Annotated in this window: 47 protein-coding genes, 3 tRNA genes and 1 pseudogene (2 of these 51 only partly in view); 44 read left to right on the top strand and 7 right to left on the bottom strand. The window is 61.3% G+C overall.

The window, feature by feature from the left end; translation table 11 throughout:
• Positions 1–2,019, top strand: the 3' portion of a protein-coding gene (locus NYQ83_RS02170) for a putative bifunctional diguanylate cyclase/phosphodiesterase (RefSeq protein WP_261211975.1). It extends 153 nt beyond the left edge of the window; only the last 2,019 of its 2,172 coding nucleotides appear in the window; the start codon falls outside the window, past its left edge; the stop codon is at positions 2,017–2,019.
• Positions 2,020–2,451: 432 nt separating this feature from the next.
• Here NYQ83_RS02170 and NYQ83_RS02165 read toward each other — a convergent pair whose 3' ends face one another.
• Positions 2,452–3,057: a response regulator transcription factor gene (locus tag NYQ83_RS02165; RefSeq protein ID WP_261211973.1), complete on the bottom strand. Its 606-nt coding sequence runs from the start codon at positions 3,055–3,057 to the stop codon at positions 2,452–2,454.
• Entirely contained in the window at positions 3,050–5,335 is a 2,286-nt protein-coding gene (locus tag NYQ83_RS02160; RefSeq protein ID WP_261211972.1) for an ATP-binding protein, read from the bottom strand. The genes NYQ83_RS02165 and NYQ83_RS02160 overlap by 8 nt, the downstream gene beginning before the upstream one ends.
• A gap of 445 nt (positions 5,336–5,780) precedes the next feature.
• Between NYQ83_RS02160 and ppsR the strand changes: the two genes are divergently transcribed.
• Positions 5,781–7,175: a transcriptional regulator PpsR gene (gene ppsR, locus NYQ83_RS02155; protein ID WP_314733274.1), complete on the top strand. Its 1,395-nt coding sequence runs from the start codon at positions 5,781–5,783 to the stop codon at positions 7,173–7,175.
• Between the two features lie 28 nt (positions 7,176–7,203).
• Here ppsR and NYQ83_RS02150 read toward each other — a convergent pair whose 3' ends face one another.
• Positions 7,204–7,854 (bottom strand): alpha/beta hydrolase, encoded by a 651-nt coding sequence (locus NYQ83_RS02150; protein ID WP_128293916.1) that lies wholly within the window; start codon positions 7,852–7,854, stop codon positions 7,204–7,206.
• Between the two features lie 205 nt (positions 7,855–8,059).
• On the opposite strand from NYQ83_RS02150, the gene NYQ83_RS02145 reads away from it, so the two are divergent.
• The 7 genes from NYQ83_RS02145 to sufA all read left to right on the top strand — a co-directional run bounded on the left by NYQ83_RS02145 (position 8,060) and on the right by sufA (position 15,127).
• Positions 8,060–9,193, top strand: coding sequence for a cysteine desulfurase family protein (locus tag NYQ83_RS02145; protein ID WP_261211969.1), 1,134 nt, complete (start codon positions 8,060–8,062; stop codon positions 9,191–9,193).
• Between the two features lie 19 nt (positions 9,194–9,212).
• Positions 9,213–10,742 carry a Fe-S cluster assembly protein SufB gene (gene sufB, locus NYQ83_RS02140; RefSeq protein WP_128293918.1) on the top strand — a complete coding sequence of 510 codons (1,530 nt, stop codon included), beginning with the start codon at positions 9,213–9,215 and terminating at the stop codon, positions 10,740–10,742.
• Between the two features lie 83 nt (positions 10,743–10,825).
• A complete protein-coding gene (gene sufC / locus NYQ83_RS02135) occupies positions 10,826–11,578 on the top strand; it encodes a Fe-S cluster assembly ATPase SufC (RefSeq protein WP_128293919.1) in 753 nt (250 codons plus the stop codon).
• The gene (gene sufD, locus NYQ83_RS02130; RefSeq protein ID WP_261211965.1) at positions 11,578–12,900 is read left to right on the top strand and encodes a Fe-S cluster assembly protein SufD; all 1,323 of its coding nucleotides are present in this window, start codon (positions 11,578–11,580) and stop codon (positions 12,898–12,900) included. The genes sufC and sufD overlap by 1 nt, the downstream gene beginning before the upstream one ends.
• A gap of 67 nt (positions 12,901–12,967) precedes the next feature.
• Positions 12,968–14,203: an aminotransferase class V-fold PLP-dependent enzyme gene (locus tag NYQ83_RS02125; RefSeq protein ID WP_261211963.1), complete on the top strand. Its 1,236-nt coding sequence runs from the start codon at positions 12,968–12,970 to the stop codon at positions 14,201–14,203.
• Positions 14,204–14,313: 110 nt separating this feature from the next.
• Positions 14,314–14,634 (top strand): SUF system Fe-S cluster assembly protein, encoded by a 321-nt coding sequence (locus NYQ83_RS02120; protein ID WP_244514555.1) that lies wholly within the window; start codon positions 14,314–14,316, stop codon positions 14,632–14,634.
• A 106-nt stretch (positions 14,635–14,740) separates the two neighbouring features.
• Positions 14,741–15,127: a Fe-S cluster assembly scaffold SufA gene (gene sufA, locus NYQ83_RS02115; protein WP_261211962.1), complete on the top strand. Its 387-nt coding sequence runs from the start codon at positions 14,741–14,743 to the stop codon at positions 15,125–15,127.
• A gap of 121 nt (positions 15,128–15,248) precedes the next feature.
• Here the strand turns inward: sufA and NYQ83_RS02110 are convergent, their stop codons facing one another.
• A complete protein-coding gene (locus tag NYQ83_RS02110) occupies positions 15,249–16,766 on the bottom strand; it encodes a DEAD/DEAH box helicase (RefSeq protein WP_261211960.1) in 1,518 nt (505 codons plus the stop codon).
• A gap of 552 nt (positions 16,767–17,318) precedes the next feature.
• Here NYQ83_RS02110 and NYQ83_RS02105 point away from each other — a divergent pair.
• The gene (locus NYQ83_RS02105; protein WP_164879697.1) at positions 17,319–18,047 is read left to right on the top strand and encodes an outer membrane protein; all 729 of its coding nucleotides are present in this window, start codon (positions 17,319–17,321) and stop codon (positions 18,045–18,047) included.
• Between the two features lie 237 nt (positions 18,048–18,284).
• Here the strand turns inward: NYQ83_RS02105 and parE are convergent.
• From parE to NYQ83_RS02090, 3 genes and pseudogenes are all read right to left on the bottom strand, one after another.
• Positions 18,285–20,257: pseudogene (parE, locus tag NYQ83_RS02100) on the bottom strand (DNA topoisomerase IV subunit B); the annotation flags it as partial.
• Positions 20,258–20,842: 585 nt separating this feature from the next.
• On the bottom strand, positions 20,843–22,252 hold the full coding sequence (gene glnA, locus NYQ83_RS02095; protein WP_128293927.1) for a type I glutamate--ammonia ligase: 1,410 nt from the start codon (positions 22,250–22,252) through the stop codon (positions 20,843–20,845).
• Between the two features lie 69 nt (positions 22,253–22,321).
• Complete coding sequence (locus NYQ83_RS02090; RefSeq protein WP_092812670.1) at positions 22,322–22,660, bottom strand: P-II family nitrogen regulator; 339 nt, start codon at positions 22,658–22,660, stop codon at positions 22,322–22,324.
• Positions 22,661–22,850: 190 nt separating this feature from the next.
• Between NYQ83_RS02090 and NYQ83_RS02085 the strand changes: the two genes are divergently transcribed.
• From NYQ83_RS02085 to NYQ83_RS01920, 34 genes are all read left to right on the top strand, one after another.
• On the top strand, positions 22,851–24,368 hold the full coding sequence (locus tag NYQ83_RS02085) for an NAD(P)H-hydrate dehydratase (RefSeq protein WP_261211956.1): 1,518 nt from the start codon (positions 22,851–22,853) through the stop codon (positions 24,366–24,368).
• Positions 24,369–24,605: 237 nt separating this feature from the next.
• Positions 24,606–24,690, top strand: a tRNA-Leu gene (locus NYQ83_RS02080).
• An 89-nt stretch (positions 24,691–24,779) separates the two neighbouring features.
• Positions 24,780–26,159 carry a trigger factor gene (gene tig, locus NYQ83_RS02075; RefSeq protein ID WP_128293929.1) on the top strand — a complete coding sequence of 460 codons (1,380 nt, stop codon included), beginning with the start codon at positions 24,780–24,782 and terminating at the stop codon, positions 26,157–26,159.
• Positions 26,160–26,353: 194 nt separating this feature from the next.
• Complete coding sequence (locus NYQ83_RS02070; RefSeq protein WP_092812661.1) at positions 26,354–26,986, top strand: ATP-dependent Clp protease proteolytic subunit; 633 nt, start codon at positions 26,354–26,356, stop codon at positions 26,984–26,986.
• 148 nt (positions 26,987–27,134) lie between these two features.
• Positions 27,135–28,415 carry an ATP-dependent Clp protease ATP-binding subunit ClpX gene (gene clpX, locus NYQ83_RS02065; RefSeq protein WP_092812658.1) on the top strand — a complete coding sequence of 427 codons (1,281 nt, stop codon included), beginning with the start codon at positions 27,135–27,137 and terminating at the stop codon, positions 28,413–28,415.
• Positions 28,416–28,611: 196 nt separating this feature from the next.
• A complete protein-coding gene (gene lon, locus NYQ83_RS02060) occupies positions 28,612–31,041 on the top strand; it encodes an endopeptidase La (protein ID WP_261211950.1) in 2,430 nt (809 codons plus the stop codon).
• 168 nt (positions 31,042–31,209) lie between these two features.
• Positions 31,210–31,485, top strand: a complete 276-nt coding sequence (locus NYQ83_RS02055) for an HU family DNA-binding protein (RefSeq protein WP_128293931.1) — start codon at positions 31,210–31,212, stop codon at positions 31,483–31,485.
• A 119-nt stretch (positions 31,486–31,604) separates the two neighbouring features.
• Positions 31,605–31,680, top strand: a tRNA-Val gene (locus NYQ83_RS02050).
• 150 nt (positions 31,681–31,830) lie between these two features.
• Positions 31,831–31,907: transfer RNA gene (locus NYQ83_RS02045), tRNA-Asp, on the top strand.
• Between the two features lie 725 nt (positions 31,908–32,632).
• Entirely contained in the window at positions 32,633–34,069 is a 1,437-nt protein-coding gene (locus tag NYQ83_RS02040; protein WP_261211943.1) for a VWA domain-containing protein, read from the top strand.
• 288 nt (positions 34,070–34,357) lie between these two features.
• Positions 34,358–34,996 (top strand): type II CAAX prenyl endopeptidase Rce1 family protein, encoded by a 639-nt coding sequence (locus tag NYQ83_RS02035; protein WP_261211942.1) that lies wholly within the window; start codon positions 34,358–34,360, stop codon positions 34,994–34,996.
• Between the two features lie 143 nt (positions 34,997–35,139).
• On the top strand, positions 35,140–35,505 hold the full coding sequence (locus tag NYQ83_RS02030; protein WP_092812819.1) for an NADH-quinone oxidoreductase subunit A: 366 nt from the start codon (positions 35,140–35,142) through the stop codon (positions 35,503–35,505).
• Positions 35,496–36,071: a NuoB/complex I 20 kDa subunit family protein gene (locus tag NYQ83_RS02025; RefSeq protein WP_370642296.1), complete on the top strand. Its 576-nt coding sequence runs from the start codon at positions 35,496–35,498 to the stop codon at positions 36,069–36,071. Before NYQ83_RS02030 ends, NYQ83_RS02025 begins: the two co-directional genes overlap by 10 nt.
• Positions 36,072–36,079: 8 nt before the next feature.
• Complete coding sequence (locus tag NYQ83_RS02020) at positions 36,080–36,685, top strand: NADH-quinone oxidoreductase subunit C (RefSeq protein WP_261211937.1); 606 nt, start codon at positions 36,080–36,082, stop codon at positions 36,683–36,685.
• A gap of 261 nt (positions 36,686–36,946) precedes the next feature.
• Complete coding sequence (locus tag NYQ83_RS02015) at positions 36,947–38,140, top strand: NADH-quinone oxidoreductase subunit D (RefSeq protein WP_128293934.1); 1,194 nt, start codon at positions 36,947–36,949, stop codon at positions 38,138–38,140.
• The gene (gene nuoE, locus NYQ83_RS02010) at positions 38,140–39,480 is read left to right on the top strand and encodes an NADH-quinone oxidoreductase subunit NuoE (protein ID WP_261211935.1); all 1,341 of its coding nucleotides are present in this window, start codon (positions 38,140–38,142) and stop codon (positions 39,478–39,480) included. Before NYQ83_RS02015 ends, nuoE begins: the two co-directional genes overlap by 1 nt.
• A complete protein-coding gene (nuoF, locus tag NYQ83_RS02005; RefSeq protein ID WP_261211933.1) occupies positions 39,480–40,787 on the top strand; it encodes an NADH-quinone oxidoreductase subunit NuoF in 1,308 nt (435 codons plus the stop codon). The genes nuoE and nuoF overlap by 1 nt, the downstream gene beginning before the upstream one ends.
• Before the next feature lie 38 nt (positions 40,788–40,825).
• A complete protein-coding gene (locus tag NYQ83_RS02000) occupies positions 40,826–41,119 on the top strand; it encodes a hypothetical protein (protein ID WP_128293937.1) in 294 nt (97 codons plus the stop codon).
• 25 nt (positions 41,120–41,144) lie between these two features.
• Positions 41,145–43,250 (top strand): NADH-quinone oxidoreductase subunit NuoG, encoded by a 2,106-nt coding sequence (gene nuoG, locus NYQ83_RS01995; RefSeq protein WP_261211922.1) that lies wholly within the window; start codon positions 41,145–41,147, stop codon positions 43,248–43,250.
• A 5-nt stretch (positions 43,251–43,255) separates the two neighbouring features.
• Positions 43,256–44,317, top strand: coding sequence for an NADH-quinone oxidoreductase subunit NuoH (gene nuoH, locus NYQ83_RS01990; protein ID WP_128293939.1), 1,062 nt, complete (start codon positions 43,256–43,258; stop codon positions 44,315–44,317).
• 6 nt (positions 44,318–44,323) lie between these two features.
• A complete protein-coding gene (locus tag NYQ83_RS01985; RefSeq protein ID WP_128293940.1) occupies positions 44,324–44,539 on the top strand; it encodes a hypothetical protein in 216 nt (71 codons plus the stop codon).
• Positions 44,539–45,030: an NADH-quinone oxidoreductase subunit NuoI gene (gene nuoI, locus NYQ83_RS01980; RefSeq protein ID WP_092812619.1), complete on the top strand. Its 492-nt coding sequence runs from the start codon at positions 44,539–44,541 to the stop codon at positions 45,028–45,030. Before NYQ83_RS01985 ends, nuoI begins: the two co-directional genes overlap by 1 nt.
• Positions 45,031–45,101: 71 nt before the next feature.
• Complete coding sequence (locus NYQ83_RS01975; RefSeq protein WP_261211921.1) at positions 45,102–45,716, top strand: NADH-quinone oxidoreductase subunit J; 615 nt, start codon at positions 45,102–45,104, stop codon at positions 45,714–45,716.
• Positions 45,713–46,021, top strand: coding sequence for an NADH-quinone oxidoreductase subunit NuoK (gene nuoK, locus NYQ83_RS01970; RefSeq protein WP_092812613.1), 309 nt, complete (start codon positions 45,713–45,715; stop codon positions 46,019–46,021). The genes NYQ83_RS01975 and nuoK overlap by 4 nt, the downstream gene beginning before the upstream one ends.
• Before the next feature lie 3 nt (positions 46,022–46,024).
• On the top strand, positions 46,025–48,073 hold the full coding sequence (nuoL, locus tag NYQ83_RS01965) for an NADH-quinone oxidoreductase subunit L (RefSeq protein WP_261211918.1): 2,049 nt from the start codon (positions 46,025–46,027) through the stop codon (positions 48,071–48,073).
• 10 nt (positions 48,074–48,083) lie between these two features.
• Complete coding sequence (locus NYQ83_RS01960) at positions 48,084–49,598, top strand: NADH-quinone oxidoreductase subunit M (protein WP_261211916.1); 1,515 nt, start codon at positions 48,084–48,086, stop codon at positions 49,596–49,598.
• A 24-nt stretch (positions 49,599–49,622) separates the two neighbouring features.
• Positions 49,623–51,044, top strand: a complete 1,422-nt coding sequence (gene nuoN / locus NYQ83_RS01955) for an NADH-quinone oxidoreductase subunit NuoN (RefSeq protein ID WP_128294313.1) — start codon at positions 49,623–49,625, stop codon at positions 51,042–51,044.
• 2 nt (positions 51,045–51,046) lie between these two features.
• Positions 51,047–51,871, top strand: coding sequence for a biotin--[acetyl-CoA-carboxylase] ligase (locus NYQ83_RS01950; RefSeq protein WP_128293944.1), 825 nt, complete (start codon positions 51,047–51,049; stop codon positions 51,869–51,871).
• A gap of 2 nt (positions 51,872–51,873) precedes the next feature.
• Complete coding sequence (locus NYQ83_RS01945; protein WP_261211912.1) at positions 51,874–53,556, top strand: ribonuclease J; 1,683 nt, start codon at positions 51,874–51,876, stop codon at positions 53,554–53,556.
• Positions 53,557–53,564: 8 nt separating this feature from the next.
• Entirely contained in the window at positions 53,565–53,969 is a 405-nt protein-coding gene (mce, locus tag NYQ83_RS01940) for a methylmalonyl-CoA epimerase (RefSeq protein ID WP_092812602.1), read from the top strand.
• A 3-nt stretch (positions 53,970–53,972) separates the two neighbouring features.
• The gene (locus NYQ83_RS01935; protein ID WP_128293946.1) at positions 53,973–54,224 is read left to right on the top strand and encodes a DUF1467 family protein; all 252 of its coding nucleotides are present in this window, start codon (positions 53,973–53,975) and stop codon (positions 54,222–54,224) included.
• 367 nt (positions 54,225–54,591) lie between these two features.
• A complete protein-coding gene (gene proS, locus NYQ83_RS01930; protein WP_261211900.1) occupies positions 54,592–55,917 on the top strand; it encodes a proline--tRNA ligase in 1,326 nt (441 codons plus the stop codon).
• 110 nt (positions 55,918–56,027) lie between these two features.
• Positions 56,028–57,257 (top strand): lipoprotein-releasing ABC transporter permease subunit, encoded by a 1,230-nt coding sequence (locus tag NYQ83_RS01925; protein WP_234629317.1) that lies wholly within the window; start codon positions 56,028–56,030, stop codon positions 57,255–57,257.
• A protein-coding gene (locus NYQ83_RS01920; protein WP_234627852.1) for an ABC transporter ATP-binding protein crosses the window boundary here: on the top strand, positions 57,254–57,671 show its 5' portion. 284 nt of this gene lie beyond the right edge of the window; 418 of the gene's 702 nt are visible here — the first part of the coding sequence; the start codon lies at positions 57,254–57,256; the stop codon falls past the right edge of the window. The genes NYQ83_RS01925 and NYQ83_RS01920 overlap by 4 nt, the downstream gene beginning before the upstream one ends.

The raw sequence follows: 57,671 nt of genomic DNA, 5'->3' as shown, positions 1-57,671 counted from the left end.
TTTGTCGGGCTGATCACGGCGGCACTGACCGCTGGCGTTGTGTATTTTTCTGCCGACGAGCTCTATTCGAAATATGTGCGATCGGAGGCGCTCGAGCGCGCGACCTTTGCGGCAGGCCGACTTCAGGAGACAGGTCTGCAGGACAGAGATGGCAGCATCTCTGCCGAAGAGAATGTCGCCCTTAAGACAATCCTGGCGATGCCGGATGTCTTCCGCATCGAGGTGTTCAACCGGGCGGGTGAACGCATCCGCGAATTGAGTGATGCGACGGGCGGCACAGATATTGCTCCCATTGGTCGCGATGAAGCACGTTCACTCATCGAGGCAGGGGAGGGCGCTCTAAGCTGGCAGGACCGCCATGCCGAGGAAGGCGCGGGGCCCTCCTATTACAGCCGTACCCTGGTGCCGATCGAGGATGCAGACGGAAACGCCGACGGCGCGATCGCGGTCTATCTCGACCACAGCGCCGATGAGGCGGGTTTCTGGCAGTGGCTGACAGGAATTCTCGGGACCATCCTGGTGCTGGCGCTAGTCGCCTTCACGATCCCGGCGGTCAGTCTGCTCCTTCGCACGCGTCAGAAGCGCGAGGTCTATGAGGAACTCACCTATGTGAGCGGTCACGATACGCTGACGGGCCTCAGCAATCGCGACGAATTCCTAAGGACGCTGGAGGTCGAAATCCGGCGTCAAAGCGAAGAAGGACATCATCTCGCCCTTCACTACATCGACATCGACCGCTTCAAGGAAATCAACGACACGCATGGCCATGCTGCAGGCGATGAATTCCTGAAGCAGGTGGCCGAGCGGTTACGTGATGTCGTGGAGAAGCCCCAGTACCTTGCGCGGCTCGGTGGCGACGAATTCGCCATCATTCAGCTCGAGGCCGGCGGCACCAAATACGCGGAAATCCACGCGCGACGTATCGGGTCCGCTCTCAACGGCGTCTACAAGGTCGGTGACGGTGAGAACAACGAAGTCGTCGCGAGCGCCTCGATCGGGATCGCGGTGTCCCCGGAGCACGGCGAAAATGCCAACGAGCTCCTGAAGAATGCCGACCTCGCCTTGAACAAGGTGAAGGCGGGCGGACGCAACGATATTTCTGTGTTCACCACGGAGCTGACCACCTCGATGCAGGGTCGTCTGGAAATGCAGGCGATCCTCCGCAAGGCCTTCCGAGAGAAGTGGTTCGTCCTCTATTTCCAGCCGCAGTACGATCTCGTGACGCGGCGCCTCACAGGCTTCGAGGCGCTCCTTCGGCTGAAACATCCCGAGCGCGGCGTCGTCTCACCCACGGAGTTCATTCCGGTTGCGGAAGAGACCGGCCTCATCGAGCCGATCGGCGAGTGGATTTTGAAGGAATCATGCCGTGCGGCAAGCCTTTGGCCGGAGCATTTGACTCTGGCTGTGAACCTGTCGCCCGCGCAGTTCAAGAAGGGCAACTTGCCCCGTTTGATCGCCAAGACATTGAAGCAGACTGGGCTCAAAGCGGACCGGCTCGAGGTGGAGATCACCGAAGGTCTGCTTTTGGAGACGTCCAATCGCGTGCTGTCGCAGCTTCGCGAGATCAAGAAGATGGGGGCCGCCCTCATCATGGACGATTTCGGTACCGGCTATTCAAGCTTGAGCTATCTCTGGCGGTTCTCCTTCGACGGCATCAAGATAGATCGCTCCTTCGTGCACGGCGTGGGCGTCGGCGGGCAGGTGGAGAAGCTTTTGCGTTCCATCATCAGGCTCGGCATTTCGCTCGACCTCAAGGTGATCGCCGAGGGCGTGGAGAGCGCTCAGCAGGCACATTTCCTCGTCGCCAACGACTGCCGCAACGTCCAGGGCTTCCTGTTCGGCTGGCCGGTTCCGAAGGACGAAGTGGCAACCGTGATTGCCAAGGACATTCGCGTAGGAACGCGTGCCGCCCAAAAGCGGCATGACGCGAAGATGATCGAGGCGCAAGAGGCAGGCAATGAGTCAGCGAACGCGCAAGCGCCCGACGAGGGTGTGCGCAAGAGCCGGAACGCCGCCTAAAATTTGGGGAAATATGGTCGTCCGGTCAGCCGGTGTGTCCGGCTGACGGCAAACATCACGCCAGACGATAGACCCGGCTTATCTCGCTCAAAAGCCCGAGGCGTATGAGCTCACCCAGAGCCTCCGAACGTTCTGGGATTCCCCGTGCGGAGCGCCAACCTTCGGCCGCCGCAAGCTGCTCATCCGTTAACGTCACAACGACCTTGTGAACGGTCCCAGATGTCTGCGACTCCAGTTCCTCGCCCACAGCCCAGCAGGATTTTTTTGGTGGCATGACACATGCCCCTTATTTGGGGCGCCGTTGGTGGCAGGCCCGTAACGCCGCCCATTGCTTTACGGGCGCAAAGTAGGCGCAACCGCAAGGCGGCGGTATCTCGGATATTCCGCTACGTAGAAACTGCGTATATCCAAAACGCTGATCGCAAAGAGGCGTCAGCGCATCATCCGGATGAGATCTGCAAGCCCGCGGGCCTCGAGTTTCTCTCGAATGCGGGCGCGGTGTATCTCGACCGTGCGTTGGCTGATGCCGAGCTCGACCGCAATATGCTTGTTGGTCATGCCGAGGACGAGGTGATCGAGAACCTCACGTTCTCGTCCGGTCAATCGGCCCAGCCGCTCCGAGACGATGTGCGGTGGCAGCTTCGAAGATGGGCGGTTTGCCAGCTGGTCGGATGCGGCGCGGATCGCGCCGAGCAGTTGCTCTTCCGAGCCGGGTTTTTCGATGAAGTCGACCGCACCGTTCTTCATGGCTTCGACCGCGAGCGGGACATCACCGTGGCCGGTCAGGATCACAACAGGGATCCCGATGCCATGTTCGGCCATCGTCTTCTGCAAATCCATGCCGCTCAGACCGGGCATTCGCAAATCGATGAACGCGCACAGCCCCTTATCGGCGTCGGCAGCCTCGAGAAAACTCTCGGCGGAGGGAAATGCCTCGGTTTCAAATCCGTGCGCGGAGAGAAGGGCGCCGAGCGAATGACGGACGGACATCTCGTCATCGACGATATAAACCACTCTGCCGCGGGCGGCGTCACGCATCGTCTGGATCCGTAATTCTCAGGGTGAAGACGAAAGTTGCGCCTTCGCCGTTTTCCTGCATCCAGATCCGCCCGCCGTGGGCTTCGACGATGGAGCGGCAGAGCGACAGGCCGAGTCCCATTCCGCTCGTGGTCGAGTTGTGAAACGGCTCGAAGAGCGTGTCTTCCATTTCTTGCGGGACGCCTGTTCCAGTGTCGCAGATGCTGATCTCCGCCATCGGCGAGGCATTGCGGATCGATAACGTCAAGCGCCTTATCTTTCTACCGGCCATCGCCGTGATGCTGTTGCGTGCGAGGTTCAGGATGACCTGAACGATCTGCACGGGGTCGGCGGATAGAGGGGGGATATCGTCGGCGAAATCAAAGACGATCTCGGGGCGAGGTTCGTTGCTCGCGGCGAGGGCGAGCTCGACCCCTTGCCGGACCACCGCTTTGAGATCCACCCGCTCCACGGTGATCTCTCGTTGACCGATGAAATTGCGCAGACGGCGGACGAGGTCTGCAGCGCGCGCCGATTCGCTGACGGCGCTCTCCATAAGGCCACCGATATGGTCAGGCACGGCAATCCCGTGATTGCGCAGCTCTTGCCGGGATGCGTTCACGTAATTGCTGACGGCTGAAAGGGGCTGGTTGAGTTCATGCGCAAGTGCTGAGGCGAGTTCGCCCATCGAACGATCTTGCGCCGCATCCATCAGCATCAGCCGCAGCCGCGCCTCTTCGGCCTCCGCCCTGCGCATCGCCGCCGTTGCGGCGCGCTCGCGATCGAGACTGTTGATGGCAAAGAGCGCGCGCCGCGTGATGCGGAGGATCTCGCCATCGGTTTCCGTAAACGGCTGGCTGTGTCCGCGCCGCTCTTCAAGCCACAGCGCGAAGGAACCCCGGGGAGACAGGCGCGTCGAGCCGTCTTCCTTGCGGATCTCGATCTTCTCGGGCTTGCCAGCCCATCGGATCGTCTCGCTGAAGGCTTCCCGGAAAAGAATGAGCCAGTCGGACCGATCTTCGGAGAGCTCCATCATCGCGGCGCCGGCGATATCGTTTCCGAGATTGTCGACGCCAAGGAGTTCATGCAACTGATCGCAGGTCGCGATCCCACTCGACATTCTTGCAGCCAGCGGGGCGTAGTTGAAATTGCCGACAGGGACCTTTCCGATAGCCAAGACCTCGTCAGCGAGCTTCAAAAGCATGCCCTGCGCGCCCAGCTGGTTGAGCAGGTCGTCTGCATGCGCCTCGATAGTTTCGCGCAACGGCTGGCCGCTTCGAGCCTCGCTCTCAATCGCAAAAGCGGTTTTCTCCGCACAAATACTGGCGCGCAGCTGGCTGGTGTTTTCCAGGCTATGCAGCAGGGCGGAGATGGTCCCGCCGATCAGCTCACAGGCTCTCAATCTGCTCCAGGACAATTCGAGCGGGCTATAATTGTGGCAGGCGACAAGGCCCCACAGCTTGTTTTCGGAAATAAGGGAGATCGAGACGCTGCCCGCCACTCCCATATTGTTGAGGTATTCGACATGCACCGGCGCGACCGCGCGGAGCTTCGAATAGGTGAGGTCGAGAGGAGCCTGAGACCCGGCATCCGCGACAGTGCCGCCGCGCGTCATGATGGGAACGGGCTCGGCGTTGATGTCCGCGATCACGCGGATCACGTTGCGCACGAAATGGCGCCGAGCCGGATCGGGAATGTCGGATGCAGGATAGTGGAGGCCGAGAAAGCTGTCCGGACGCACGGTGCTTTCGGCAATCACCTCGCCGTGCTGGTCCGCCGCAAAGCGGTAGATCATCACGCGGTCGAAGCCCGTCGCCTCGCGCAAGATCTGTGCGCCGACTTGTGCGAGATCTTCGAGGGTATCAGGGATGATCAGTTCGGAAATGACCCGCTGCCGCAGGACTTCGTCGTCCCAGACGCTGCCTGAGCGGCTTTCGGGGTGGACGAACTCCAAAACGAGCCAGTCACCGCAGCGGTGCGGAAAGCATTCGAGTTCGACGGGCTCACCGTCGACAGAGGGAATCTGGAGCAGGGCGGGTCGGAGAAGATCGGGCGCTGTTGGAGCGAGGCGTCGCGCCAAAAGTGCTTCGCAGCCGTCCGCGCCAAGCAGCTCTGCCAGAGGCAGTCCCAACAGGGAGGGATAGTCTCTTCCGAAATAGGCGCGTGTGTTGGTGCTGGCATATTCGATCGTCAACGAGCCGGCGTCGACTGCGATGAGACAGCCGATCGGCTGGATCGCACCGATCATGTGAATAGGCTCTGTGTCGCAGGCGCTGAGATCAACCGGACTGTTCAGCAAACGGCCGTACCCCTTCGAAACGGTGTGACGTCAGCTCTTCCACGCAGGGCGGCCAAGCGACGCATCAAGACGGCGAAATTGCGCGGACGGAGGCTCAACAGCAACCCCGCGAGGGACAAAAGTGCGACACCGGGACACATGGTACAAACGAGTGGCCAAAGTTCGATTCTCTCGAATCTGCCGGTCTATTGGGATCTGGAGCCTTTGAAGCCAGGCGTTGCATCTGAAAAGCACTGTCCGTTGCGAAGCCCGGGATCCCGGGCACGGATATCTGCCCTGCAATAGGCCCCCGGAAATGTTGCACGTCGGCACTGGACAAACCCTTCATAAAGGGAAACGCTCCCAAGAACATGCGTCTTGTCAACGTGCACTGGACGGTTTTTTCCAGATCGCCGCGAACCACGGCGCTTTCGCTCGACATCCGGCTTTCGATCGTTGAACTCAGATGGCCCTGTATTCTCACAGCCTGTCGCCACTCCTGCAGATGGATTCCGTTGCCGTCACATCCCTGATTTCGGCGATTTCGGATCTCGCTTTAGTCGTGGGCAAAGATGGTACGATTAGCGACGTTTCGTACAATCTTGAATCTGCCTCGGGCGACGAGATCATGCAGTGGCGCGGCCAGCCCGTCGAGAATCTTGTTACGGTCGGTAACCGTACCCGGCTGCGCAGGCTGATCGATTCGGCTCGGCGCGGTCGTTTCCTCGAACGTGCGGACGTCAGCCACCCACTCAAAGCTGGCGGTGAGCTCCCTGTGCGGTATTCCGCTCTTCAGGTCGATGGTGGCGACCAAGTGGTTCTTATTGGCCGCGACCTGCGTCTCGTCGTCGAGCTGCAGTCGCGTCTTCTGGCTCATGCGCGATCGGTCGAGCAGCATGCCCGCAGCCTGCGGCAGGCCGAAGCGCATTACCGGCTTCTGTTCGAGACGGTCTCTGAGGCCATCATCGTGGTCGATGCGGACAGCAGAAAGGTGCGCGAGGCCAACGCTCACGCTGCGCTGCTCCTGGGCGTTCCAGGCAAGGCTCTGAGTGGGCGGAAATTCACGGCTCTCTTCCGCAGCAAGCAAAGGCCGGACGTCCAAGCCTTGCTGCAGGCCGTCGGCGAGACAGGGGCGCCGCTCACGATCGAGGTCGAGGCAGAGGGACGCGTTTCGCTCTCCGCCGAGGCGTTTCGGGCAGGTGACCTCCATTTGCTGATGGTCCGGATATCACCGGTGGAGGAGGAGACAGCGCCGGAATCCGATCTTGTCGCCCTTGTCCGTAACGCCCCCGAAGCGGTCATTCTCGCCGATGAGGATGGCAAGATCGTCTGGGTGAACGAGACGTTCCTTAGGCTTGCAGACGTGCCGTTTGCGGCCAACGCGGCCGGGCGTCATCTCGACGATTTTCTGTCGTGGAGCGGACTGACCCAGGATGTGCTTTTGCAGAACGTGCGCCGCCACGGACGATTGCAGAATGTCTCCGGCATCATTGGTAGCCGAAGCGGTGAGAAAGTCGCTGTGCGCTTTTCCGCGCTCACTCTGCCGGAAGGCACGACGCCAGGTTATGGTTTTGTGTTGCGGCCCCTCGGCCCGGATGAGACGCAGGTGGGGGGCGAATCGAGCGATCTGGTCCGGGCGGTTGAGAATCTCGTCGAGATGATCGGCTACACGCCGATGAAGGATCTCGTCCGCGACACGACCGATGTGATCGAAAAAATGTGCATCGAGGCGGCTCTAAACCTCACAGGGAATAACCGCACGGTCGCCGCGCGCGTCTTGGGACTGAGCCGCCAGACCCTTTATCTTAAGATGAACCGCTTTGGCCTCGTCGGCCCCGATGATGAGGCCGGCGAGGACTGATAGCTCGGCGGGACTCGTTGCGGTCAGCTCAAGCCTCGACCTGGGCCAGCCGCTTTTCCAGATAGTCGCTGCAATTGCCGATGAGCTCGTCGACCTGGCCCTCGAAGAAGTGGTTCGCGCCTTTGACGGTCTGCTGATCGATGACGATGCCCTTTTGCGATTTCAGCTTGTCGACCAGAGTCTGGACGGCCTCCGGCGGCGCCACGCGATCGTTCTCGCCGTGGATGATCAGCCCCGAAGACGGGCAGGGGGCGAGAAACGAGAAGTCGTAGATGTTCGGCTGCGGGGCGATGGACATGAAGCCTTCCGCTTCTGGTCGCCGCATCAAGAGCTGCATGCCGATCCATGCGCCGAAGGAGAATCCGGCGATCCATACGCCGCGCGCATCGGGGTGTAGCGTTTGCACCCAATCGAGGGCGGCCGCTGCATCCGACAGTTCACCGACGCCGTGATCAAAGAAGCCTTGACTGCGCCCCACCCCGCGGAAATTGAAGCGCAGAGCGGTGAAGCCGCGCTCCTGGAACATATAGAACAGGCGATAGACGATTTGATTGTTCATCGTCCCGCCGAATCGCGGATGCGGGTGCAGCACGATGCCGATCGGGGCAGTCTTCGTCTTTCCTGGCTGATAACGGCCTTCGAGACGACCGTCGGGGCCGGGGAAAATCACTTCAGGCATGGTTCACAGGACTCTCAACTCGCTGGGTCAGGAAACTTGCATCTTAGACGGAGGTTTTGTTGACTCCGCCCGAACCCCTCCCTAAAACTTAGTTTGGAATGGTTCAAAAGAAATGCATTCGTCCCCGCTCGTGGCAGGGGCGCATCTAAACACTATGTGTTCGTTCGGTTGCAAGAATAAAGCAGCCGTCCGGCCAGGAGCCATGATGAGTCGGGCTAGAACCTATCTGGACGCAAATGCCACCGAGCCGCTTCGCCCGCAGGCGCGCGAGGCAATGCTTGCGGCTCTTGAACATCCCGGCAACGCGTCCTCGGTGCATGGTGAAGGGCGATGGGCGCGCGATCTGATCGAAGGCGCGCGCGAAGCCGTCGCCGCACTTTTGGGAGCGAAAGCCGCAAACGTCGTCTTCACCAGCGGCGCGACCGAAGCCGCCAATTGGGCACTGACCCCGATGGCGCCGGACGAGCGGCTTTATGTCAGTGCGGTCGAGCATCCCTGCGTTCTTGCTGGCGGCAAGTTCGATCCGGACAGGACGGCTTCCGTGCCGGTGCGCGGTGACGGCGTTCTCGATATCGAGGCATTGCGTGCACGGCTCGCAGCAGATGCCGGCGAAGCCCATCCGGTGCTTGCCTTGATGGCCGTCAACAACGAGACGGGGGTGGTACAGCCCGTCGCCGAAGCGGCGGCCGTCGTACATGAGTTCGGCGGGCGGGTGGTCTGCGATGCCGTTCAGGCGGCCGGCCGCATGCCTCTTTCTCTCGAGGGCCTTGGCGCCGACATTTTGTTTCTCTCCTCGCATAAGCTTGGAGGCCCGCAGGGTGCCGGAGCGCTCGTGGTGCAGAGCGACGAGGCCTTCCCGAAGAATCTGCTGAAGGGCGGAGGCCAAGAAAAGCGTCGCCGCGCAGGCACCGAAAACCTCGCCGCGATCGCTGGTTTCGGCGTTGCGGTGCAAGAGGTGCGCCACCATGTGTCGCACATGGAAAGGCTGCAGGAGCTGCGCCAACGGCTTGAGCAGGGTCTGCGCAAAATTGAGGCGCGCACTTTGATTGCCGGCGAAGCGGCTGAGCGGGTCGCCAACACGGTCTTGTTTGCAACGCCGGGCATGGCCGCGGAAACGCTGGTGATCGCATTCGATTTGGAGGGCGTGAGCGTCTCCTCCGGGTCTGCCTGTTCATCGGGCAAAGTCGGCGACAGTCATGTGCTGCGCGCCATGAATTTTGCCGCTCCGAGCGCTGTCAGGGTCAGTCTTCCTTGGAACGCGGACGAGCGGGATATCGATCGTTTTCTTGACGTGTGGCAGACCATCCATCATCGGATGAACCTCGGCCGGGCGGCTTGAACCAATAAAGGAGAACTGAATGCCAGCCGTTCAGGAGACCATTGAGCAAGTTAAGCAGATCGACGTCGATAAGTATAAGTACGGCTTCGAAACGCTGATTGAGTCTGACCGGGCGCCGAAGGGGCTCGATGAGAGCACCGTGCGTTTCATTTCTGCCAAGAAGGGCGAGCCGGAATGGATGACCGAATGGCGTCTTGAGGCTTACCGGCGCTGGCTGACGATGAAGGAGCCTTCCTGGGCGCGGGTGAAATATCCCAAGATCGATTACCAGGAGCTCTATTACTACGCCGCTCCGAAATCGATGAGCGGACCGAACTCGCTCGATGAGGTCGATCCGGAGATCCTGGCGACCTACGAGAAGCTCGGCATTCCTCTGAAAGAGCAGGAGATTTTGGCGGGCGTCCGCAAGGCGGATGAGCCCTCCTCACTCGACGAAGATTCCGGCACTCCGCCCAGTGGCAGCGGCGGCCGGCAGGTTGCGGTTGATGCGGTTTTCGATTCCGTCTCTGTCGCCACGACATTCAAGAAAGAGCTCGCCAAAGCCGGCGTCATCTTCATGCCGATTTCAGAAGCGGTCCGTGAATATCCGGATCTCGTCAGGAAGTATCTCGGCTCGGTCGTGCCGATCACCGACAATTTCTTTGCGACCCTGAACTCGGCAGTCTTTTCCGACGGATCCTTCGTCTACGTGCCGAAGGGCGTGCGCTGCCCGATGGAACTGTCGACCTATTTCCGCATCAACGAGCGCAATACGGGTCAGTTCGAACGCACGCTGATCATCGCCGACGAGGGAGCCTACGTCTCGTATCTCGAAGGCTGCACGGCGCCGATGCGGGACGAAAACCAGCTCCACGCGGCTGTCGTCGAGCTCGTTGCCCTCGACGATGCCGAGATCAAATATTCCACGGTCCAGAACTGGTATCCGGGCGACAAGGACGGCAAGGGCGGCGTCTACAACTTCGTGACGAAGCGCGGCGATTGCCGGGGCAAGAACTCCAAGATTTCCTGGACCCAGGTCGAGACCGGTTCGGCGATCACCTGGAAATACCCGTCCTGCATTTTGCGCGGCGACAATTCGGAAGGCGAATTCTACTCGATCGCCATTTCCAATGGTCACCAGCAGATCGATTCCGGCACGAAGATGATCCATCTCGGCAAGAACACAAAGAGCCGGATCATCTCCAAGGGCATCTCGGCGGGCAACTCCAACAACACCTATCGTGGCCTGGTGTCGGCGCACCGCAAGGCCTCGGGAGCCCGGAACTTCACGCAGTGCGATTCGCTCCTGATCGGCGAAAACTGCGGCGCTCACACAGTGCCCTATATCGAATCCAAGAACGCCGGGGCGATCTTCGAGCACGAAGCGACGACGTCGAAAATCTCCGACGACCAGATGTTCTACTGCCAGCAGCGCGGCATGAGCGAGGAAGAAGCGGTGGCCCTGATCGTCAACGGCTTCGCCCGTGAGGTCATCCAGAAGCTGCCGATGGAGTTCATGGCCGAGACGCAGCGCCTGATCGGCATCTCGCTGGAAGGCAGCGTCGGCTGATTGCGGGCGGCTCTTCGGAAGCCGAATTTTGAGACATATCAGGGGGCTGACCCTGAAAGCTGAATCAATTCAGGAACAAACGCATGCTTGAGATCAACGACCTGCACGCCAAGGTGGCGGAAGACGACAAGGAAATCCTGCGCGGCCTCTCTTTGAAAGTCGGAGCGGGAGAGGTGCATGCCATTATGGGCCCGAACGGGTCCGGCAAGTCGACCCTGTCCTATATCCTGGCGGGCAAGGAGGATTACGAGGTCACGGGCGGATCCGTCACCTTCAAGGGCGAGGACCTCTTGGAGATGGAGCCCGACGAGCGGGCCGCCGCCGGCGTCTTTCTGGCCTTCCAGTATCCGATCGAAATTCCGGGCGTCGGCACGATGACTTTCTTGAAGACGGCGATGAACGCCCAGCGCAAGGCGCGCGGCGAGCCGGAGTTGACGACGCCGGAATTCATGCGCCGCGTGAAGGAAGTGGCGGGCGAGCTCAACGTCACGCCGGAGATGCTGAAGCGCCCGCTCAATGTCGGGTTTTCGGGCGGTGAAAAGAAGCGCAACGAAATCCTGCAGATGGCGCTTCTCGAGCCGTCGCTCTGCTTGATGGACGAGACGGATTCCGGCCTCGATATCGATGCGCTCCGTGTCGTGGCCGATGGCGTCAACAAGCTGCGTTCGCCTGATCGCGCGATCGTCGTCATCACCCACTATCAGCGCCTGCTTGAATACATTGTGCCGGATTACGTGCATGTTCTCTCGCGAGGCCGCATCGTGACGTCCGGTGGGCGCGAGCTCGCGCTCGAGCTGGAGGCGAAGGGCTACGCCGATTACGTGGAGGCCGCGTAATGGCCGAGCCCGAACGCACGCGCACAAAAGCCGAGGAGGCGCTGGCTCACCATTTTGCAGCGCTTTCCGGCGACGATCCGATACGCGACATGCGCACCACGGCCTTCGATGCCTTCATCGAGAAGGGCTTGCCGAACCGCCGCGTGGAAGACTGGAAATATACTGACCTGCGGCGGCTGATGACGGACGCGCCGGTGCCTGCCGAGCCCGTCAATCCGGAGCGCGCGCGTCACCTGGTCGATCAGGCGGATATTTTCGCCGATATCGACCGCGCCCGCATCGTCTTCGTGAACGGATATTTCGTACCGCCGCTCTCCGATTTGAGCGGCGTCGAAGATGCGCTCGATTTTGCGTCGCTCGGCCGTTTTTTGAACGACGGTGGCGCTCTCCTGGAGCGGAGCGAGCAGGTCGATCCAGGTGAAGCGCCGGTCTATGCGCTTAACAGCGCCTTCGTGCGCGACGGCGCCGTGATCCGTATTCGCGAAGGCGCAAAGCTTACGAAGCCGCTTGAGATCTGCACCGTCTTTGCCGGAAACGAGCCGGGGCTGCAGACGCTCCGCCATCAGGTGACGGTGGGAGACGGAGCGGAAGCTGTCATCCTGCAAAGCTATGTCGGTCCCGATGGCGTCGGCTACCACACCAATGTCGTCTCCGACATTCGCATCGGCAAAGGTGCGAAGGTGAAATGGGTGAAGGCGCAGGAGGAGGGTGACCAGGCGCTCCATCTTGGTCTCATCCTGCCGCGTGTCGAGGCCGACGCGGTGTTCGATCCGTTCTTCTTCGCTGCCGGAAGCGCGGTCGCTCGTTCCGAGATCCGAATGATCTTCGACGGCGAGGGGGCCACCTCCGGCATCCGCGGGGCGACCATTGCGAGGGGCCGCCAGCATCTCGACACCACCTTGATCGTCGATCACGCGGTGCCGGAATGCGTGAGCCAGGAATTCTTCAAGTCGGCGATCGACGACGAGGCGCGTGGCGTTTTCCAGGGCCGCATCAATGTCTGGCAGCACGCGCAGAAGACCGAAGGCAAGATGATGAGCCAGGCTCTGCTCTTGTCGGAGAATGCGGAGTTCTCCAACAAGCCGGAGCTCGAAATCTTCGCCGATGACGTAGTGTGCGGCCACGGCGCAACCTGCGGCCAGATCGACGAAGAAATGCTTTTCTTCATGCGCTCTCGCGGCGTTCCGGCCGATGAGGCAGAACGTCTGCTGGTGCATGCATTCCTTGCTGAGGCGATCGAGGAGATCGCAGACGACGACGTGGTTGCGGCACTTGAGGCGCGCACACGCCGCTGGCTGTCGCTCGGAGGCGAGGTCCGCTGACGAAAGCTGCCGCGACCTGCGGCAGCCATTTTGCGAATAGGCGCTTCGGCGCGAGAGGACAGGGCTGATGCTGACAAAGAACGCCACCTACGACGTGGAGGCTGTGCGGGCCGATTTTCCGGCGCTTGCGCTGGAGGTCTATGGCAAACCGCTCGTCTATCTCGACAACGGTGCCTCGGCTCAGAAACCGCAGGCGATGATCGACGCCGTTTCGCGGGCCTATGCCTCGACCTATTCCAACGTTCATCGCGGCCTTCATTTCCTCTCGAATGCGGCAACCGAGGCCTACGAGGATGCCCGAGAGACCGTGCGCGGCTTTCTCAATGCTGGGTCGGTGGACGAGGTGATTTTCACGCGCTCCTCGACGGAGGCGATCAACCTTGTCGCATCGTCTTATGGGAGCATGGCGATCGGAGAGGGGGACGAGATCGTCCTTTCCATCCTCGAGCACCACTCGAACATCGTGCCTTGGAACTATCATCGCGAGCGCGCCGGCGCGGTGATCCGCTGGGCGCCGATTCGCGAGGATGATTCGTTCGATCTGGAAGCCTTTGAGCAGCTTCTCAACGATCGCACCAAAATGGTTGCCGTGACTCATCTTTCCAACGTCACGGGGACGGTCGTGCCGATCCGGGAGATCTGTCGGCTTGCTCATGAGCGCGGCATCCCCGTTCTCGTCGATGGCAGCCAGGCCGCCGTGCACCTGCCAATCGACGTTCAGGATCTCGGCTGCGATTTCTATGTCTTCACCGGCCACAAGACCTATGGACCGACCGGTATCGGAGTCCTCTGGGCGAAACGGGAATGGCTGGAGAAAATACCGCCGTTCCTCGGTGGTGGAGAGATGATCAAGGATGTGACGCAGGACGGCGTCACCTATGCGGAACCGCCGCATAAATTCGAGGCCGGGACGCCGCCGATCGTTCAGGCGATCGGGCTGGGCTCTTCGCTCAAGTACATGCGGGAGCTTGGGCGTGAGAAAATTGCGGCCCATGAGCACGAGCTCAAGGAGTATGCGCACGAACGGTTGGGGGAGATCAATTCGCTCACGATCTATGGGCATGCTCCGGATAAGAGCGCCATCATCTCTTTCAATCTCGAAGGCACGCACCCACACGATGTCTCGATGATTATCGACCGGGAAGGGGTGGCGGTGCGTGCGGGCACGCATTGTGCGCAGCCACTTCTCACCCATTACGGGACGACCGCCACGTGCCGTGCGTCTTTCGGCCTCTATAATACGAAAGCAGAAGTCGATAAATTGGCGGAAGCCCTGATGAAGGCGCAGACCTTCTTCGCGTGAGGATAAGAGCGATGGATGAGACCACGCACAAGGACGAAACCGACGCCGCGGCGGTGCCCTCTGCGCAGGTGGACGAGGCGCCGAATTCCCCGGATATCGAGGTTTCGGCGATGCCGCCTGAGGAGGTTGAGCGCCTGAGCCAGGATATCGTGGCGGCTCTCAAAACCGTGTACGATCCCGAGATCCCGGCAGACATCTATGAGCTTGGCCTGATCTATAAGGTCGATATCGACGATTCGCGCCATGTGAACATCGACATGACTCTCACGGCGCCGGGTTGTCCGGTGGCCGGTGAAATGCCGATCTGGGTGGAGAACGCTGTTGCCTCCGTCCAGGGCGTTTCCGGCGCGACGGCAACGATGGTCTTCGACCCCCCCTGGACGCCGGAACGGATGTCGGATGAAGCGAAGGTCGCGATCGGTTGGTGGTAGGGCCGAAAGCCGCTTGACGCGGGGGGCTCCGCAGTCTCGTGCTCCGGCTTTTGCAAGACGCACCGCGGGACTGGAAACGACGAACCTCAGTGACTAGGTTGAACCTATGGCTTTTCCCGGATTTCAAGTTCTGAGCCTCACGGATGCCGCAACAGCGCGTGTCCGTGAAATTGTGGCAAACGCGGAATCGCCGGCCTCGGGCATCCGAGTCGGCATCAAGAAGGGCGGATGCGCCGGTATGGAATATACCGTCGATCTCGCGCGCGAGGTCGACCCCTCCGATGACAAGGTCGATCTTGGAGAGGGGGTTGCGGTTTTCGTCGATCCTTCCGCCACCTTGTTTTTGCTCGGCACCGAAATGGACTTTGAGGTGACGAAGCTGCGGACGGGCTTCGTGTTTCGTAATCCCAATCAGACCTCGGCCTGCGGTTGCGGCGAATCGGTGGAATTGCGGGCTGCCGATCCTGGCAACTTCCAATCGGCCCGTGTGTGAGCACGATTTCTGATCTCAAATAAAAAACGCCGGCCCTCGGGCCGGCGTTTTTTATTTGGGAATGAGACGGAGCGGCGATCGATCGATTTCGGCCACCTTGCGGGCCCGTCTACGTGCTCCTTCAGCTGTTGCCGACGCGAACCGGCTGCAGAAGAAAGGCCGGCACGTGATCGCCGAAGCCGACGGGCTCCTCTTCGCGCTGCCTCTGCTGCTTGCCTTTCGACCGCCCGCTCTGCTGCGGCTTGTCGTTGCGCTGTGGCCGCGAATCCGGACGAGAACTCGCCTTGCTGTGCTCGGATTTCCCGTGCTCGGACTTGCTGTGACCCGACTTGGTTTGGCCGGACCGGGTTTCGGTCGGTGCAGAACCCTCGCTTGCAGCAACCTCGTCCGCATCCGTCTTCGTTGCAGGCTTTGCGCTGCGCGAACGCTCTCGGCCGCCGCTCTTCCCGCGCCGCGAACTTGAGCGCCGCGGCCGTTCGTCTTCGTCGTCTGCCTCCGGTTCGGCGGCTTCAAAGTCGGGAAGGGGCGGGATTTCGCGATGAATGAGCTTTTCGATCGCAGAGACGTACTTTTTCTCTTCAGCTGTCATCAGCGTGAAGGAGCGGCCCTTGCGCCCAGCCCGACCCGTCCGGCCGATGCGGTGCACATAATCTTCCGCATGCGTCGGCACGTCGAAATTGAAGATGTGACTGACCGCCGGGATATCGAGGCCGCGGGCGGCGACGTCGGAGGCGACCAGAAGGCTGATGCGATTTTCGCGGAACGATTCCAGCGTCGCAAGCCGTGCATGCTGGTCCATATCACCGTGCAACGCCCCAGCCGAATAGCCGTGCCGCCTGAGCGAGCGCTCGAGCGTCGCAACATCGCGCTTGCGATTGCAGAAGATGATCGCGTTGGTGAGATCTTTTTCGCGATCGATCAAAGCCCGCAAAGCGACACGCTTCTCGTGCGGTTTGCGACCCGTGACGACGGTGTGTTGGCTGACGTTTTCCGCAGTGCTGGACGGTCGGGAAACCTCCACCCGCTCCGGATTGGTCATGAACTTCGCCGCGAGCGTGGCGATTTCCTTCGGCATCGTCGCCGAGAAGAGAAGCGTCTGCGGTTTGCGCGTCGCCGTGATCAGGCTGACGATCCGCTCGATGTCAGGAATAAAGCCCATGTCGAGCATGCGGTCCGCCTCGTCAATGACGAGGACTTCGACACCTGTCAGAAGCAGCCGGCCGCGCTCGAAATGATCGAGCAGGCGCCCCGGTGTCGCGATCAGAACGTCGGCACCCCGCGTCAGCTTCTTGTCCTGCTCATCGAAGGAGATGCCGCCGATGAGAAGCGCCACGGTGAGTTTGTGGTTGGCGCCATAGCCGGAGAAATTGTCTTCCACCTGTGCCGCGAGCTCGCGCGTCGGCTCGAGGATGAGCGTCCGCGGCATACGTGCGCGTGCACGACCGCGCTCCAGCAGCGTCAGCATAGGAAGAGTGAAGGACGCCGTCTTGCCCGTGCCTGTCTGGGCGAGGCCGAGGACGTCTCGTCCTGCCAGCACATGCGGGATCGCCGCCGCCTGAATGGGCGTCGGTTCGGTGTAGCCTACCGCGTGAACGGCCTGCAAAACCTTGTCGCTTAAACCGAGATTATCAAAGCTCATGGGAAATTTCGCGCCCGGCGGAAAACTTCTCAACGTCGGGCTTGTTTACACGAGGCGCACCATAGGTGCCATGCGACATGTGTCAAGCAAGCGGTTGAGCTGGCATGCTTTCGTCCTCCGCGGATTTTCGTTGAGGCCCTCCTGGGGCAGCGCACCCAGAGCCAATTGCGATGGAATGGCCCCGAATTAGGTGTTGAAGTTGCCTCTGTTTTGAGAGGTCCTTGGAGGCTTTTTCCTTAATACGCCTTCGTCCGAGACCTTGATGATAGCAAAAGTCGCAAGACCCTATCGAATAAACATTGTAGGACCATCGTTATGCTAAAAATAGACTTCGCCAAAAATCCGGTCGGTTTCTGCCACAATGTGGCGGGAAAAGGGTGTATTAACTTATCGTTCACAGTTTGCCGCCGTACATTAACGTTCGTTAACAATAAACAGCTGGTTTGAAAGCCTCCCACTGTTGCGTTTCGGCGACAGACAGGACCGTCGCGCTTTGCTAAATGAACTCTTGGCAAAGGGGAGCCTTACAGTTTTCCCGCAATGGAGTACCACATGAAAAAGATCCTTCTCGCGAGCGCCGCGGTTGCCCTGATGGGCGGTTCCGCCCTCGCAGCGGATTTGCCGACCTATGAGCCGGCTCCCGTCGCAACGCCGGTTGCCACCCCGACCTACAACTGGTCCGGCGGCTATGTCGGTCTTCAGACTGGCTGGGCATGGTCGAACGTCGACACCGACTTCAACTACGGTGGCACGACGGTCGGCGGTTTTGATTTCGACAGCGACGGCTGGACGGCCGGTGTTGCCGCAGGTTGGGACTACCAGTGGAACTGGGCCGTCCTCGGCGTGCGCGGCGACATCAACTGGCTTGACGTCGATGGCGACGGCAACCGTGACACCGTTGTCAACGGCATGGACGCCAACTGGCTCGCCAGCTTGACGGCCCGCGCCGGTGTCGGCATGGACCGCTTCCATCCGTATGTCCTCGGTGGTGTTGCCTACGTCGATTATGACCACAGCAACTCTTACACCGACGGCACTGTTGTCTATGGCGACAGCGACGACGATGGCGACTTCGGCTGGACGCTCGGTGCCGGCATCGAGGTTGCGGTCACCGACAACATCTCGGTCTCGGGTGAGTATCGCCACTACTGGTTCGACGACAAGTCGATCGGTTATGCGGACGGCTCGAGCGTCGATTTCGACACCGACATGGACACCTTCATGGTTGGTGTGAACTGGCGCTTTGGCGGCCCGAGCGGCTCGGTGATGGCCAATTACTAATTCTCGCTTCCGAGCGAGTGCGAAACCGGCGGCTTCGGCCGCCGGTTTTTTTTGTGCATCACGGTGTGTCGTGAGGAGAGGTGTTGCGGGCGCCTCGCGCAGGCCTGGGACTCGCCCCGTCGCATCGATCGAGATGATTGCCCGGCCGCCGCACCGCGCTCGAATGCAGCGTCGACACGCCGGATATCGCGCTTGCTCCGAACCGCTTTGTGAAGCGAGAGCCGCGCTCGGGCGGGCCTAGATGTCGAGATCCGGCGGTGCGAAAGCCGCGCGCTCTTGGATGAAGGCGAAGCGTGCTTCGGGCTTGTTGCCCATGAGCTGTGTCACGGTGGCGCGAACCGCCTGAGCTTCGTCTTCAACGACACCGACGCGCAAAAGCGTGCGGCGAGCAGGGTCCATCGTCGTCTCTTTGAGCTGCGCCGGCATCATCTCGCCGAGGCCTTTGAAGCGGCTCACCTCGACCTTGCCGCGGCTCGAAAATTCGGTTCGCATCAGTTCGTCGCGATGAGCTTCGTCGCGGGCGTAGAGAACCTTTCCGCCTTGCGAAAGCCGGAAGAGAGGAGGGACCGCGAGAAACACGCGTCCCTGCCGGATTGCCTCCGGCATTTCACGATAGAAGAACGTGATGAGGAGGGACGCGATATGCGCGCCGTCCACATCGGCGTCGGTCATGATGATGATCTTGCCGTATCGCAGATCCTGCTCGCGGTAGCGCGAGCCGGTGCCGCATCCGAGCGCCTGGATCAGGTCCGAGAGCTGCTGATTCTGAGAAAGCTTTTCGCGCCCGGCGCTCGCCACGTTGAGGATCTTGCCCCGGAGCGGAAGAATTGCCTGCGTGCGCCGGTTACGGGCCTGTTTGGCGGAGCCTCCGGCCGAATCACCCTCCACGATGAACAGCTCGGTATCGTCGCGGTCGCTCGCGGAGCAATCGGCAAGCTTGCCCGGAAGGCGCAGTTTGCGGGTCGCGGTCTTGCGGGAGATTTCTTTTTCGCGGCGTCGGCGCAGGCGCTCTTCGGCGCGGTCCACCACCCAGTCGAGAAGGTTTGCCGATTGGTTCGGTGATGCGGCGAGCCAATGATCGAACGCATCGCGAATGGCGGCGTCGACGATGCGGGACGCTTCGCCAGTTGCCAGCCGGTCCTTGGTCTGGCCGACGAATTCCGGTTCGCGGATGAACACCGAGAGCATGCCGCCCATCGACGTCATGATATCGTCGGAGGTGATCTGCGCCGCGCGCTTGTTGCCGATAAGCTCGCCATAGCCCTTAAGGCTGCGCAGGAGCGCGGTGCGCAATCCGGCTTCGTGCGTGCCGCCTTCAGGCGTCGGCACCGTGTTGCAGTAGGAGCTCAGGAAACCGTCGCCGGCAAACCAGGCCAAGGCCCATTCGACGGCCCCATGCCCGCCCGGACGTTCCGTGCGGCCGGAAAAAATGTCTCCGACTCGGGTCTCTCCGGCGAGCGTGGCGTCGAGATAATCGCGCAGCCCATCCGGAAAATGGAAGACGGCCTTCTCCGGCACTTCGCTCTTCGGATCGATAAGGGACGAAGGGCAGTTCCAGCGGATTTCAACGCCGCCGAAGAGATAGGCCTTCGATCTCGCCATCTCGTGCAAACGCTTGGGATCAAACGTTATCTCGGTGCCGAAGATTTCCGGATCCGGGCGGAAACGGATACGCGTGCCGCGGCGATTCGGGGCGTCGCCGGCTTCTTCCAGCGGGCCGAGAGGCTGGCCGCGCGAAAAAATCTGTCTGTAGAGCTTGCGATTGCGCGCAACCTCCACCTCGAGTTTTTCCGACAGGGCATTGACGACGGAGACGCCGACCCCGTGCAATCCGCCGGAGGTTTCATAGACCTTCGAATTGAACTTTCCGCCGGCATGCAGCGTCGTCATGATGACTTCGAGCGCGGACCTGTCGGGGAATTTCGGATGCCTGTCGACGGGGATTCCGCGGCCATTGTCGGTGACGGTCAGGAATCCTTCGGTGTCGAGCTCGACCTCGATCCAACTGGCGTGGCCACCCACGGCCTCGTCCATCGAATTGTCGATCACCTCGGCAAACAGATGGTGAAAAGCCTTCTCGTCGGTGCCGCCGATATACATGCCCGGCCGGCGCCGGACCGGCTCCAAGCCCTCCAGGACCTCGATGTCGGTGGCGGAATAGCCCGACGCCGGAGCGCTCGCCTCACGTGCCTTGCGGCGGCGCGGGGTCCGCTCGGTGGGCGTTTTTGTGCCGGAGGGCTTGCTGGCGCTCGAAAAAAGATCCTCGGCTCGGTCCATGCTTCTGCCTTGATGCGAATCGGGTGGCGATGTTGCCATGGTCTCGGCCTGGCGGCGACGTGACCCTACTCCATGCGCAGCCGCAGAGAAGCGACCGCAGAGCATGCCGCTATCGATGCGCCTTCAAGCGCTTAGTTTCAAGGGCAGCGCGCAGCTCGGCTTGCAACCGGTGGAGAACCGGAGGTGGACGACCGACAGGGCAAAGGAAGCCTTTTCGGATGCGCGCGATGAACCTAGCCGGCCATCCACCTAGACCGCTTAAAGGTAGAGCAGATTCGTTAACGGTGCTGTGCCGTTTGCGACACATCTGCCTGGAAACTCGGCCTGCGCCAATTTGGCGGCCCACGCTTCATCTTCCGGCGGAGGCTGAGATAAGGTCGCAGGGCGCCGAAACGAGGATGTCACTCTGGATCCGATGTCTCGTCGAGACGGGGCCCCAATCCGCGCGTGCAATAAAAAGGGGAGGCGGTGACCGCCTCCCCAGAGTGCTTTCGATGATGGCTCTGAGCCCGAAGGGGTCAGACCGAGTAGTACATCTCGAACTCGATCGGATGCGGGGTCTGCTCGTAGCGGATGTTCTGCTCGCGCAGGAGGTCGAGATAGGCCTCGATCTGATCCTCGTCGAAGACGCCACCGGCGGTCAGGAAGTCGTGATCGGCTTCCAGCGAAGAGATGGCTTCACGCAGCGAGCCGCAAACCGTCGGGATATCCTTCAGCTCCTCCGGCGGCAGATCGTAGAGGTCCTTGTCCATCGGGTCGCCCGGATGGATCCGGTTCTTGATGCCGTCGAGGCCGGCCATCAGCATGGCGGAGAAGGCGAGATACGGGTTCGCCGCCGGATCCGGGAAGCGGATCTCCATGCGCTTCGCCTTCGGCGAATTGGTGTACGGGATACGGCAGGAGGCCGAGCGGTTGCGCGCCGAATAGGCGAGCAGAACTGGAGCCTCGTAGCCCGGGACCAGACGCTTGTAGGAGTTGGTGGTCGGGTTTGTGAAGGCATTGAGTGCCTTGGCGTGCTTCAGGATGCCGCCGATGTAGAAGAGGCATTCTTCCGAAAGGTCGGCGTACTGGTTGCCGGCGAAGACCGGGTTGCCGTCCTTCCAGATCGACTGGTGGCAGTGCATGCCGGTGCCGTTGTCGCCAAAGACCGGCTTCGGCATGAAGGTCGCCGTCTTGCCGTAGGCCGCGGCCGTCTGATGGATGCAGTATTTGTAGATCTGCAGCTTGTCGGCGACGCGCACGAGCGTGTCGAACTTCATGCCGAGCTCATGCTGAGCGGAACCGACCTCGTGATGGTGCTTTTCGACGTCGACGCCCATCTCGGCCATGTACATCAGCATGTCGGAGCGCAGGTCCTGGGCCGAATCGATCGGCGGCACCGGGAAATAACCGCCCTTGGTGCGCACGCGGTGGCCCATATTGCCGCCTTCGTACTCCGTCCACTGGTTCGTGGGCAGCTCGATGGAATCGAGCAGGAAGCCGGTGTTGTAAGGCGTGCAGGAGAAGCGCACGTCGTCGAAGATGAAGAATTCCGCTTCCGGACCGAAAAAGGCGGTGTCGCCGACGCCGGTCGACTGCAGATAGGCGAGGGCCTTCTTCGCCGTAGTGCGCGGGTCGCGGTTGTAGGGCTCGCCCGTGGACGGCTCCAGGATGTCGCAGAAGATGGCGAGCGTCGGCTGCGCGAAGAACGGGTCGATGACGGCGGTGTCGGGATCCGGCATCAGCGTCATGTCGGACTCGTTGATGGCTTTCCAGCCGGCGATGGAGGACCCATCGAACATGATGCCGTCGGCGAACATATCCTCGTCGACGATGGATACGTCCATGGTCACGTGCTGCATCTTACCGCGCGGGTCGGTGAAGCGCAGGTCGACATATTTCACATCGTTGTCTTTGATCGTTTTCAAGACATCGGAAGCATTGCTCATGAGTGTCACCTTCTAAATGGAATTGGGAAAGGGTGCGGCCATCGGAGAAGTGCCGGCCGCGACCGATCTCTAGATTGCCTCTGCGCCGGTTTCGCCCGTGCGGATGCGAATGGCTTCTTCGACGCTGGAGATGAAGATCTTTCCGTCGCCGATGCGACCGGTTTGCGCTGCGTTTCGGATGGCATCGACGGCCCGCTCGACAAGCTCGTCCGGCAGAACCACTTCAACCTTCACCTTGGGCAGGAAATCGACGACATATTCTGCACCGCGATAGAGCTCGGTATGGCCCTTTTGACGACCAAAGCCCTTAGCCTCGGTCACTGTGATGCCCTGCAGTCCGACTTCCTGCAACGCCTCCTTCACTTCATCGAGTTTGAACGGTTTTATGATCGCTTCGATCTTCTTCATATCAAGGGAAACTCCAGAGCCCGTGAGCGTCGTCGTCGCTCCGACCGCCCCTCAGCAGGAAGCGTGCCAGCCCGCTCTCGGCGGCGTGCGCATGGAAGACGAGGCGCCTGCCGCTGCCAAGGCTAATTTTGCGGCGACGGATGACCGCTTTTTCCCCATTGGTGTGGCATAATAATGAGGCAACTGCACAATGCGTGATCATTTCTCTGCCCGGGATGCTCTCCTCCTCCTCACTCCGGAGGAAATGGAGCGCGCCGACCGAGCTGCGATGGGCGCCGGAATTTCCGGCCCTTTGCTCATGGAGAACGCCGGCGCGGCGGTCGCAGAACATGCACAGGCCATGTGCCCGCACCGCGGGCATGTCCTCGTTCTGGCCGGGCCCGGCAACAACGGAGGCGACGGCTTCGTCGCCGCACGTTGTCTCGCGGAGCGCGGTTATCGTGTCCGGCTTGCGCTCCTCGGTTCCCGCGAAAAACTGTCAGGTGACGCGGCGAGCGCCGCTTCGCGCTGGCCGGGCGAGATCGAGCCGCTGTCGGCCGGGATCGATCTGTCCGCCGACCTCATCGTCGATGCGCTTTTCGGGGCGGGTCTCGGGCGGCCGCTCGACGGGGAGGTGGCCGCTCTCGTCGAGGCGGTCAATGCGAGCGAACGACCGGTTCTGGCCGTCGACCTCCCAAGCGGCATCGATGGTCGTACCGGAGGCGTTCGCGGAGCGGCCTTCAAGGCGGCAAGAACCGTGACCTTCTTCCGCGAGAAGCCCGGACACCTCCTGTTGCCCGGGCGTCTCCATTGCGGGGAGATCCATGTGGCCGACATCGGCATCCCGGGCGCGGTGCTGCCGGGTCTTTCGCTCCGCCTGTGGCGCAATCATCCAGGCCTGTGGCGCACCGTTCTGCCGCTCCCGGGTGTGGAGGGACACAAATACGCCCGCGGCCATGCCGTCGTCGTCTCAGGGCCGGCCCATGCGACGGGAGCCGCGCGCCTGGCGGCGCGGGCCGCTCTGCGGGCGGGGGCGGGTCTCGTCAGTATGGCGGCGGAGGAAGATGCCATTTCGACACTTGCGGCCCATCTCACTGCGATCATGATCAAGAAGGCGGACGGCTCTGGAGGTCTGGCCGAGCTTCTTGCGGATACGCGCCTCAACGCCGTGGTGATCGGGCCGGGCGCCGGGGTGGGGAAGGCGACATGCGAACGTGTGATCGCCTGCCTGAAGAGCGAGGCGGCCGTCGTCCTCGACGCCGATGCCGTGACGAGCTTCAAGGAGCATCCCGGCGGGCTCTTCGATGCGATCGCAGGCCGCTCGGCTCCGGTCTTGATGACGCCGCATGCGGGCGAGTTTTCGCGGCTTTTTCCTGATCTCGCGGAGGAGGACAACAAGGTCGAGAAGACACGCAAGGCCGCCGAGCGAGCCGGAGCGATCGTCATTCTCAAGGGCGCGGACACGGTCGTAGCCGCCCCTGACGGTCGGGCTGCGATTTCCGCGCAGGATGCTCCATGGCTCGCGACGGCCGGGACGGGTGACGTTCTCGCTGGCATGATCGCAGGGCTTGCCGCCCAAAGAATGCCGGCTTTCGAAGCCGCATGCGCTGCGGTTTGGATGCATGCCGATGCGGCACACCGTTTTGGGCCGGGCCTGATTTCGGAAGATTTATCGGAGATGCTGCCCGCGGTGTGGTCGCAGCTCGCATCTGAATGCTGCGCTGATTAACCACAGGCGAACCGCGGGATTTCGTTAAACTCCAGTTTACGCTAAGAGAGGACGTGTGGGCAGGTGACGTGATGTGTCGTCGGTTGCCACGGCAAGCTTCAAGACTCACTGCACAATGATTGGACCTCAGCCCTCTTCGGAGGGCTTTTCTTTTGGCGGTTGCGCGCCACCTTGTGCGCGGACAAAGACATGATATAGAGCCCCAACCTTGGCAGGGCGCGCCAGCTCTTGAAGGTGGCGGGCGTGGTGGAACTGGTAGACACGCTTGGTTTAGGTCCAAGTGCCTAACAGCTTGGGGGTTCGAGTCCCTCCGCCCGCACCACGTCACCCGACGCTTGACGGCGCGAACCGCTTACATCTCAACTTCAGGCAATCAAGCGGCGAGTTTCGCCTGAGCATCAGGAAGCGACAATGGATATCAACGAGACCCTCTCCGACGGCCTCAAGCGCGAATTGAAGGTTACCGTTCCGGCCGGCGAATTGAACGATCGGCTGGCTGCGCGCCTGGATCAGCTGCGGGGACAGGTCCGCCTCAAGGGCTTCCGCCCTGGCAAAGTCCCGACCGAGCATCTGCGCCGGCTCTATGGCAAGGCCGCGATGGCGGAAATCGTCGAGAACATCGTTGCCGAGACGACACGTACGGCCATCAACGAACGCGGAGAGAAGGCTGCCATGCAGCCGGAAATCGCCATGACCGACGACGAGGCGGAAGCCAACGAGATCTTGGCGGCCAATGCCGATCTGACCTTCACGGTGAATTACGAGGTTCTGCCCGAATTCGAGATCGCCGAGATCAAAGGCATCAAGATCGAGCGCCCGATCGCCGAAGTGCCGGATGAAGAGGTCGATGAGCGCCTGAACGCCATCGGCGAAGGAAGCCGCACCTACGAGGCGGTGAAGCGCAAGGCCAAGGACGGCGACCGCATCACGATCGGCTTCGTCGGCAAGATCGATGGCGAAGTCTTCGACGGCGGCAGCGACGACAACACCCAGATCGTCATCGGCTCCGGCCAGTTCATCCCGGGCTTCGAAGAGAAGCTGAAGGGCGTGAAGGAAGGCGAGGAGAAGACGATCGAGGTGACCTTCCCGGAGGATTATCCCTCTGAGAAGCTTGCCGGAAAGCCGGCGACGTTCGATGTCACGGTCAAGGAAGTGGCCGCTCCGCAGGAGCTGAAGCTCGACGACGAGTTCGCGCAGAAGCTCGGTGTCGAATCGCTCGACAAGCTGAAGGAAGCCGTCCGCGCCCAGCTCGAAAGCGAATACGGTTCTGCTACCCGCCAGCGTGTGAAGCGTCAGCTCCTCGACGCGCTCGACGAGAAGCACGAATTCCCGCTTCCGGAAAAGCTGGTCGAGCAGGAGTTCGAGAACATCTGGCGGCAGGTGATGCACGATGTGGAGCATCACGGCCGTTCCTTCGAAGATGAAGGCACGACGGAAGAAGAGGCGCGGGCGGAGTACCGCACCATTGCCGAGCGCCGCGTGCGTCTCGGTCTCGTCCTGTCGAAGATCGGCGAAGAAGCGAAGGTCGAGGTCGGCGAGGAAGAGCTGCAGCGCGCTCTCTACGAGCAGGTTCGCCGCTTCCCGGGTCAGGAACAGCAGGTGATCGAGCACTACCGCAACAATCCGGAAGCGGTGCAGGCGCTTCGCGCTCCGATTTTTGAGGAGAAGGTCGTCGACTACATGCTCGAGCTCGCCGACGTCACCGACAAGACGGTGTCACGTGAGGAGCTGCTTGCCGATGACGACGAGGATGACCACGAGCATCACCATCATCACGACCACGATCACTGATAGGTGACCAAACTGGCGTGTGGCGCAGTCGACGCTGCGTCACCGCACCACGCAGGCCGCGCATCGCGCGGCCTTTTTTCCGCCAAGGCGGGCGTCATGTTTTACGGGGCTTTGGCAGATTGCTAAGAACCCCCTAAATTAGGACGAATCGTACCCCCGTGCCCGCGCCTCTGCGGGCAGAGCAAAGGCCTCCCATGAAAGATCCCGTTGAAACCTACATGAACCTCGTCCCCATGGTCGTGGAGCAGACCAACCGGGGTGAGCGCGCCTACGATATCTTTTCGCGCCTTCTGAAGGAGCGCATCATTTTTGTTACGGGCATGATCGAGGATCACATGGCGACCCTCGTCTGTGCCCAGCTCCTTTTCCTCGAGGCGGAGAACCCTAAAAAGGAGATCAGCCTCTACATCAATTCGCCCGGCGGTGTCGTGACCTCCGGCTTTGCGATGTACGACACGATGCAGTTTATCAAGCCGGCTGTGTCGACCTTGTGCATCGGGCAGGCTGCCTCGATGGGCTCGCTGCTTCTTTGCGCCGGTGAAAAGGATATGCGCTTTGCCGTTCCCAATGCCCGCATCATGGTGCACCAGCCCTCGGGCGGCTTCCAGGGGCAGGCCTCGGATATCGAGCGCCACGCCGAGGATATTATCAAAATGAAGCGCCGGCTGAACGAAATCTACGTCAAGCACACAGGTCAGAACTATGAGACGGTTGAGCGGACGCTCGATCGTGACTATTTCATGACGGCTGAGCAGGCGCAGGAGTTCGGATTGATCGATCGCGTGATCACAAGCCGGGCGATGACGGAGACCGAGGGGCAGGGTTGACGTTGCAAGCGTCACGCAGGCTAGAAGCTGTTAAGTTTATCTTGAAACCGTACAGCCAAAGATGTTCGATGAAAGGGGCGTGCTGCTTAGCGGCAGCGCCTCGTGCCAGGCGCCGGAATGGCGGGCTGGCCCACCGGAGAGGTGACCGATGAGCAAAATCAGCGGTAACAGCGGGGACAGTAAGAACACGCTCTACTGCTCCTTCTGTGGCAAGAGCCAACACGAGGTGCGGAAGCTCATCGCGGGACCGACCGTGTTTATCTGCGACGAGTGTGTCGAGCTTTGCATGGACATCATCCGGGAGGAGAACAAATCCTCGCTGGTGAAGTCCGGCGACGGCGTGCCTTCGCCGCAAGAGATTTACAACGTCCTCAACGACTACGTGATCGGCCAGACGGGTGCCAAGAAGGTGCTCTCTGTCGCTGTCCACAACCATTACAAGCGCCTCAACCATGCGGCGCGGAACAATGATGTGGAGTTGGCGAAGTCCAACATTCTGCTGATCGGCCCGACGGGTTGCGGCAAGACGCTGCTTGCGCAGACCTTGGCCCGCATTCTCGATGTGCCCTTCACCATGGCGGACGCGACGACGCTGACCGAAGCCGGTTACGTCGGTGAGGATGTCGAGAACATCATCCTGAAGCTGCTTCAGGCCGCCGATTATAATGTGGAACGTGCTCAGCGCGGCATCGTCTATATCGACGAGGTCGACAAGATTTCCCGCAAGTCCGACAACCCTTCGATCACCCGCGACGTGTCGGGCGAGGGCGTCCAGCAGGCCTTGCTGAAAATCATGGAAGGGACGGTCGCTTCCGTGCCGCCGCAGGGCGGACGCAAGCACCCGCAGCAGGAATTCCTCCAGGTCGACACGACGAACATCCTGTTCGTGTGTGGCGGCGCGTTCGCCGGTCTCGATCGCATCATTTCCGACCGTGGCCGCAAGACCTCGATCGGCTTCTCCGCCACCGTCGCTTCGCCGGACGATCGCAAGATTGGCGAGCTTCTGAGCCAGGTTGAGCCGGAGGACCTTCTGAAATTCGGTCTTATTCCGGAATTCGTCGGACGTATGCCGGTCGTGGCGACGCTTGAGGATCTCGACGAGCCGGCTCTCGTCTCCATCCTGACGGAGCCGAAGAACGCGCTGGTGAAGCAGTATCAGCGGCTCTTCGAGATGGAGAATGTCGAGCTGACGTTCCATGAGGATGCGCTTGCGGCGATCGCCCGCAAGGCGATCGAGCGCAAGACAGGCGCCCGTGGCCTGCGTTCCATCATGGAAGCGATCCTGCTGGAGACGATGTTCGATCTTCCGGGCCTCGACGGGGTGGAGGAGGTCGTCATCTCCGGCGACGTGGTCAACGGCAGCGCACGCCCGCTCTACATTTACTCGGAACGTCATTCCGAGACGCAGAACGCTGGTCGCTCGGCCTAGGAAAGCGGTGAGGGGCCTCAGGTTGACAACCGGGCCTCTCCTATCCACCTAACCGGGTAACGCAACAAGCTCGCTTCGAACGGTCGCGCCAGGTGTGTGGCTTGTCATTTTGTCTGCGCCCAAAAGTGATCCCGTAAGCGAGTACTCTTTACACTGAGATTTCGTCGGATCGACCGGCGAACGCGAAGGAATCCTTATGACAGAACCCACTGGTTTCCTCGGATCTGCTGAAGGGAACGGGGTTTATCCCGTCCTTCCTCTTCGCGACATCGTTGTCTTCCCGCACATGATCGTGCCGCTCTTCGTCGGGCGGGAGAAGTCGATCAATGCCCTGGAAGAGGTGATGCGGGCAGATAAGATGATCCTGCTGGCCACCCAGAAAGACGCCAGCGACGAGGATCCGTCTCCGGAACGTATTTACGAGGTCGGCACGCTCGCCTCGGTTCTGCAGCTTTTGAAATTGCCCGATGGCACCGTGAAGGTGCTGGTCGAGGGGCGCAGCCGTGCGTCCATCAAGCGCTTCAGTGATCGCAAGGACATTTTCGAGGCCGAGGCCGAAGAGATTCCGGAGACGCTGGGCGACGAGGTGGAAGTCGAGGCGCTGTCGCGTTCCGTGGTCGCGGAGTTCGAGAACTACGTGAAGCTCAACAAGAAGGTGAGCCCGGAAGTTCTGACCGCCGTCGCCAACATCGAGGATTATGCCAAGCTCGCCGATACGGTGGCGTCGCATCTCGCCATTCGCATTCCCGAGAAGCAGGAAATCCTGGCTCTCACCTCTGCGACCGACCGCCTGGAAAAGGTGCTCGGCCTGATGGAGAGCGAGATCTCCGTTCTGCAGGTGGAGAAGCGCATCCGCTCGCGCGTCAAGCGCCAGATGGAGAAGACGCAGCGCGAGTACTACCTCAACGAGCAGATGAAGGCGATCCAGAAGGAGCTCGGCGATTCGGAAGACGGACGCGACGAGCTGCGCGAGCTGGAAGACCGCATCGGCAAGACGAAGCTCTCCAAGGAGGCCCGGGAAAAGGCCGAGGCGGAGATGAAGAAGCTGCGCCAGATGAGCCCGATGTCCGCCGAGGCGACCGTCGTGCGCAATTATCTGGATTGGCTGCTCAGCATCCCGTGGGGCAAGCGCACCAGGGTGAAGAACGATCTCGGTCATGCCGAATCCGTGCTCGAGACCGATCATTACGGTCTTGAGAAGGTCAAGGAGCGGATCGTCGAGTACCTCGCCGTGCAGAGCCGCGCCAACAAGCTGAAGGGGCCGATTCTGTGCCTCGTGGGACCTCCCGGCGTCGGCAAGACCTCGCTCGGCAAGTCGATCGCAAAGGCCACCGGCCGCAACTTCGTGCGCATGTCGCTGGGCGGCGTTCGTGACGAAGCCGAAATCCGCGGCCACAGGCGCACCTATATCGGCTCGATGCCCGGCAAGGTGATCCAGTCGATGCGCAAGGCGAAGAAGTCCAACCCGCTCTTCCTGCTCGACGAGATCGACAAAATGGGCATGGATTTCCGCGGCGATCCGTCGTCGGCGCTTCTCGAGGTGCTCGATCCGGAGCAGAACGCAACCTTCATGGACCACTATCTGGAGGTCGAGTACGACCTGTCGGATGTGATGTTCGTGACGACCGCGAATACGCTCAACATCCCACCCGCCTTGATGGACCGGATGGAGATCATTCGCATCGCCGGTTACACCGAGGATGAGAAGGTCGAGATCGCGCGGCGCCATCTCTTGCCGAAGTCGGAAAAGGATCACGGCCTCAGGAAGGGCGAGTTCTCGATCGACGACGAGGCGCTGCGGACGGTGATTCGCCGCTATACGCGGGAAGCTGGCGTCAGAAATCTCGAGCGCGAGCTCGCCACCCTCGCCCGCAAGGCGGTGAAGAAGCTCCTGACGAGCGACGAAAAGAAGGTCGCGATCACCTCAGACAATCTCGCCGATTATCTGGGTGTGGCCCGGTACCGATTCGGTGAAGCCGAAAGGGAGGACATGACTGGTGTCGTCACTGGTCTTGCCTGGACCGAAGTCGGTGGCGATCTGCTGACGATCGAGGGGGTGATGATGCCCGGTAAGGGCAAGATGACCGTCACCGGCAACCTTCGCGACGTGATGAAGGAATCGATTTCCGCAGCAGCGTCCTATGTGCGCTCGCGGGCCGTCGATTTCGGCATCGAGCCGCCATTGTTCGATCGGCGCGATATCCACGTGCACGTGCCCGAGGGCGCGACGCCGAAGGATGGACCCTCGGCCGGTATCACGATGGTGACGGCGATCGTTTCGGTGATGACGGGCATTCCAGTCCGTCGCGATGTCGCCATGACCGGTGAGATCACCTTGCGCGGCCGCGTTCTGCCGATTGGTGGCCTTAAGGAGAAGCTTTTGGCGGCCCTCCGCGGCGGCATCAAGACCGTGCTCATCCCGGAAGATAATGCCAAGGATTTGGCGGAGATTCCGGACAATGTGAAGAGCGGCCTTGAGATCATACCCGTTGCCCGAATGGATGAGGTTCTGCGGCATGCATTGGTCCGCCAACCGGAGCCGATCGTGTGGAGCGAAGTGGAGAACGAGCCAAAACGCTCTGACGTTGCCGAGGATGACAGCGCCGCAACGATGATTGCGCACTGAGTGCGCTTAAGCTTCAGACGGCCCGGAACCTTCCGGGCCGTTTTGTCGTTCAAAGTTGCGGAAATGCCCAGTTTTCTTGAAGATTTTGCAGATTTTCCGGGCTCTGGCGCTTGCCCCAGGCGTTAATGTGACGCAGAGAATCGCCATCTCGACAAAGGGAGAATGAGAATGAACAAGGGTGAATTGGCCGCTGCGGTGGCAGAGAAGACGGATCTGTCCAAGACTCAGGCGACGGACGCTGTGGAAGCCGTTTTCGGCTGCATCACGGATGCCCTTAAGAAGGGCGAAGAGGTGCGTGTGCTTGGTTTCGGCAATTTCGCCATCTCGGAACGCGCCGCCAGCACGGGCCGCAATCCGCAGACCGGCGAAAAGATCGAAATCAAGGCTTCCAAGCAGGCCAAGTTCAAGCCGGGCAAGGGTTTGAAGGACGCCGTCAATAGCTGACGGTCCCGCTGTTTTGTTGAAAGGCCGACCTCTTCGGCCTTTTCGATTCCGTCTTCGCGGAATCCATTCTCTTCCAACAGACTTGTCATGAGCGACCGCCCTTTATACAGGGGGGCGGCGGGCGGTTAGCTCAGTTGGTAGAGCATCTCGTTTACACCGAGAGGGTCGGCAGTTCGAGCCTGTCACCGCCCACCAGAATTCCCGGAGCCAGCTTGCAGCCAACGGCTTGCTGGCGCCGGTTTCAGAAAGCTGCACCAATCGTTCGGTGCACGCTTGACACAGACGGCGCAGTCACCTATCTCGCCGTCTCGCTGAGGGCCAAACCACTGGCCCGAAGCCGCCCGCGGGGGTGTAGCTCAGTTGGTTAGAGTGCCGGCCTGTCACGCCGGAGGTCGCGGGTTCGAGCCCCGTCACTCCCGCCATTTTTTCTCAGATCCAACCAACGTCTGAGAGCCTGCCGGAGAGAGGACATCTCTCTCCCCCAAAGGCGGAATTTCACAAACCTCATCTTTTCGACTGATCGGCCCGTAGCGTTCGGATTGATGTCCAGGCGCCATCTCTGACGTCGTCGATTCGCATTTGCCAGGAGGCCAGCGCGCACGGCACGTCGCCGACTCGCTTCCGCGGCTGGCGCTGAGAATCGAATCAAGAAAATCGGATTGCGAATTGCGAGACTGGCTTGTTGTGCCTGTTCCGCCCGGTCCTGCGCCCCGCCGACCTGCTTTACGCCTTCACCGGGCCCTGCAGGCCGCCAGGAGCGCGTAGGGCGCCGATCTCAATCTCGCTCGGGAAAGTCATGGCACTGCCCCGCGAGCGCGTCTGTGACGCTCTGTGGGCCCCTCAGCTCGCGTCCCCAATCGAGCGGTACCATCGCAATCGGACCTTGCTCGCGCTGGGCTGCCGTCCTGGCGCGATCGTGATGAGGTTCGGCCGGAGGCAAATTGCCGGCCGCGCAGCCCCGCGACATGCGTGACGAATGGCGGGACTGGAGGGGGCTTGTAGGTCCCGGCGCCTCGGAGTGGCGTCCTACGAAGCCCGATCTTATCGACGCTTGCAGGAAGGTTCCGGAAATTAGAAAATGCCTAGACAAAGCCGATAAAAAATTATTAAAAATAAGAATTATATATTGCGTCTGAGGGAAACAAACATGGCGACCAGCATTCAGCAGGACATTACCTTCGTGATCGATACCACCGGAAGCATGTGGGACGAAATCGACACGGTAAAAGAAAGCGTCACGTCTGTTATCGACGCGATTTTTGGGTCTGGTACAACTGATGCGCGCGTTGCGTTGGTCGCTTACAACGACCCGGATACTGAGGTTGTTCTGAATTTCACCAACGATACGAGCATTTCTGCGAGGGAGACGGCGGCACGTGAGGCGATTGAGAGCCTCTACGCATCCGGCGGGGGCGATCTCCCGGAGCTCGTCAACGCAGGTCTTCTCCATGCGCTCGACGGCGATATTGGCGCCTGGCGCCCGGAAGCTGAAGCGCGGCGCATCATTCTGTTCGGCGACGCGCCTCCCAAAGACACCGATCTTCATGACGAAGTGGTGTCACTCGCCAACGGTCAGGATGTGCAGATCTACGGCGTCATCATCGGCGTTTCCGGCTCTGGCATCGACAGTGGCACCAAAGAGGCCTTCCAGGACCTGGCATCCGCGACCGGAGGGGGCGTGATTGAAGCGGAAACCACCGAGGACGTCGTTGATTCGCTTCTCTCGGTGATCCTGACCGGGACCGAACCTATCACCGGCACTTCTGGGGATGATGCGCTGAACGGCGGTATCGGCTTCGATACTCTGATCGGCGGAGGCGGAGCCGACACGATCTCCGGGGCCGGCGGGAGCGATCAGATTTTCGGCGGACCAGGCGACGACGTGGAGTTCGGCGGGTCCGGCAATGATGTGATGTTCGGCGGCGGAGAAGCCGACAAGATTTGGAGCGGTGATGGGTCCGACCAGGCCTATGGCGCCGCCGGCAACGATGTCATCGGCGGTGGCAAGGGCGACGACATCCTGGGCGGCGGAACTGGTGCGGATTCCCTGTACGGCGGCGATGGCGACGACACGGTCTACGGCGGCTCTGACGCCTCTCGCGATGTGATCTACGGCGGGAGTGGCTCAGATGTGGCCTATATCGGAGCGGGTCACGACGTTCTGGTCGGCGGCGCGGACGACGATATCCTCGGCGCAGGCTCAGGCAATGACGAGGTTGCGGGCGGGGCCGGTGCGGATACGATCTACGGCGCTGCGGGCGATGATACGATTTTTGGCGGTGAGGACGACGACGTCATCTACGGTGGCTCGGGCAATGACGTGATCTATCTGGGATCCGATTCGTCCTCGTATGACGTCTATGCCGCCGGACCCAACAATGGTGATGACACCGTCTATGGGTTCGAGGACGGGCGTGACCACATCGATCTCTCCGAGACCTCGATCGGCAGTTCGACTGAGCTCGATGCAGCTCTTTCGACCGACGCCTCCGGCAATGTCGTCATCGCCTTCGCCGAGGGCGGCAGCATCACGATCGACGGCATCAGTGCTGGAGAGTTCAGCAGCTCGGACGTTTATTTCTGACTTCGCCGGCCTGCCCGCCTGCGCTGACACAGCCTTTCCCGCCCGCAGTTCTGATGCGGGTGGGGAAGGGGCCTGACGCCGTTCCTGGGGTCTCCCCGTCATCTCCCGTTTTTGCCCCTCTCATAAGGCGCGCATCTTGCGACGCGCGAATCTTGCTGGAAGCCGCCAACGTCCCGTCCACGATGACCATGGGCGCCGGCAGGTCGCGCCATAAATTCCGGGTTGCGAGAGGGATGCGTCGAAGAGGTTGGGCGAGGGGTGGAGCCGAGGCGAGCATGTTCGGCGCAATTGCGGTTCCGCCTGGCGGGTGAGGCGGCACTCATCTATCTCGGCGCACCGCTCGCTATCCATTGGATGGTGATCAACTGGCACATGCCGGTCTTCGCCTTGCTGACAGCGACGCTGCCTGCGATTCTTCTGATTTTCGCGACGGATCGCTCGTTCCGTTGGCGGGATGCGTTCCGGCTGCAGTGGCAGACCGGTATCCTTCGCCGGATCCTGATTCTGTTCGTTGGCGCCGCCGCCTTTTTGACGGCTGCCACCGCCTGGTTTTTGCCGGACGGACTTTTCGGCTTGCCGCGGATCCACCCGCAGCTCTGGCTCATGATCCTCGTCTTCTATCCGCTCCTTTCGGCGCTGCCGCAGGAGCTTGTCTATCGGGTGTGGTTCTTCCATCGCTATCGTGGCCTCTTCGGGCATCACGAGGCGGTCGCCGTCGCGGCGAATGCGGCGCTCTTTGCCTTCGCCCACATCATTTTCGGCAGCGTGGTGTCGGTTGCCGGGGCCTTTCTGTTGGGGCATCTCCTGGCCCGGCGCTACGCACAAGCGCGCTCTTTCTGGCCGGTTTGGTTGGAACACGCCCTCTATGGTGACCTCGTCTTCACCATCGGTCTCGGCCGGTTCTTTTATCTGAGCGCTGGTGGATGAGACAGGGTTGCGCAGGACGAGGTCCCGGTCTAACTCACACAGTGGTGCGATTGGAAAATCCCCTCCGTCGCACCCGGATGAACCATTGACGCTGTGACTTGCGCCAATACATACCGTCTACCGGGGATGGCCCGGTCGTTATGATGAACGAGCTTCTTCTCAGCTATCTGCCCATCGTCATTTTCATTGCGCTTGCGCTGGTTATCGGGCTGGCGTTGCTGGTTTCTCCATTTATCGTTGCCCACAGTGCACCGGATCCGGAGAAGCTGTCGGCTTACGAATGCGGCTTCAACGCCTTCGATGACGCCCGTATGAAATTTGACGTGCGGTTCTACCTGGTCGCCATCTTGTTCATCATCTTCGATCTCGAAGTGGCCTTTCTCTTCCCCTGGGCTGTGGCGTTCCACACCGTCGGTTGGTTCGGCTTCTGGTCGATGATGGTGTTTCTCGCCGTGCTTACGATTGGCTTCGTCTACGAATGGAAAAAGGGAGCTCTGGAATGGGATTGACCGACGCTCGCCCACGAATCGACGACCCGCATCCTCTTGGGCGCGAAGGCTCGTCGACGCTGCCGCGCCAGGGGGATCCCTTTTTCAGCGAGATCAACAATGAGCTCGCCGACAAGGGCTGGCTCGTCACCTCGACCGACGAGCTGATCAACTGGTCGCGCACCGGCTCTTTGATGTGGATGACCTTCGGGCTCGCCTGTTGCGCCATCGAGATGATGCAGACGTCCGGCCCACGCTATGATGTGGAGCGTTTCGGTTTTGCGCCGCGCGCCTCGCCGCGCCAGTCGGACGTGATGATCGTGGCGGGCACGTTGACCAACAAAATGGCCCCGGCGCTCAGGAAGGTCTACGATCAGATGCCTGAGCCGCGCTACGTCATCTCCATGGGCTCATGCGCCAATGGCGGCGGCTACTACCATTATTCCTATTCCGTGGTGCGGGGCTGCGACCGCGTCGTTCCGGTCGACATCTACGTGCCTGGTTGTCCGCCGACGGCGGAAGCGCTTCTGTACGGCGTGCTGCTTCTGCAGAAGAAGATCCGCCGCACTGGCACGATTGAGCGGTGAGCGAGACCATGGCCGACACTGAAAGCCTGGCGGATATCGCCTCTCACATTGCCGGACATCTCGGCGACCGAGTGGAAGATTCCGTCATCGCCTATGGCGAATTGACGATCACCGTCGACCCTGTCGACATCGTTCAGACCCTGCGCTTCCTGCGCGACGACGCCCGGCTGCAGTTCGTCTGTTTCATCGACGTTTGCGGCGTCGATTATCCTGCGCGCCGGCGCCGCTTCGACGTCGTCTATCATCTCTTGAGCCCGCGCCAGAATGCGCGCATCCGCGTAAAAGTGCAGGCGGACGAGAATACAGCTGTGCCGTCTGTGACCGACGTGTTCCCGGGAGCGGATTGGTTTGAGCGCGAGGCTTACGACCTTTACGGCATTCTCTTCTCGGGCCATCCGGACCTTCGCCGCATCCTGACGGATTACGGCTTCCGGGGGCATCCGTTGCGCAAAGATTTCCCTCTGACGGGTTTCGTCGAGGTTCGCTACGACAACGAGCAGGCGCGCGTCGTCTATGAGCCGGTGAAGCTCCAACAGGAATTTCGGAGTTTCGATTTTCTATCCCCGTGGGAAGGGCCGGACTACGTTCTGCCCGGGGACGAGAAGGCGAGTTGAGCGAGGTGTCCCGCGCAGCAGCAGAGCGTGTCGCTGCCGGCGGTACGAATTCTGCCCGCTGCTACAAGCGCATCCGAGCCGTATCCAGCGCCGTGTCGACAGCGGCAGGGTGGCGCGAAAATGAAGCGCGCGCGCTTGGCGATCCTCTCGTCTCGAATCGCGCCGGTGACAGCGTGCGGCCGAACGCCAGCGGCTCCATAAAGCCCGCGCCGTTGCGCTGCCGAGTCATTCATCATCTCTCTTCAGGACCGACGTATCCTCATGCCCTCTGAAGCTGATCTCCGTAATTTCAACATCAACTTTGGACCGCAACATCCTGCTGCGCATGGTGTTTTGCGTCTAGTGCTGGAATTGGACGGGGAGGTCGTCAAGCGCGTCGATCCGCATATCGGCTTGCTGCATCGCGGCACCGAGAAGCTGATCGAATACAAGACCTATCTGCAGGCGGTGCCTTATTTCGATCGCCTCGATTACGTCGCGCCGATGAACCAGGAGCATGCTTTCGCGCTGGCTACGGAGCGCCTCCTGGGACTGGAGGTTCCGAAGCGCGGCCAGATCATTCGTGTGCTTTATTCGGAGATCGGGCGGATTCTCTCCCATCTCTTGCACGTCGTGACGCACGCCCTCGACGTCGGGGCCCTGACGCCCCCGCTTTGGGGCTTCGAGGCGCGGGAAGTGCTGATGGGCTTCTATGAGCGGGCCTCGGGTGCGCGCATGCATGCGGCCTACTTCCGTCCGGGAGGCGTGCACCAGGATCTGCCGCCGCAGCTCATCGCCGATATCTACAACTATTGCGACCCGCTGTTGAAGGTGTGTGACGACCTCGAGGGGCTTCTCACCGACAACCGCATTTTTAAGCAGCGCTGTGTCGATATCGGCGTCGTGACGCTCGACGAAGCCTGGCGGCGCGGCTTTTCGGGTGTCGTGTTGAGAAGCGCTGGTGTTGCGTGGGATCTGCGGAAATCTCAGCCCTACGACGGCTACGAGGAATATGATTTCGATATACCCGTCGGTAAGAACGGCGACGTCTACGACCGGTACATCATCCACATGGACGAGATGCGTCAGGCCGTTCGCATCATGAAGCAATGTTGCGAGAAGCTGAACTCGCCCGAAGGTGCTGGCCCGGTGTCGGCCCAGGATGGCAAGGTGGTGCCGCCGAAGCGCGGACAGATGAAGCGTTCGATGGAAGCGCTCATCCATCACTTCAAGCTCTATACCGAGGGCTACCATGTGCCGGCTGGCGAGGTTTACGCCCCGGTCGAAGCCCCTAAGGGTGAGTTCGGGGTCTATCTCGTTTCCGACGGCTCCAACAAACCTTACCGCTGCAAAATTCGAGCGCCGGGCTTCGTGCATCTGGCCGGCCTCGATTCGATTTCGCGAGGCCATATGCTTGCCGATATGTCGTCCGTGCTCGGCTCCATCGATGTCGTTTTTGGAGAGGTGGATCGCTGATGGCCGTTCGTCGTCTCGCTGAACAGCAGCCCGATTCCTTTGCGTTCACGCCCGAGAATACGTCTTGGGCGGAGAAGGAGATCGCCAAATATCCCGAAGGTCGGCAGGCTTCTGCCGTCATTTCGCTCCTCTGGCGCGCCCAGGAGCAGGAGGGATGGGTGACGAAGCCGGCGATCGAGACGATCGCCCATATGCTTGCCATGCCGGAAATCCGCGTGTTGGAGGTCGCAACCTTCTACACGATGTTCCATCTCGCTCCCGTCGGCACCAAGGCGCATGTGCAGGTCTGCGGCACGACGCCGTGCATGCTGCGCGGCTCGGACGAGCTGAAGAAGGTGTGCCAGCGGCGGATCGCCGAGCACCCGCACGAAGTGTCCGCTGACGGTGCGTTTTCGTGGGAGGAGGTGGAATGCCTCGGTGCCTGCGTGAATGCGCCGATGGTGCAGATCTTCTCCGATACCTACGAGGATCTGACGCCGGAGAGTTTTGAGGCGATTCTGGATGATTTCGCTGCCGGTCGCACGCCACGTCCCGGCACCCAGGTCGATCGCCAGCATTCGGCGCCGCAATCTGGGCTGACGAGCCTCACGGAAATCGATGGCGGTTCCGAGCAGCTGTTGCGCGAGCCGCCGCGGGGTGCTCCCGCTGACGGCAAGACCCGCGAGCGGGTCGAGGGTCGCAACGGCGCCTCCGTCGCTGCCGGGAAGCCCGCCCCCGCCAACGAGGATCTTGCCGGAGGCGTTCCGGAAGAGCCGCAGCAGGCGGTTGGCCGCAACGAAGCAGCTGCAACGCCCAACGGCAAGCAGCAGAAGGCGGGGCGTCCGACCGCGACAGGACGGGCAGACGAAGAAGCTGCGCGCTCCGATGCCGGCGATACCGGGCATGAAAACCTTGCCGCGGGGCCGCACAAGGCGACGACGGATGAGCGGGTTGAGGGCGAAGCGCGCAGCGACACAGATAAGCTGCATCCCGGCCGTGACAAAGCCTGGCCTGACACTGCGCGCGGATCAGAAGCGCCTGGTGGTTCGCAATACGGTAGCGAGGCAGCGACTGCCGCGGGGCAGACGTCAGCCGACGAGCGAGCCGCAGGCGTGGGGAGGCGGCCGTCCGCGCTTGCCGAACCTGAAGACACCGACGATCTTAGTCGTCTGGAAGGGCTCGATGCGGCAGCTCAGGAAAAGCTCAATGCCGTCGGTATCTGGCAGTTCACGCAGATTGCCTCGTGGGATGAAGAGGAGGCGGCTTGGATCGGGGAGCACCTTTCGAAGCCGGGCGTCGTCCAACAGAACGATTGGATCGGTCAGGCGAAATATCTCGCCGGTAAGACGGGAAGAGGCTGATGCTTCAGGACAAAGACCGCATCTTCACGAATCTCTACGGCCTTTATGACCCTGGTCTGAAGGCGGCCCGGAAGCGCGGCCAATGGGACGGGACGAAAGACCTGATCACCAAAGGTCGTGACTGGATCATCGACGAGATGAAGAAGTCGGGTCTGCGCGGCCGTGGCGGTGCCGGCTTCCCGACGGGACTCAAATGGTCGTTCATGCCGAAGGAATCGGATGGACGTCCGCATTATCTCGTCGTCAATGCCGACGAATCGGAGCCCGGCACCTGCAAGGATCGTGAGATTATGCGTCACGATCCCCACACGCTGATCGAGGGATGTCTGATCGCCTCTTTCGCGATGGGCGCTCACACCTGCTACGTTTACGTGCGCGGCGAATATATCCGCGAGCGCGAGGCTCTGCAGCGCGCCATCGACGAGGCCTATGACGCTGGCCTCATCGGCAAGGACAATTCCTGCGGCTGGGATTTCGACATTTTCATCGCCCATGGCGCCGGCGCTTATATCTGCGGCGAAGAGACGGCGCTTCTGGAGAGCCTCGAGGGCAAGAAGGGCCAGCCGCGCCTGAAGCCCCCATTTCCGGCGAATGTGGGCCTCTATGGCTGCCCAACCACCGTCAACAACGTCGAATCGATCGCGGTTGCGCCGACGATTCTTCGGCGCGGCGGCGCATGGTTTGCCGGCATCGGCAAGGAAAACAACACCGGCACCAAGCTCTTCTGCGTTTCCGGCCACGTCAATCAGCCGTGCACGGTGGAAGAAGCGATGTCGGTGCCGTTCCGCGAGCTGATCGAGCGGCATTGCGGCGGCATTCGTGGCGGCTGGGACAATCTTCTCGCGGTCATCCCGGGTGGCTCGTCGGTCCCATGCGTGCCGGCGGATCAGATCATCGATTGCCCGATGGATTTCGATTCGCTGCGCGCTCTGAAATCAGGCCTCGGCACCGCGGCCGTCATCGTCATGGACAAGTCGACCGACATTGTTCGGGCGATCGCGCGGATCGCCTATTTCTATAAGCACGAGAGTTGCGGCCAGTGCACGCCGTGCCGTGAGGGCACGGGCTGGATGTGGCGTGTGCTCGAACGCATGGCGCGCGGCGAGGCGGAAAAGCGCGAGATCGACATGCTTCTGGAAGTGACCTACCAGGTCGAAGGCCATACCATCTGTGCGCTTGGCGATGCGGCGGCATGGCCGGTTCAGGGGCTGATTCGGCATTTCCGCCCCGAGATCGAAAAGCGCATCGACCAGTACGCGGCCAATCCGAAGACGGAGAACAGGGTCGTCCTGGAGGCGGCGGAGTAGGTTTGTTTCAGGTTACGGCAACGATGAGAGGGAGGCGCATGCAGAAGGACGATCGGCGATTCGGCGGTCTGCCCGCTGTCTCCGGCCACGCCACCCGCGAAACGTTTGTCGATCTGCAAAATCCCGAGAGCGACGGGGTAAAAGAGGCTGACGCTATTGGCGTCTCGCTTGAAATCATTCTAAACGAGCCCGGCATCGTTCATTTCCAAAAGATGGCAGATCGGGACAGGGCGGAGATCGCCTGGAAAAACGGATATATTGACCGCAAGCGCTACATGGGTTGCAGCCGCTCGCTGCCGCATGCAGCGCCTTTGATGGCCGCCGGCCGGTGAAACGGCGACAGGCGCAGGACGGATCATGGCAGATACGCGAACACTCATAGTCGACGGCACCGAAGTCGAGGTCCCCGTAACGTACACGCTTCTGCAGGCCTGCGAGGCCGCAGGTGCGGAGATCCCGCGCTTCTGTTTCCACGAGCGGCTCTCGATTGCAGGCAATTGCCGCATGTGCCTCGTGGAGCTGAAGGGGGCGCCGAAACCCGTCGCTTCCTGCGCTTATGCGGTACGTGATTGCCGCCCTGGGCCCAACGGTGAGCCGCCGCAGGTGCTGACGAAGTCGCCTTTGACGAAGAAGGCGCGCGAAGGGGTGATGGAGTTTCTGCTCATCAATCATCCGCTCGACTGCCCGATCTGCGACCAGGGCGGCGAATGCGACCTGCAGGACCAGGCGATGGCCTACGGTGTCGACACTTCTCGTTTTGAGGAAAACAAGCGGGCGGTGGAGAACAAATACATCGGTCCGCTGGTGAAGACGATCATGACGCGCTGCATCCACTGCACGCGCTGCGTCCGTTTCACGACCGAAGTCGCCGGCGTCTCCGAGCTCGGCGCCACCGGCCGCGGTGAGGACATGGAGATCACCACCTTCCTCGAGCGGGCCATGACCTCCGAGCTACAGGGCAATGTCATCGACCTTTGCCCGGTCGGAGCCCTGACCTCGCGGCCTTACGCGTTCAAGGCGCGGCCGTGGGAGCTCAACAAGACCGAATCGATCGATGTCATGGACGCGCTCGGCTCTGCCATTCGCGTCGATTCGCGTAACACCGAAGTCATGCGCATCCTGCCGCGCACCAACGAGCTTGTGAACGAGGAATGGATCTCCGACAAAACCCGCTTCGTTTTCGACGGGCTTCGGACACAGCGCCTCGATCGTCCTTATCTGCGTGAGAATGGCCGCTTGCGGGCCGCGACCTGGCAGGAGGCATTCTCTGCTATTGCTGACAAGGTGAAGGCCGCCGCGCCGGAAAAACTCGGCGCCATCGCCGGCGATCTCGCCAACGTGGAAGAAATGTTCGCGCTGAAGGAGCTGATGTCTGCGCTCGGCTCCGCGAACATCGATTGCCGGGAACCGTATTCGCCGCTGCACCCGAAGAACGGGCGAGCGAGCTACGTCTTCGGCTCCACGATCGCGGGTATCGAAGACGCCGATGCGATCCTTTTGATCGGCACCAATCCGCGTGTCGAGGCGGCGGTTCTGAATTCGCGCATTCGCAAGGTCTGGCGCGCCGGGCAGGCTGAGATCGGCCTGATCGGCGAGTCGGCGGATCTGACCTATTCCTACGCGCATCTGGGGGCCGGACCTTCCTCCCTCGATTCGCTCGTTGCCGGTGAGCTCGACTTCCTCGATGTTCTGAAAAAGGCCGAGCGGCCGATGATCATCATCGGGCAGGGCGCTCTCAACCGCGCCGACGGCGCCTCGGTCCTCTCCCAGGCGGTGAAGCTTGCCGATTCGATCGGGGCCCTTGGCGAGGAATGGAACGGATTCAACGTTCTGCATACGGCGGCCGCGCGCGTCGGCGGCCTCGATCTCGGTTTCGTGCCGGGCGAGGGCTGTCTGGCGACGGCCGAGATGCTCGGGATGGAGGGAACGGCACCACTCGACGTGCTCTTCCTCCTGGGAGCCGACGAGTACAAGCTCGACACGATCCCCGACACCTTCAAAGTCTATATCGGCAGCCATGGTGATCGTGGCGCCCACGGCGCCGACGTCATTCTTCCGGGCGCGGCCTACACCGAGAAATCGGGCACCTACGTGAATACGGAAGGGCGGGCCCAGATGGCGAACCGTGCGATCTTCCCCCCGGGACAGGCCCGGGAGGATTGGTCGATCCTGAGGGCGCTCTCTGCCGTGCTCGGAAAGACGCTGCCCTTTGATTCGCTCATGGAGCTGCGCAATCGTCTTGCGGAGAGCGATCCGCGCTATCTGGCGCTCGACGAGATTGGCGATGTGGCCAAGGACGGCCTGAAGTCGCTTTCAGGCCGCGCCGGCGGAAAGCCGGGCAGCGAGCCGTTCGTCAGCTGCGTTCCGGACTTCTTCCTGACAAACCCGATCGCCCGTGCTTCGGCAGTGATGGCAGAATGTTCTGCGCTGCGGCTCGGCCCGCGCGCTGAAGCCGCGGAGTAGGCCCGATGGATACGTTTCTGCACAGCTACCTCATCCCGGGTGCGATCATCGTCGGTCAGAGCCTTCTGCTTCTGGTCGTCCTGCTCGTCGTCATTGCGTATCTGCTTTACGCCGACCGCAAGATCTGGGCGGCCGTGCAAATGCGCCGCGGTCCAAACGTCGTCGGGCCCTGGGGGCTTTTTCAGTCATTCGCCGACTTGCTGAAGTTCGTTTTGAAAGAGCCGGTGGTTCCCGCGGCATCCGACAAGACGATTTTCCTTCTGGCCCCGCTGATGTCGACGGTTCTGGCGCTCGCGGCTTGGGCGGTGATTCCGGTCGGCTCCGGATGGGTCATTTCCGACATCAATGTCGGCATCCTCTACGTCTTCGCCGTCTCCTCGCTCGAGGTTTATGGCGTGATCATGGGCGGCTGGGCGTCGAATTCGAAATACGCGTTCTTGGGATCGCTGCGCTCCGCGGCTCAGATGGTGTCCTACGAGGTCTCGATCGGCTTCATCATCATTGCTGTGCTCTTGTGCGTCGGCTCACTCAATTTCTCTGACATTGTGTTGGCTCAGACCACGGGTCTCGGCACGATGGTGGGCCTTCCGAATTCGTTCCTCGACTGGCACTGGCTTCCCTTGTTCCCCGCGTTCGTGATGTTCTTCATCTCAGGTCTGGCGGAAACCAACAGGCCGCCGTTTGACCTGCCGGAAGGTGAGTCGGAGATCGTCGCCGGGTTCATGGTCGAATATTCCTCGACCCCGTACATGCTGTTCATGCTCGGGGAATATGTGGCGATCACCGTCATCTGCGCCTTGATGACGACGCTGTTCCTCGGCGGCTGGCTTCCGCCCTTCGATTTTGCGCCGTTCACCTGGATCCCCGGGGTCGTCTGGTTCACCCTAAAACTGTGTTTCATCTTTTTCCTGGTTTCGATGGTGAAGGCGATCGTGCCGCGCTACCGCTATGACCAGTTGATGCGGCTTGGTTGGAAGGTGTTCTTGCCTCTGTCTCTCGCCTTCGTCGTGATCGTCGCGGTCGTGCTTCAGTTCACGGGCTGGGGCGGCGTTCCGATGGCCGGGTGAGGCGCGATGGATATCGCATTCATCGGCTTGGGCGTCGGGCTGGTCTTTGCCATTGCCGACTACATGTTGTTCGGCATGGTGCTTGAGCGCGCCAAGAGGCGCGGGGAGGGCGGTTTCGGCGTCACGGCGATCGATCTTGCCCGCAAGGCGCAGCTGGTTCTGTTTCCCATTCTCGGCTGGTTTCTGGGACCGCTGCTTTACAGATATTTCGGAGGTGGATGATGGCGTCTCTGCGTCAGGCGGCCGGATCCTTGTTGTTGAAGGAATTCGTCTCCGCCACCATGCTGGCCATGCGCTACTTCGTGGCGCCGAAGGCCACACTGAACTACCCGCACGAGAAGGGGGCCCTCTCGCCGCGCTTCCGTGGCGAGCACGCGTTGCGGCGTTATCCGAACGGTCAGGAACGGTGCATCGCCTGCAAGCTTTGCGAGGCGATCTGCCCGGCCCAGGCCATCACCATCGAGGCCGGTCCGCGACGCAACGATGGCACCCGGCGTACCGTCCGCTACGACATCGACATGGTGAAATGCATCTATTGCGGCTTCTGTCAGGAAGCCTGCCCGGTGGATGCCATCGTGGAGGGTCCGAACTTCGAGTTTTCCACCGAGACGCGTGAAGAACTCTACTACGATAAGGAGAGACTCCTCGAGAACGGTGACCGCTGGGAGCGTGAAATCGCTCGCAACATCGCTCTCGACGCGCCTTATCGGTAAATTGAGCCTGGCCCCGCTGGACGCTCCGGCGGGGCTTCGTTAAAGACTTTCAGCACCCGAAGCCCGGACCCATGATCCTGCAGCCGATCTTTTTCTACCTCTTCTCCGCCGTGACGATTGCCGCGGCTTTGATGGTGATCTCGTCGCGCAATCCTGTGCATTCGGTGCTCTTCCTGATCCTCGCCTTCTTCAACTCCGCTGGCCTTTTTGTGCTTCTCGGAGCCGAGTTCATCGCCATGATTCTGGTGGTGGTCTATGTGGGGGCAGTGGCTGTGCTCTTTCTCTTCGTCGTCATGATGCTCGACGTCGATTTCGTGGAGCTCCGGCAGGGCTTTCTGCAGTATCTGCCGGTCGGCGCACTGATTGGAATCATCCTGCTCGTTGAGCTGGTCGCGGTGCTTGGCGGCACCATCATCGCGCCTGAGGTCGCCCAGCAGGTGGCGCAGCCGATCCCTCCGCTTGCGGAGGCGAGCAACATCGCCGCGATCGGCGAGCTTCTCTACACCAAGTACATTTTCTTCTTCCAGACGGCCGGGCTCGTTCTGCTGGTGGCGATGATCGGGGCCATCGTCTTGACGCTTCGCCACAAGGAGGGGGTCAAGCGCCAGGATATCGGTGCTCAGGTGGGCCGCACGCGCGAAGCCGCAGTCGAGCTGGTAAAAGTCAAATCGGGGCAGGGGATATGATGATCGGTCTCGGCCAGTACCTCACGGTTGCCGCCGTGCTGTTCACGCTCGGCGTCTTTGGCATCTTCCTCAACCGCAAGAACGTGATCATCATATTGATGTCGATCGAGCTCGTTCTCCTGGCGGTCAACATCAATCTCGTCGCGTTCTCCGCGTTCCTTGGCGACCTCGTCGGCCAGATCTTCGCTCTTCTCGTCCTGACGGTCGCTGCAGCGGAGGCGGCGATCGGCCTCGCCATTCTCGTCGTCTTCTTCCGCAACCGCGGCTCGATCGCGGTCGAAGACATCAACATGATGAAGGGCTGAGCTTTGTATACGGCGATCGTTTTTCTGCCTCTGCTCGGCGCCATCCTCGCCGGCTTGATCACGATGGCAGGCGCGCAGGCGCGCCACCCTGTCGGCCAGACGTCTGAGCGCCGTTCGCTGCGTGACCGGCATGCCGAGGGCGATGATCATCATCACGCACCGGCGGCTGCGGGATCCCGGGCTGCGGAAATCATCACCTGCGCGCTGCTTATTTTATCGGCGGTCCTCTCGTGGGTCGGCTTCTTCGATGTCGCGATGGGCGAGCGTCAGGGCTTCACCGTGCCGGTGATGACCTGGGTGCAGTCGGGTGGCATGTCGGCCGATTGGACGTTGCGCATCGATTCCCTGACTGCGGTGATGCTGGTCGTGGTCACGACCGTCTCGGCCGTCGTTCACGTCTACTCGATCGGCTACATGGCGCATGACCCGCATCGGCCGCGCTTCTTCGCCTATCTCTCTTTCTTCACCTTCTCGATGCTCGCACTGGTGACGGCAGACAACCTTCTGCAGATGTTCTTCGGCTGGGAAGGTGTCGGTCTCGCCTCATATCTCCTGATCGGCTTTTGGTATCAGCGGCCTTCGGCCAATGCGGCCTCGATCAAGGCCTTCGTCGTCAACCGTGTCGGCGATTTCGGCTTCATGCTCGGCATCTTTGGCCTCTTCGTTCTCTTCGGCTCGATCAATTTCGATACGATCTTCGCCAATGCTGAGGCTCTCGCGGCCGACCAGGGCGCGACGCTGAACATGTTCGGAACCGTTTGGAGCGGCGAGACGGCGCTCACGGTCGTTTGCCTGCTGCTTTTTATGGGCGCGATGGGCAAGTCTGCTCAGGTGCCGCTGCACACATGGCTGCCGGACGCCATGGAAGGCCCGACGCCTGTCTCCGCGCTTATCCACGCGGCGACGATGGTGACTGCGGGTGTCTTCATGGTGGCCCGTCTTTCTCCGATCTTCGAGCTTTCGATTAGCGCCCTGACTGTGGTGACCTTCATCGGTGCCGTGACGGCCTTCTTCGCCGCAACCGTCGGTCTCGTGCAGAACGACATCAAACGTGTGATCGCGTATTCGACCTGCTCGCAGCTCGGCTACATGTTCGTGGCGCTTGGCGTTGGGGCCTATCCGATCGCGATCTTCCACCTCTTCACGCACGCCTTCTTCAAGGCGCTGCTCTTCCTGGGAGCCGGATCGGTCATCCATTCCGTCTCCGACGAACAGGATATGCGCAAGATGGGCGGGCTATGGCGGAAGATCCCGGTCACCTACGTCATGATGCTGGTCGGCACGCTCGCGCTCACCGGTTTTCCGATGACGGCTGGATATTTCTCCAAGGACGCCATCATCGAAGCCTCGTTCATGGGCCATAACGGGATGGCGGGCTTTGCCTTCGTCCTCCTGACGGTGGCCGCCGCCTTCACGTCGTTCTACTCCTGGCGGCTCATCTTCATGACCTTCCATGGGCGCCCGCGCGCTTCCACCGAGGTGATGAACCACGTGCATGAGAGCTCGGCTGTCATGCTGGTTCCTCTCTTCGTGCTCGCGGCTGGCGCGCTGTTCGGTGGCATCCTGTGCAGCACCGCCTTCATCGATCCGGAGCAGTCTGCAGAATTCTGGAAGGGCGCGCTTTACACGGCTCAAGACAACCACATCATCGAAGATATCCACCATGTCCCGGGCTGGGTGAAACTGGCCCCGTTCGTGGCCATGGTGGGTGGCTTCCTCGTCGCGCTCTTCTTTTACATCGTGCGTCCGGAGACGCCGAAGTCGCTGGCGCGGCAGATGGGCAGCCTCTACCGTTTCCTTCTCAACAAGTGGTATTTCGACGAACTCTACAACGCGATGTTCGTGCGTCCGGCATTCGCCTTCGGCCGCTTCCTGTGGCATCGCGGCGATGAGGGGACGATCGACAGGCTGGGACCTGACGGGATCTCAGCGCGTGTCGTGGACATCACCGGGCGCGTTGTCCGGCTCCAATCCGGCTATCTCTATCACTATGCCTTCGTCATGCTGATCGGTGTCGCTTTGCTCGTCACCTGGATGATGTTTGCAGGATGACGGTGCGAAAATGCTGAACTGGCCCATCCTTTCGACGATAACGTTCCTGCCGCTGGTCGGCGCCGGGATCATTTTCTTCTTCATTCACGGTGACGAAGAGGTGCATCGGCGCAATATGCGCCATGTCGCTCTCGGCGTGACCGTCGTGACCTTCCTTGTCTCGCTGCTTCTGTGGATCGGTTTTGATCCACAGAACCCGGGCTTCCAGTTCGTCGAAAATGCGGATTGGCTCGGCGGCTTCATGAGCTACCGGATGGGCGTCGACGGCATCTCGATGCTGTTCGTCATCCTGACGACGTTTTTGATGCCGCTCTGCATCCTGGCGAGCTGGGAATCCGTGCAGAACCGCGTCAAAGAATACATGATCGCGTTTCTCGTCCTTGAAACGCTGATGATCGGCGTGTTCTGCGCGCTCGATCTCGTTCTCTTCTATGTGTTCTTCGAGGGCGGCCTCATTCCGATGTTCCTGATCATCGGTGTGTGGGGTGGCCCGAGGCGCGTCTATTCCGCCTTCAAGTTCTTCCTCTACACGCTGCTCGGCTCGGTTTTGATGATGCTGGCCTTGATGGCGATGTACTGGGATGCAGGCACGACCTCCATTCCGGAGCTCCTCAATCATCAGTTCCCGGAAAGCATGCAGTTCTGGCTGTGGCTCGCGTTCTTCGCCTCGTTTGCGGTGAAGATGCCGATGTGGCCGGTGCACACCTGGCTGCCGGATGCGCATGTGGAGGCCCCGACCGCGGGGTCGGTCATCCTGGCCGGCATCCTTCTGAAAATGGGCGGCTACGGATTCCTGCGCTTCTCGCTGCCGATGTTTCCGCTGGCGAGCGCGGACTTCGCGCCTTTCGTTTATACGCTGTCCGTCATCGCCATCATCTACACCTCCCTCGTCGCTCTGGCGCAGGAGGACATGAAGAAGCTGATCGCCTATTCGTCCGTCGCGCATATGGGCTTCGTGACGATGGGTATCTTCACGGTGACGGCACAGGGCGTGCAGGGCGGCATCTTCCAGATGCTCTCGCACGGTCTCGTCTCGGGCGCTCTCTTCCTGTGCGTCGGCGTGATTTACGACCGCCTGCACACGCGCAAGATCGACGCCTATGGCGGTCTGGTAAACCGCATGCCCTGGTATGCCTTCGCCTTCCTTCTTTTCACCATGGCCAATATCGGTCTTCCCGGTACGTCGGGCTTCGTCGGCGAATTCCTCACTATGCTCGGAGCGTTCCGAGTGAACACCTGGGTCGCCCTGTTTGCGGCATCAGGCGTGATCTTCTCGGCCTGCTATGCGCTGTGGCTTTATCGCCGCGTCGTGCTCGGCCAGCTGGAGAAGGAAAGCCTCAAGGCGATGCTCGATCTCTCTCGGCGGGAAAAGCTCATATTGGTGCCATTGATGTTGCTCGTTCTCTTCTTCGGCGTTTATCCGCAGCCGGTGATGACCGTCACCGCGGCTTCCGTCGACAATCTCGTGGCCCAGGTGGAGGCCGCCCGCGAGGGCGCCACATCCGCCGCAATGCTCGGCCGCTAGGAGGTCTCCGTGCCGGAAGTCATCATGATGCCGACCCTGACACCGCTTCTGGCGGAACTGGTTCTCGCTCTCGGAGCCCTGGGGCTCTTGATGTTTGGTGTGTTCGCCGGTGAGCGTTCCGCGCCGACCGTGACGGGCATTTCGATCGGGCTCCTGGGCCTTGCCGTGCTTCTCGTCTTGTTTGCGGGCGGCGACGGCACGACCTTCAACGGAGCCTACATTCAGGACAGCTTTGCCCGGTTCATGAAGGTCTTGACGCTGATCGCGTCCGGCTTCGCGATTGCCATGTCGGTCGGCTATGCGCGCCTCGCTGGCTTTCAGCGCTTCGAGTACCCGATCCTCATCGTGCTCGCGACGCTCGGCATGCTCCTGATGATCTCGGCCAACGACCTGATCAGTCTGTATCTGGGTCTCGAGCTGCAGTCGCTGGCGATTTATGTGCTCGCCGCCATCCATCGCGATTCCATTCGCTCGACGGAAGCCGGCCTCAAATATTTCGTCCTGGGTGCGCTGTCGTCGGGCATGCTCCTGTACGGCTCGTCGCTCGTTTACGGCTTTACCGGCCACACGAATTTCATCGAGATCGCCAACGTCCTCGCCGATGGGCGCTCGACCGGCCTCGTGATCGGCCTCGTCTTCGTCATGGCTGGCCTTGCTTTCAAGATTTCAGCGGTGCCGTTCCATATGTGGACGCCGGACGTCTATGAAGGCGCGCCGACGCCGGTCACCGCCTTCCTGGCGGCCGCTCCGAAGCTTGCCGCGATGGCCCTCACGATCCGCGTCGTGACGGAAGCGTTCGCTCCTATCTCGATGGACTGGCAGCAGATCGTCGCCTTCGTCTCGATCGCCTCGATGGCGCTCGGGGCGTTCGCCGCGATAGGCCAGCGCAACATCAAGAGGCTGATGGCCTATTCCTCGATCGGCCATATGGGCTACGCGCTTGTGGGGCTTGCTGCTGGAAGCGAGCTCGGGGTGCAGTCGGTGATCGTCTATCTCGTCATCTACGTTCCGATGACGCTGGGTGCGTTTGCCTGCATTCTCGCGATGCGTCGGCAGGAGCACATGGTAGAGGACATCGAGTCTTTGGCGGGGCTTTCGCGTACCCAGCCGCTGACGGCCTTCATGCTGGGGGCGATCATGTTCTCGCTCGCGGGCATCCCGCCGCTCGCCGGCTTCTTCGCCAAGTATTACGTCTTCCTGGCAGCAATCGAGGCCAACCTCTATTGGCTCGCGGTCATCGGCGTCGTGACCAGCGTCGTTGGTGCCTTCTACTATCTCAGGATCGTCAAGCTCATGTACTTCGACGAGGCGGAAGCGAGCTTCGAGCGGATGCCTGGCGAGTTGAAGGCGGTCCTCGTCCTCTCCGGTGCCTTTGTGGTTGCGTTCCTGGTGTTTGCCTCCCCGATCATCAACGCGGCTGGGACTGCGGCAGCAAGCCTCTTTTAGGGATGGGGTTCACCCTAGGCGCCAAGGCTCGTGCCGCAGGCTTCAGGCTTCTGGCGCTTCCCTCTGTCGGGTCCACCAACTCTGAGGCGATGCGGCTCGCGCGCGAAGGCGATGCGGGTCGCCTGTGGGTGACGACGACACATCAGACGGCCGGGCATGGACGGCGTGGGCGGGCATGGTCCACTGAGCCGGGCAATCTTGCTGCGAGCCTGCTTCTTCTCGTGCCGCGAGGCGTGAACGCGGCCAATCTGGGCTTCGTGGCTGGTCTTGCGCTTCACGATGCACTCGGGGCTTGCGCTCCGGCGCTTCGGCTTAACGTCGGTCTCGACGGGGCGGCGGATGGCAAGAACAACCGACTGACGCTCAAATGGCCGAACGATGCGCTGATCGACGGTGGTAAAGTGTCTGGTATCCTGCTCGAAGCATCGAATGTGGGCGACGGCTTTATGGCTGTGGTCATCGGGATAGGTGTCAACGTCGTTCGGACGCCGCCGGATCTGCCTTATGCCGCGACCTCGCTCGTTGACCTCGGCGTTGACGGGATCTGTGCGGAAGACGTGTTTTTGAGACTGGCCGACGCCTGGGTGGATCAGGAAAATCTATGGGCCGGAGGCCGAGGGTTTGCTTCCGTCCGTGATGCGTGGCTGAAGCGGGCCTCCGGTCTTGGCGCGCCTGTCGCCGTCAAACTGGGCGAAGAGATTATCCGCGGCACCTTCGATTCCATCGACGATGAAGGACGCCTACTCGTGCGGACAGCAAGCGGGACAATGAGAGCGGTGACCGCCGGCGAAGTTCATTTTAGCGCCGCTGCGACCGTACGGATTTGATGATGGTTCATAAGAACAAAGATAAGAGCGAAGGCCTCGTCTTCGTACCCTTGGGCGGTGCCGGCGAGATCGGCATGAATCTCGCGCTTTACGGGATCGGTCCCGCGCGCCGGCGACGCTACATCGCCGTCGACATGGGCGTGGCTTTCGGCCACGACAATCTGCCCGGGGTCGATGCCGTCCTGCCGGATATCGCTTATCTGGAGGAGCGGGCGGATCGCCTCGAGGGGATATTCATCACCCATGCGCACGAGGATCATTTCGGCGCGCTATTCGATTTCTGGCCGAAGCTGAAGGCTCCAGTCTACATGACGCCGTTCGCGGCGGGCCTTCTGGCCGCCAAGCGAGCTGGTGAAATCGGCGCGCCCGATATCCCGGTGACGGTGGTCGAGCAGGGCGCCCGGGTCTCAGCCGGCCCATTTGAGGTCGAGTACGTGCCGGTTTCCCACTCGATCCCAGAACCGAGTGCCCTGGTCATCCGCTCTGAGGCTGGCACCGTGGTCCATTCCGGCGATTGGAAGATAGATCCGACGCCGGGCCTCGGTAAGCCGATCGACGAGGTGCGCCTTGCCGAAATCGGTCGAGAGGGGGTGCGGGCGCTCGTCTGTGATTCGACCAACGCCGTGCGCGACGGCATCAGCCCGAGCGAGGCCGAGGTCGCTGCCGTTTTGAAGGAAATCATCGCCGGCGCCAGACAGCGCGTTGCGGTCACCACGTTCGCCAGCAATGTCGCGCGGCTGAAGGCGGTCGCGGAGGCGGCCCTGGCGGCAGAGCGTGAGGTGGTCGTCGTTGGACGGTCGCTCGATCGGGCCATCAATGTGGCGCGCGAGCTCGGCTATCTCGACGGGCTTCTGCCGTTCCACAATCAGGAGGCTTATGGCTACTTGCCGCGCGACAAGGTCGTTGCCCTGATGACGGGAAGCCAGGGAGAGCCGCGTGCGGCGCTGGCGCGCATTGCCGCCAACGATCATCCGGCCGTGGCGCTTTCGCCCGGCGATATGGTGATTTTTTCATCCCGGACGATTCCCGGCAATGAGCGGGCGGTCAACGGCATCATCAATGGCCTGATCGATCTCGGCGCCGAGGTGATTACCGACCGGCTCGGCCTTGTGCATGTCTCTGGGCACCCAAGGCGAGACGAGCTGCGTCGGCTCTATGAGCTTCTTCGCCCGGAATTGCTCGTGCCCGTGCACGGCGAAGCTCTGCATCTCCACGAGCAGGCGAAGCTCGGGCGCGCTGCCGGCATCCCTGAAGTTCTGGAGGTGCGCAATGGCGACCTCGCGCGTCTCGCCCCGGGTCCCGGAGAGGTCATCTCCAAGGTCGGGGGAGGGCAGATGTTCCGCGACGGACGGCTTCTGTTGGCGCCCGAACAGAGCGGTGTCGTCGAACGGCGCCGCCTGTCGTTCGCAGGCGCCGTTTTCGTCTCGCTGGTCATGAGCGAGAAGGGCGAGCCTCTCGACGACCCCCAGGTCGCGATGATCGGCCTCCCTTCATGCGACAGCGAGGGCGAGTTGCTGCAGGCCATTGTGGAGGACACGGTGGACGACACGCTCGATTCCCTTCCCAAGGCAAAGCGTCGCGACGAAGCAAGTGTCCAGGAATCGGTGCGGCGCGCTATACGCAGCGAGATCGCGGCGATCTGGGGCAAAAAGCCTTCCGTCGCCGTCACCGTCAGTTACGTCTGAGGAATACCATGCTGGGTCGGCTCAATCATATTGCTATCGCCGTCAGTGATCTTGCCGCCGCCACGGCGCTTTATCGCGACACGCTCGGAGCGGAGGTGTCTGAGCCGCAGCCCTTGCCGGAGCACGGCGTGACCGTCGTCTTTGTGGTTTTGCCGAACACCAAGGTGGAGCTTCTGGAGCCGCTCGGCGAAAACTCGCCGATTGCTGCCTTCCTCGAGCGCAGTCCTGCGGGGGGCATCCACCACATTTGCTACGAAGTCTCCGACATTCTCGCGGCCCGTGACCGCCTGAAGGCCGAGGGAAAGCGTGTCCTGGGCGATGGCGAGCCGAAGATCGGAGCTCATGGCAAGCCGGTCCTTTTCCTTCACCCCAAAGACTTCAACGGCACGCTCGTGGAGATCGAGGAGGCCTAGGACGTGTCCTGGATCAGCGCTCTTGCCGTATATTTCGTGATCTGGTGGCTGGTGCTGTTCGCCGTCCTGCCGTTCGGGGTGCGTACCCAGGAGGAGGAGGGGGAGGTGACGCTCGGCACGGAACGTGCCGCGCCGGCAGTTCCGCGCATGTGGTGGAAGCTTTTGGCGACTTCTCTGGTCGCGGCCGTCCTTTTTGGCGTCGTCTATCTCGCCATCGCCGTCTTCGGGGTGACGTTGGAAGATCTCGTGGTCTGAGGGGAGCGCGAGCTGCGCCGAGGCGCGAGAATCGCCAATAAAAAAGGCAAGGCCTCAGCCTTGCCTACTCGTTTAGTTCTTTGTTCTGTGGCCGCTTCTCGTTCGACGCGGGAGCAGCTTGATTCCGTTTCCTTCCTAGACCGGCCGCTGTTTATGCGTTGTTTCACCGCATGAGGCAGAGACGACAGTAACGAAGTGACGCAGGCTTGTCACCTAGCTTCCACAAGAAATGCGTCTTTTTTGGTCGAAGGCTGCTCAAACATGGTGCAGCCGATTGTTGGCTTGGGAAACACCGGCTGCGCGCTTGCCAAGCCGCCCCCGATACGGTTTCAGTGCGCGCGCACAATCTGACCTATGGATCGCTTCAATGCGACTGTCCCGATATTTCCTGCCCATTCTCAAAGAAGACCCCAAGGAAGCGGAGATCGTCTCCCATCGCCTGATGCTCCGCGCGGGTATGATTCGCCAGCAATCTGCTGGAATTTATTCGTGGTTGCCGCTCGGCAAGCGCGTGCTCGATAAAGTGAGCGCCATTGTCCGAGAGGAGCAGAACCGCGCAGGCGCGCTTGAAATCCTGATGCCGACGATCCAGTCGGCGGATCTTTGGATCGAAAGCGGGCGCTATAACGATTACGGACAGGAGATGCTGCGGATCCGCGACCGTCATGATCGGTCGCTGCTCTATGGTCCGACGGCGGAAGAGATGGTCACCGACATCTTCCGCAGTCATGTGCGCTCATACCGGGATCTGCCGCTCAATCTCTATCACCTGCAGTGGAAGTTCCGCGACGAGGTGCGGCCCCGCTTCGGCGTCATGCGCTCGCGGGAATTCCTGATGAAGGACGCGTATTCCTTCGACCTCGACTACGAGGGCGCCCGTGCGGCCTACAACCGGATGTTCGTCGCCTATCTGAGGACGTTCTCCCGCTTCGGCCTGCAACCCATTCCGATGCGTGCGGAAACCGGGCCGATCGGCGGCGACCTCAGCCACGAGTTTATTATTCTCGCCGACACCGGCGAAAGCGCTGTCTATTGCGACAAGGCGCTGTTGGATCTGCCGATTCCCGGTGAAGACACGGACTTTACCGCCGATCTGTCGCCAATTTTCGATGCTTGGACGGGGCCTTATGCGGCGACCGACGACATGCATGATAAAGCGGCCTTCGATGCGGTGCCGGAAGAGCGGCGGGTTTCCGCACGCGGTATCGAAATCGGCCATATTTTCTACTTCGGCACCAAGTACTCAGAACCGATGAAGGCGATGGTGACGAATCAGGACGGGGAAATGGTGCCGGTGCATATGGGCTCCTATGGCATCGGCCCGTCGCGCGTGGTCGCCGCGATCATCGAGGCGAGTCACGACGATGCCGGCATCATCTGGCCGAAGAGCGTCGCACCGTTCGATCTCGGTCTCGTCAATCTGAAGCCGGGCGACGCGGCGACGGACGAAATCGCCGAGGGGCTGACCGTGCGCCTGGAGAAGGCCGGTCTTGAGGTCCTCTACGATGACGTCGATGCGCGCGCCGGGGCCAAATTCGCGACGATGGACCTGATCGGTCTGCCGACTCAGCTCGTCGTCGGCCCGCGCGGGGCGGCCTCGGGCGAGGTCGAGGTCAAGGATCGCGCCACCGGCGCCAAAGAGACATTGTCGCTCGATGAAGCGGTCAATCGCCTCGTGCACGAAAAGGCCTGAGCTTGGTGGAAAGAGCCGCAAAGGGGGAGGCCGAGGTCGCCGGCGAATCGGCGGGCAAACGCCGCAGCGCATCGAACGCTGCGACGCGGCCTTTCTCGGCGTATGAATGGATGCTGGCGCTGCGCTATCTTCGGCCGCGGCGCAAAGAGGCTTTCATCTCCGTCATTGCGGGTTTTTCCTTTCTCGGCATTTGCTTAGGCGTCGCGACGCTCGTGATTGTCATGGCCGTGATGAACGGCTTCCGTGCCGAGCTTCTCGACAAGATCCTCGGGATCAACGGCCATCTCATTCTGCAGCCGATCGATACGCCTTTGACCGACTACGATGCGGTCGCCAAGCGCATAACGGCGGTGCCAGGCGTGCGCGCGGCCATTCCGTTGGTGGAGGGCCAGGCCCTCGCCTCGGGTGCAACGAGTGGCGGCTCGGGTGTCCTGGTGCGGGGCATCCGAGGAGCCGACCTCGAAAAAGTCCCCGGCATCGCCGGCAACATTCAAGACGGCGGCGGGATTGCCGACTTCGACACGGCGGGAGGTGTGGCCGTCGGCAGCCGGCTTGCCCAGTCTCTCGGCCTCTTCGTGGGCGACAACATCACCCTGGTCAGTCCGCGCGGTGCCGTCACGCCCATGGGCGTCTCGCCACGCGTCAAAGCCTATCCGATCGTCGCGATCTTCGAGATCGGCATGTCGGAATACGATTCGACCTTCGTCTTCATGCCACTCGAAGAGGCGCAGGCCTATTTCAACAAGGGCGAGGAAGTCGGGGCGATCGAGGTCTATCTCGACAATCCCGACGATGTTGAGGCGATGCGTGGAAAGGTCGAAGAGGCCGCCGGTCGGCCGATCTATTCGTCCGATTGGCGACAGCGCAACGTCACGTTCTTCTCCGCGCTTGAGGTCGAGCGCAACGTGATGTTCATCATCCTGACGCTGATCGTCCTCGTCGCGGCCCTCAACATCATCTCCGGTCTGATCATGCTGGTGAAGGACAAGGGACACGACATCGCCATCCTGCGGACGATGGGGGCGACACGCGGGGCGATTTTGCGGGTCTTCTTCATCACAGGAGCAAGCATCGGTGTCGTTGGCACGCTCGTCGGCGTGGCGCTCGGGGCCCTCGTCTGCGCCAACATCGAAAGCCTGCGCGAATTCGTGACCTGGATCACGCGCACCGAAGTGTTCTCGCCTGAGCTTTATTATCTGAGCCGTCTGCCCGCCGATATGGACGTGGGAGAGACGATGTCGATCATGGTGATGGCGATCATTCTTTCCTTCCTCGCGACGCTCTATCCGGCTTGGCGCGCCGCCAAGCTCGATCCTGTTGAGGCATTGCGCTACGAATGAGCGACACGGCAGACATCCCCGCGCTCAGCCTTGAGAAGGTCGTGCGCGTCTATCAGAGCGGCAGCGGAGACCTCCCGATCCTGCAAGGGGCGGATCTCACCCTTTTTCCGGGTGAGCTCGTGGCGCTCGTCGCTCCCTCGGGCGCCGGCAAGTCGACGCTTCTGCATATGGCCGGACTTCTCGAAAAGCCGGATGACGGGCAGGTCTGGGTGGCCGGGGAGGCGACGGTTGGCCTCGATGACGGCGAGCGCACGGCTTTGCGACGGCGCACCATCGGCTTCGTCTACCAGTTCCACCATCTTCTGCCGGAATTCTCCGCGCTCGAGAACTGCGTCATCCCGCAAATGATCGCAGGCCTGTCCCGTCAGGAAGCGATGGAACGGGCGCGCCAGCTGCTTGCCTATTTGCGCGTCG

The sequence above is a fragment of the Afifella sp. JA880 genome (assembly GCF_025379905.1).
GTDB lineage: Bacteria > Pseudomonadota > Alphaproteobacteria > Rhizobiales > Afifellaceae > Afifella > Afifella aestuarii.
The sequence above is the reverse complement of the archived record's forward strand: the minus strand, read 5'-3'. Positions and strand labels throughout refer to the sequence as shown.

Excerpts from the sequence above, each read along its gene's own strand:
- NYQ83_RS02165 (WP_261211973.1), bottom strand. The coding sequence starts at position 3,057 with ATGCGTGACGCCGCCCGCGGCAGAGTGGTTTATATCGTCGATGACGAG.
- ppsR (WP_314733274.1), top strand. The coding sequence starts at position 5,781 with ATGGCCCTGTATTCTCACAGCCTGTCGCCACTCCTGCAGATGGATTCC.
- NYQ83_RS02150 (WP_128293916.1), bottom strand. The coding sequence starts at position 7,854 with ATGCCTGAAGTGATTTTCCCCGGCCCCGACGGTCGTCTCGAAGGCCGT.
- NYQ83_RS02145 (WP_261211969.1), top strand. The coding sequence starts at position 8,060 with ATGAGTCGGGCTAGAACCTATCTGGACGCAAATGCCACCGAGCCGCTT.
- sufB (WP_128293918.1), top strand. The coding sequence starts at position 9,213 with ATGCCAGCCGTTCAGGAGACCATTGAGCAAGTTAAGCAGATCGACGTC.
- sufC (WP_128293919.1), top strand. The coding sequence starts at position 10,826 with ATGCTTGAGATCAACGACCTGCACGCCAAGGTGGCGGAAGACGACAAG.
- sufD (WP_261211965.1), top strand. The coding sequence starts at position 11,578 with ATGGCCGAGCCCGAACGCACGCGCACAAAAGCCGAGGAGGCGCTGGCT.
- NYQ83_RS02125 (WP_261211963.1), top strand. The coding sequence starts at position 12,968 with ATGCTGACAAAGAACGCCACCTACGACGTGGAGGCTGTGCGGGCCGAT.
- NYQ83_RS02120 (WP_244514555.1), top strand. The coding sequence starts at position 14,314 with ATGCCGCCTGAGGAGGTTGAGCGCCTGAGCCAGGATATCGTGGCGGCT.
- sufA (WP_261211962.1), top strand. The coding sequence starts at position 14,741 with ATGGCTTTTCCCGGATTTCAAGTTCTGAGCCTCACGGATGCCGCAACA.
- NYQ83_RS02110 (WP_261211960.1), bottom strand. The coding sequence starts at position 16,766 with ATGAGCTTTGATAATCTCGGTTTAAGCGACAAGGTTTTGCAGGCCGTT.
- NYQ83_RS02105 (WP_164879697.1), top strand. The coding sequence starts at position 17,319 with ATGAAAAAGATCCTTCTCGCGAGCGCCGCGGTTGCCCTGATGGGCGGT.
- glnA (WP_128293927.1), bottom strand. The coding sequence starts at position 22,252 with ATGAGCAATGCTTCCGATGTCTTGAAAACGATCAAAGACAACGATGTG.
- NYQ83_RS02090 (WP_092812670.1), bottom strand. The coding sequence starts at position 22,660 with ATGAAGAAGATCGAAGCGATCATAAAACCGTTCAAACTCGATGAAGTG.
- NYQ83_RS02085 (WP_261211956.1), top strand. The coding sequence starts at position 22,851 with ATGCGTGATCATTTCTCTGCCCGGGATGCTCTCCTCCTCCTCACTCCG.
- tig (WP_128293929.1), top strand. The coding sequence starts at position 24,780 with ATGGATATCAACGAGACCCTCTCCGACGGCCTCAAGCGCGAATTGAAG.
- NYQ83_RS02070 (WP_092812661.1), top strand. The coding sequence starts at position 26,354 with ATGAAAGATCCCGTTGAAACCTACATGAACCTCGTCCCCATGGTCGTG.
- clpX (WP_092812658.1), top strand. The coding sequence starts at position 27,135 with ATGAGCAAAATCAGCGGTAACAGCGGGGACAGTAAGAACACGCTCTAC.
- lon (WP_261211950.1), top strand. The coding sequence starts at position 28,612 with ATGACAGAACCCACTGGTTTCCTCGGATCTGCTGAAGGGAACGGGGTT.
- NYQ83_RS02055 (WP_128293931.1), top strand. The coding sequence starts at position 31,210 with ATGAACAAGGGTGAATTGGCCGCTGCGGTGGCAGAGAAGACGGATCTG.
- NYQ83_RS02040 (WP_261211943.1), top strand. The coding sequence starts at position 32,633 with ATGGCGACCAGCATTCAGCAGGACATTACCTTCGTGATCGATACCACC.
- NYQ83_RS02030 (WP_092812819.1), top strand. The coding sequence starts at position 35,140 with ATGAACGAGCTTCTTCTCAGCTATCTGCCCATCGTCATTTTCATTGCG.
- NYQ83_RS02025 (WP_370642296.1), top strand. The coding sequence starts at position 35,496 with ATGGGATTGACCGACGCTCGCCCACGAATCGACGACCCGCATCCTCTT.
- NYQ83_RS02020 (WP_261211937.1), top strand. The coding sequence starts at position 36,080 with ATGGCCGACACTGAAAGCCTGGCGGATATCGCCTCTCACATTGCCGGA.
- NYQ83_RS02015 (WP_128293934.1), top strand. The coding sequence starts at position 36,947 with ATGCCCTCTGAAGCTGATCTCCGTAATTTCAACATCAACTTTGGACCG.
- nuoE (WP_261211935.1), top strand. The coding sequence starts at position 38,140 with ATGGCCGTTCGTCGTCTCGCTGAACAGCAGCCCGATTCCTTTGCGTTC.
- nuoF (WP_261211933.1), top strand. The coding sequence starts at position 39,480 with ATGCTTCAGGACAAAGACCGCATCTTCACGAATCTCTACGGCCTTTAT.
- NYQ83_RS02000 (WP_128293937.1), top strand. The coding sequence starts at position 40,826 with ATGCAGAAGGACGATCGGCGATTCGGCGGTCTGCCCGCTGTCTCCGGC.
- nuoG (WP_261211922.1), top strand. The coding sequence starts at position 41,145 with ATGGCAGATACGCGAACACTCATAGTCGACGGCACCGAAGTCGAGGTC.
- nuoH (WP_128293939.1), top strand. The coding sequence starts at position 43,256 with ATGGATACGTTTCTGCACAGCTACCTCATCCCGGGTGCGATCATCGTC.
- NYQ83_RS01985 (WP_128293940.1), top strand. The coding sequence starts at position 44,324 with ATGGATATCGCATTCATCGGCTTGGGCGTCGGGCTGGTCTTTGCCATT.
- nuoI (WP_092812619.1), top strand. The coding sequence starts at position 44,539 with ATGGCGTCTCTGCGTCAGGCGGCCGGATCCTTGTTGTTGAAGGAATTC.
- NYQ83_RS01975 (WP_261211921.1), top strand. The coding sequence starts at position 45,102 with ATGATCCTGCAGCCGATCTTTTTCTACCTCTTCTCCGCCGTGACGATT.
- nuoK (WP_092812613.1), top strand. The coding sequence starts at position 45,713 with ATGATGATCGGTCTCGGCCAGTACCTCACGGTTGCCGCCGTGCTGTTC.
- NYQ83_RS01960 (WP_261211916.1), top strand. The coding sequence starts at position 48,084 with ATGCTGAACTGGCCCATCCTTTCGACGATAACGTTCCTGCCGCTGGTC.
- nuoN (WP_128294313.1), top strand. The coding sequence starts at position 49,623 with ATGATGCCGACCCTGACACCGCTTCTGGCGGAACTGGTTCTCGCTCTC.
- NYQ83_RS01950 (WP_128293944.1), top strand. The coding sequence starts at position 51,047 with ATGGGGTTCACCCTAGGCGCCAAGGCTCGTGCCGCAGGCTTCAGGCTT.
- NYQ83_RS01945 (WP_261211912.1), top strand. The coding sequence starts at position 51,874 with ATGGTTCATAAGAACAAAGATAAGAGCGAAGGCCTCGTCTTCGTACCC.
- mce (WP_092812602.1), top strand. The coding sequence starts at position 53,565 with ATGCTGGGTCGGCTCAATCATATTGCTATCGCCGTCAGTGATCTTGCC.
- proS (WP_261211900.1), top strand. The coding sequence starts at position 54,592 with ATGCGACTGTCCCGATATTTCCTGCCCATTCTCAAAGAAGACCCCAAG.
- NYQ83_RS01925 (WP_234629317.1), top strand. The coding sequence starts at position 56,028 with ATGCTGGCGCTGCGCTATCTTCGGCCGCGGCGCAAAGAGGCTTTCATC.